45 protein-coding genes and 2 tRNA genes (1 of these 47 running past the window's edge) are annotated in these 57,671 nt (G+C 61.0%); 38 read left to right on the forward strand and 9 right to left on the reverse strand.

What is annotated here, in order from left to right; translation table 11 throughout:
* Nucleotides 1-218: 218 nt before the first annotated feature.
* The 14 genes from I2F59_RS05560 (at nucleotide 219) to I2F59_RS05625 (ending at nucleotide 15,736) form a co-directional block, all read left to right on the forward strand.
* Nucleotides 219-296: transfer RNA gene (locus I2F59_RS05560), tRNA-Asp, on the forward strand.
* Between the two features lie 344 nt (nucleotides 297-640).
* Nucleotides 641-1,126 (forward strand): RrF2 family transcriptional regulator, encoded by a 486-nt coding sequence (locus I2F59_RS05565; RefSeq protein ID WP_118080686.1) that lies wholly within the window; start codon nucleotides 641-643, stop codon nucleotides 1,124-1,126.
* Nucleotides 1,127-1,147: 21 nt separating this feature from the next.
* Complete coding sequence (locus I2F59_RS05570; RefSeq protein ID WP_195503517.1) at nucleotides 1,148-2,053, forward strand: HhH-GPD family protein; 906 nt, start codon at nucleotides 1,148-1,150, stop codon at nucleotides 2,051-2,053.
* A gap of 114 nt (nucleotides 2,054-2,167) precedes the next feature.
* Entirely contained in the window at nucleotides 2,168-2,707 is a 540-nt protein-coding gene (gene rbr, locus I2F59_RS05575) for a rubrerythrin (RefSeq protein ID WP_195503518.1), read from the forward strand.
* 456 nt (nucleotides 2,708-3,163) lie between these two features.
* Entirely contained in the window at nucleotides 3,164-3,619 is a 456-nt protein-coding gene (locus I2F59_RS05580) for a hypothetical protein (protein WP_195503519.1), read from the forward strand.
* Nucleotides 3,620-4,082: 463 nt separating this feature from the next.
* Nucleotides 4,083-4,493, forward strand: a complete 411-nt coding sequence (locus I2F59_RS05585; RefSeq protein ID WP_195503520.1) for a hypothetical protein — start codon at nucleotides 4,083-4,085, stop codon at nucleotides 4,491-4,493.
* A 136-nt stretch (nucleotides 4,494-4,629) separates the two neighbouring features.
* The gene (locus I2F59_RS05590; protein ID WP_195503521.1) at nucleotides 4,630-5,193 is read left to right on the forward strand and encodes a transcriptional regulator; all 564 of its coding nucleotides are present in this window, start codon (nucleotides 4,630-4,632) and stop codon (nucleotides 5,191-5,193) included.
* Nucleotides 5,194-5,244: 51 nt separating this feature from the next.
* Complete coding sequence (locus I2F59_RS05595; RefSeq protein WP_195503522.1) at nucleotides 5,245-6,600, forward strand: DNA recombination protein RmuC; 1,356 nt, start codon at nucleotides 5,245-5,247, stop codon at nucleotides 6,598-6,600.
* A 123-nt stretch (nucleotides 6,601-6,723) separates the two neighbouring features.
* Complete coding sequence (locus I2F59_RS05600; protein ID WP_195503523.1) at nucleotides 6,724-8,526, forward strand: ABC transporter ATP-binding protein; 1,803 nt, start codon at nucleotides 6,724-6,726, stop codon at nucleotides 8,524-8,526.
* 63 nt (nucleotides 8,527-8,589) lie between these two features.
* The gene (nth, locus tag I2F59_RS05605) at nucleotides 8,590-9,255 is read left to right on the forward strand and encodes an endonuclease III (protein ID WP_195503524.1); all 666 of its coding nucleotides are present in this window, start codon (nucleotides 8,590-8,592) and stop codon (nucleotides 9,253-9,255) included.
* A 157-nt stretch (nucleotides 9,256-9,412) separates the two neighbouring features.
* Nucleotides 9,413-13,045 (forward strand): transcription-repair coupling factor, encoded by a 3,633-nt coding sequence (mfd, locus tag I2F59_RS05610; RefSeq protein ID WP_195503525.1) that lies wholly within the window; start codon nucleotides 9,413-9,415, stop codon nucleotides 13,043-13,045.
* Between the two features lie 87 nt (nucleotides 13,046-13,132).
* Nucleotides 13,133-13,996: a phosphatase PAP2 family protein gene (locus I2F59_RS05615; RefSeq protein WP_195503526.1), complete on the forward strand. Its 864-nt coding sequence runs from the start codon at nucleotides 13,133-13,135 to the stop codon at nucleotides 13,994-13,996.
* A gap of 45 nt (nucleotides 13,997-14,041) precedes the next feature.
* Nucleotides 14,042-15,067 carry a threonine aldolase family protein gene (locus I2F59_RS05620; RefSeq protein WP_195503527.1) on the forward strand — a complete coding sequence of 342 codons (1,026 nt, stop codon included), beginning with the start codon at nucleotides 14,042-14,044 and terminating at the stop codon, nucleotides 15,065-15,067.
* A gap of 78 nt (nucleotides 15,068-15,145) precedes the next feature.
* Entirely contained in the window at nucleotides 15,146-15,736 is a 591-nt protein-coding gene (locus I2F59_RS05625; protein ID WP_195503528.1) for a GNAT family N-acetyltransferase, read from the forward strand.
* A 21-nt stretch (nucleotides 15,737-15,757) separates the two neighbouring features.
* Here the strand turns inward: I2F59_RS05625 and I2F59_RS05630 are convergent, their stop codons facing one another.
* Nucleotides 15,758-16,480: a GntR family transcriptional regulator gene (locus I2F59_RS05630; protein WP_195503529.1), complete on the reverse strand. Its 723-nt coding sequence runs from the start codon at nucleotides 16,478-16,480 to the stop codon at nucleotides 15,758-15,760.
* Nucleotides 16,481-16,685: 205 nt separating this feature from the next.
* On the opposite strand from I2F59_RS05630, the gene I2F59_RS05635 reads away from it, so the two are divergent.
* The 12 genes from I2F59_RS05635 to I2F59_RS05690 all read left to right on the forward strand — a co-directional run bounded on the left by I2F59_RS05635 (nucleotide 16,686) and on the right by I2F59_RS05690 (nucleotide 30,216).
* Nucleotides 16,686-17,678 carry an SIS domain-containing protein gene (locus tag I2F59_RS05635; RefSeq protein WP_006235139.1) on the forward strand — a complete coding sequence of 331 codons (993 nt, stop codon included), beginning with the start codon at nucleotides 16,686-16,688 and terminating at the stop codon, nucleotides 17,676-17,678.
* 231 nt (nucleotides 17,679-17,909) lie between these two features.
* Nucleotides 17,910-18,992, forward strand: a complete 1,083-nt coding sequence (locus I2F59_RS05640) for a DMT family transporter (protein ID WP_022095163.1) — start codon at nucleotides 17,910-17,912, stop codon at nucleotides 18,990-18,992.
* 182 nt (nucleotides 18,993-19,174) lie between these two features.
* Entirely contained in the window at nucleotides 19,175-20,098 is a 924-nt protein-coding gene (locus tag I2F59_RS05645; protein ID WP_022095162.1) for a PTS mannose/fructose/sorbose transporter subunit IIAB, read from the forward strand.
* A 36-nt stretch (nucleotides 20,099-20,134) separates the two neighbouring features.
* Complete coding sequence (locus I2F59_RS05650; RefSeq protein ID WP_022095161.1) at nucleotides 20,135-20,929, forward strand: PTS mannose/fructose/sorbose/N-acetylgalactosamine transporter subunit IIC; 795 nt, start codon at nucleotides 20,135-20,137, stop codon at nucleotides 20,927-20,929.
* A gap of 13 nt (nucleotides 20,930-20,942) precedes the next feature.
* Nucleotides 20,943-21,776 carry a PTS system mannose/fructose/sorbose family transporter subunit IID gene (locus tag I2F59_RS05655; protein ID WP_022095160.1) on the forward strand — a complete coding sequence of 278 codons (834 nt, stop codon included), beginning with the start codon at nucleotides 20,943-20,945 and terminating at the stop codon, nucleotides 21,774-21,776.
* A 199-nt stretch (nucleotides 21,777-21,975) separates the two neighbouring features.
* Nucleotides 21,976-22,959 (forward strand): SIS domain-containing protein, encoded by a 984-nt coding sequence (locus I2F59_RS05660; protein ID WP_035136781.1) that lies wholly within the window; start codon nucleotides 21,976-21,978, stop codon nucleotides 22,957-22,959.
* Nucleotides 22,960-23,045: 86 nt separating this feature from the next.
* Entirely contained in the window at nucleotides 23,046-23,675 is a 630-nt protein-coding gene (locus tag I2F59_RS05665) for an HAD family hydrolase (protein ID WP_195503530.1), read from the forward strand.
* A 355-nt stretch (nucleotides 23,676-24,030) separates the two neighbouring features.
* The gene (locus tag I2F59_RS05670) at nucleotides 24,031-25,038 is read left to right on the forward strand and encodes a YitT family protein (RefSeq protein WP_195503531.1); all 1,008 of its coding nucleotides are present in this window, start codon (nucleotides 24,031-24,033) and stop codon (nucleotides 25,036-25,038) included.
* A gap of 220 nt (nucleotides 25,039-25,258) precedes the next feature.
* Nucleotides 25,259-25,978, forward strand: coding sequence for a GntR family transcriptional regulator (locus I2F59_RS05675; RefSeq protein ID WP_195503532.1), 720 nt, complete (start codon nucleotides 25,259-25,261; stop codon nucleotides 25,976-25,978).
* Nucleotides 25,979-26,353: 375 nt separating this feature from the next.
* Entirely contained in the window at nucleotides 26,354-28,336 is a 1,983-nt protein-coding gene (locus tag I2F59_RS05680; protein ID WP_195503533.1) for a RecQ family ATP-dependent DNA helicase, read from the forward strand.
* A gap of 2 nt (nucleotides 28,337-28,338) precedes the next feature.
* On the forward strand, nucleotides 28,339-29,103 hold the full coding sequence (locus I2F59_RS05685; RefSeq protein WP_195503534.1) for a GntR family transcriptional regulator: 765 nt from the start codon (nucleotides 28,339-28,341) through the stop codon (nucleotides 29,101-29,103).
* Between the two features lie 144 nt (nucleotides 29,104-29,247).
* Entirely contained in the window at nucleotides 29,248-30,216 is a 969-nt protein-coding gene (locus tag I2F59_RS05690) for an SIS domain-containing protein (RefSeq protein ID WP_195503535.1), read from the forward strand.
* A gap of 379 nt (nucleotides 30,217-30,595) precedes the next feature.
* Here I2F59_RS05690 and I2F59_RS05695 read toward each other — a convergent pair whose 3' ends face one another.
* On the reverse strand, nucleotides 30,596-31,573 hold the full coding sequence (locus tag I2F59_RS05695; RefSeq protein ID WP_195503536.1) for an L-lactate dehydrogenase: 978 nt from the start codon (nucleotides 31,571-31,573) through the stop codon (nucleotides 30,596-30,598).
* Nucleotides 31,574-31,784: 211 nt separating this feature from the next.
* Between I2F59_RS05695 and metA the strand changes: the two genes are divergently transcribed.
* Nucleotides 31,785-32,711 carry a homoserine O-acetyltransferase MetA gene (gene metA / locus I2F59_RS05700; protein WP_195503537.1) on the forward strand — a complete coding sequence of 309 codons (927 nt, stop codon included), beginning with the start codon at nucleotides 31,785-31,787 and terminating at the stop codon, nucleotides 32,709-32,711.
* 42 nt (nucleotides 32,712-32,753) lie between these two features.
* Here metA and I2F59_RS05705 read toward each other — a convergent pair whose 3' ends face one another.
* Both I2F59_RS05705 and I2F59_RS05710 read right to left on the reverse strand, forming a co-directional pair.
* Nucleotides 32,754-33,350 (reverse strand): 5-formyltetrahydrofolate cyclo-ligase, encoded by a 597-nt coding sequence (locus I2F59_RS05705; protein WP_195503538.1) that lies wholly within the window; start codon nucleotides 33,348-33,350, stop codon nucleotides 32,754-32,756.
* 367 nt (nucleotides 33,351-33,717) lie between these two features.
* A complete protein-coding gene (locus I2F59_RS05710) occupies nucleotides 33,718-36,756 on the reverse strand; it encodes an insulinase family protein (RefSeq protein WP_195503539.1) in 3,039 nt (1,012 codons plus the stop codon).
* 621 nt (nucleotides 36,757-37,377) lie between these two features.
* Here I2F59_RS05710 and I2F59_RS05715 point away from each other — a divergent pair.
* Entirely contained in the window at nucleotides 37,378-38,844 is a 1,467-nt protein-coding gene (locus I2F59_RS05715) for an ATP-binding protein (RefSeq protein ID WP_195234199.1), read from the forward strand.
* Between the two features lie 100 nt (nucleotides 38,845-38,944).
* On the opposite strand, the gene I2F59_RS05720 is transcribed toward I2F59_RS05715, so the two are convergent.
* Nucleotides 38,945-39,436 (reverse strand): hypothetical protein, encoded by a 492-nt coding sequence (locus I2F59_RS05720; RefSeq protein ID WP_195503540.1) that lies wholly within the window; start codon nucleotides 39,434-39,436, stop codon nucleotides 38,945-38,947.
* A 215-nt stretch (nucleotides 39,437-39,651) separates the two neighbouring features.
* Here I2F59_RS05720 and I2F59_RS05725 point away from each other — a divergent pair, with 215 nt between their 5' ends.
* Complete coding sequence (locus I2F59_RS05725; protein WP_006235116.1) at nucleotides 39,652-40,734, forward strand: HNH endonuclease; 1,083 nt, start codon at nucleotides 39,652-39,654, stop codon at nucleotides 40,732-40,734.
* 444 nt (nucleotides 40,735-41,178) lie between these two features.
* Here the strand turns inward: I2F59_RS05725 and I2F59_RS05730 are convergent, their stop codons facing one another.
* The gene (locus tag I2F59_RS05730) at nucleotides 41,179-41,865 is read right to left on the reverse strand and encodes a DUF5710 domain-containing protein (protein ID WP_052043999.1); all 687 of its coding nucleotides are present in this window, start codon (nucleotides 41,863-41,865) and stop codon (nucleotides 41,179-41,181) included.
* Between the two features lie 225 nt (nucleotides 41,866-42,090).
* Nucleotides 42,091-42,165, reverse strand: a tRNA-Val gene (locus tag I2F59_RS05735).
* Nucleotides 42,166-42,454: 289 nt separating this feature from the next.
* Here I2F59_RS05735 and I2F59_RS05740 point away from each other — a divergent pair.
* From I2F59_RS05740 to glmM, 3 genes are all read left to right on the forward strand, one after another.
* Complete coding sequence (locus I2F59_RS05740) at nucleotides 42,455-43,477, forward strand: DMT family transporter (protein WP_192919570.1); 1,023 nt, start codon at nucleotides 42,455-42,457, stop codon at nucleotides 43,475-43,477.
* 149 nt (nucleotides 43,478-43,626) lie between these two features.
* Nucleotides 43,627-45,939, forward strand: coding sequence for a DUF4012 domain-containing protein (locus I2F59_RS05745; RefSeq protein WP_195503541.1), 2,313 nt, complete (start codon nucleotides 43,627-43,629; stop codon nucleotides 45,937-45,939).
* 83 nt (nucleotides 45,940-46,022) lie between these two features.
* Nucleotides 46,023-47,354 carry a phosphoglucosamine mutase gene (glmM, locus tag I2F59_RS05750; protein WP_195503542.1) on the forward strand — a complete coding sequence of 444 codons (1,332 nt, stop codon included), beginning with the start codon at nucleotides 46,023-46,025 and terminating at the stop codon, nucleotides 47,352-47,354.
* A 266-nt stretch (nucleotides 47,355-47,620) separates the two neighbouring features.
* Here glmM and I2F59_RS05755 read toward each other — a convergent pair whose 3' ends face one another.
* Nucleotides 47,621-49,204 (reverse strand): carboxypeptidase M32, encoded by a 1,584-nt coding sequence (locus I2F59_RS05755; RefSeq protein ID WP_195503543.1) that lies wholly within the window; start codon nucleotides 49,202-49,204, stop codon nucleotides 47,621-47,623.
* Nucleotides 49,205-49,708: 504 nt separating this feature from the next.
* Between I2F59_RS05755 and pheS the strand changes: the two genes are divergently transcribed.
* The 6 genes from pheS to I2F59_RS05785 all read left to right on the forward strand — a co-directional run bounded on the left by pheS (nucleotide 49,709) and on the right by I2F59_RS05785 (nucleotide 57,312).
* Complete coding sequence (gene pheS / locus I2F59_RS05760; protein WP_195503544.1) at nucleotides 49,709-50,785, forward strand: phenylalanine--tRNA ligase subunit alpha; 1,077 nt, start codon at nucleotides 49,709-49,711, stop codon at nucleotides 50,783-50,785.
* A 184-nt stretch (nucleotides 50,786-50,969) separates the two neighbouring features.
* A complete protein-coding gene (gene pheT / locus I2F59_RS05765) occupies nucleotides 50,970-53,423 on the forward strand; it encodes a phenylalanine--tRNA ligase subunit beta (protein WP_195503545.1) in 2,454 nt (817 codons plus the stop codon).
* A gap of 246 nt (nucleotides 53,424-53,669) precedes the next feature.
* The gene (gene cbiM / locus I2F59_RS05770; RefSeq protein ID WP_035136804.1) at nucleotides 53,670-54,755 is read left to right on the forward strand and encodes a cobalt transporter CbiM; all 1,086 of its coding nucleotides are present in this window, start codon (nucleotides 53,670-53,672) and stop codon (nucleotides 54,753-54,755) included.
* Entirely contained in the window at nucleotides 54,733-55,569 is an 837-nt protein-coding gene (locus tag I2F59_RS05775) for an energy-coupling factor transporter transmembrane component T family protein (protein ID WP_035136805.1), read from the forward strand. The genes cbiM and I2F59_RS05775 overlap by 23 nt, the downstream gene beginning before the upstream one ends.
* Before the next feature lie 44 nt (nucleotides 55,570-55,613).
* Nucleotides 55,614-56,384, forward strand: a complete 771-nt coding sequence (locus I2F59_RS05780) for an energy-coupling factor ABC transporter ATP-binding protein (protein WP_052044000.1) — start codon at nucleotides 55,614-55,616, stop codon at nucleotides 56,382-56,384.
* Between the two features lie 79 nt (nucleotides 56,385-56,463).
* The gene (locus I2F59_RS05785) at nucleotides 56,464-57,312 is read left to right on the forward strand and encodes a hypothetical protein (protein WP_052044001.1); all 849 of its coding nucleotides are present in this window, start codon (nucleotides 56,464-56,466) and stop codon (nucleotides 57,310-57,312) included.
* Here I2F59_RS05785 and I2F59_RS05790 read toward each other — a convergent pair.
* Nucleotides 57,309-57,671 carry the 3' end of a hypothetical protein gene (locus I2F59_RS05790; RefSeq protein WP_195503546.1) on the reverse strand. Its footprint extends 711 nt past the window's final position, so 363 of the gene's 1,074 nt are visible here — the last part of the coding sequence; its start codon lies off the right edge, out of view; the stop codon is at nucleotides 57,309-57,311. The genes I2F59_RS05785 and I2F59_RS05790 overlap by 4 nt on opposite strands.

The following is a 57,671-nucleotide window of genomic DNA, read 5'->3' on the forward strand; positions in this document are numbered from 1 at the left end:
TTTGTCGCGAGTTCCGCACGCAAAGGAAAGCACTTAATGTGCTTTCCGTCTTGCGCAGGACTGTAGAGCAGCAAACTCAACCCGCGCCAGCCGGCCCCGGAGACCCTCCCGGAGGGACCGAAAAACTTTTTCAAAAAAGTTGTTGCGCGGCGGACAGACTTCTGTGTATACTAATCCCCGCAGCGCACGCGAGCGGAAACAAACGCGAACGACTGCCTGGGGAGTTAGCTCAGTTTGGTTAGAGCGCCGGCCTGTCACGTCGGAGGTCGCGGGTTCGAGCCCCGTACTTCCCGCCAACGCAATTAAAGCCACGTCCGAAGACGTGGCTTTTTGCGTTTAATAGGTCCTCGATCTTATATGCCTCTTTATCCAAGTCACCGCATTTGCAACGAGCGAGCCAGCCTCTACTGATATATGTGTTCAAACAGGGGGTTTGTTGCGCAACATCTGTTCAATGAAGCAGGGGGTTCGGTTATACTAAATTGCACTTTAGGCCGTACCTGATTCAGCTAGTCTTCAAGTGCGGCATTCAGTGAACACCCATTTTATAATTTGGTTGTTCAGGCGGTCATTTGGCGTCTCGACACAAGCTCGGCCCCGGAACTCGTTCGAGCTGTTCGTATTCCTTGAAAGGGGAAACATGGACATATCGAGGAAGACTGATTATGCCCTTCGCATGCTTGCGATGCTTGCCGAGGAGCCGGAGCGGTTGCTTTCTGTTCGCACTGCTGCCGAAGAGGTCAATGTTCCGTATTCGTTTGCCCGTTCGATTCAGCACGGCTTGGTTCAGGCCGGCATTGTGGAGAGCCTGCGTGGTGTTCATGGCGGCATGCGCCTTAAGGTGAGCCCCGACGATGTCACGATCCGTCAGGTCGTAGAGGCCGTTCAGGGCCCCATGGTTATGAACGATTGCACCGCGCCCGATGGCGACTGTGCGCGCATGGGCACGTGCTGCTATCATCCCCTGTGGGCCGGAGCCCAGGCGCTGATGCGCGACTATCTCGATTCCGTTTCGCTCGGCGATATCGTCGCCCATCGCCAGTTTCCGGCTGTCGATCCCAAGTTCGCCGACCGCGATGCGTTTCCCGAGTACGCCGCTTGCGCGTATGCTTGCCGGGAGGAATAGCGCCGCATAAGGAGCATTGTCATGATTCAGGACCCCTTTCGTTCGATGATTCGTTCGGAAGGGGTCCTGCGTTATCGCGACCTTCCGTGGCGCCGCACGCGCGACCCGTATATCATCTGGCTTTCCGAGGTCATGCTGCAGCAGACGCAGGTGCCGCGCGTGGAGACGCGCATGCCGGCGTGGCTCGATCGCTTTCCGACTGTCCGGGCGCTTGCTCAGGCCGCCCCTTCCGATGTCTTGGATGCGTGGCAGGGGATGGGCTACAATCGCCGCGCCCTGGCGCTTCACAGGGCTGCACAGTGCGTTGTGGAGGACTGGGATGGGGAGTTTCCGCGTGAGACGCACGATCTGGTCGCGTTGCCCGGCATTGGCCCGGCAACGGCGCAGGGCATCCGTTCGTTTGCATTCGATCTTCCGGGCGTGTATCTGGAGACCAACGTGCGCACGGTCTTTTTGCATCATTTCTTTCCCGATGTGCCGGCCGTTCCCGATCGCGAGCTGGTGCCGCTGATTCAAGCTGCCTGTCCGGCGGCCCCCGGTGCGGCGGCGGATGAGATTGCGCCCTTTGCCGCGCCTCAAGACGATGCCGACACGCCGCGCGCGTGGTATTACGCGTTGCTGGATTACGGCGCGTATCTTAAAAAGACGCTGCCCAATCCGTCCAGGCGGTCGGCGGGCTATAGTCGTCAGTCCAAGTTTGAGGGCTCGCGCCGCCAAAAGCGCGCCCACATTGTGCGCATGCTGCTGGCAGCGCGCGATGGGCAGCCGGCAGGTATTACGCTTGATGAAGCTGTTGCAGGCGTTAACGAGATGGAGACGGTAGCCGGCCGTGAGCCGGTCGAGCGCGAGCTGGTCGCAAGTATTCTTGCCGATCTGGAGCGCGAGGGCTTTTGCCGCTCCGAGGGCGATCGTTGGTTGAGCGTGTAGCCCGCTCAAATCTGAAGAACGGGATTGTAAGGTTTAAATTCTCGGCTTGAGGGCATCCTAAAGACAGGGCCGCTCAAAGCCTATGGGCGGCACGTGTTGAAGGGAAGTACACCTATGGATTTTGAGAACTCTCAGACCAAGAAGAACCTCGAGACTGCTTTTGCCGGTGAGTCCCAGGCACACACCAAGTATCGCTACTATGCATCCAAGGCCAAAAAGGACGACTACGTTCAGATCTCGAATATCTTTGCCGAGACGGCGGGCAACGAGTCCGAGCATGCCAAGCTGTGGTTTAAGTATCTGCACGACGGCGCCGTTCCGGGCACTCTGGACAACCTGCGCGACGCCGCCGCGGGCGAGAACTACGAGTGGACCACGATGTATGACGAGTTTGCCAAGACCGCCGAGGAGGAGGGCTTTGCCGAGATCGCCGAGAAGTTCCGTGGTGTCGGCGCCGTGGAGAAGGCTCATGAGGAGCGCTACAACAAGCTCGTCGAGCGCATTGAGTCGGGCGAGGTGTTTGAGCGCGAGGGCGTAAAGGTGTGGAAGTGCCTGAACTGCGGGCACCTGCATGTTGGTGCCGAGGCGCCCGAGGTGTGCCCGGTGTGCAACCACCCGAAGGCGTACTTTGAGGAGCAGGTGGTGAACTACTAGCGCTTGGCGCTGGCGTGAGCTGGGCCGGGAGGGCCGGACTACCTTCCCTCCTCGCTCACGGCTTCGCAGGGTCGCGTTGAGGGAAGGTAGTCCGGCCCTCCCGGCCCGCTTTGGTTCGTTGCGTGCTCGCTACAGAAAAGCTGATAACTAAGTTTGTGTGCCGCCCCTATCGGGGCGGCACGTTTTTGTATGGGGACTGGTTGGGACGGCACCGTTCATGGGTGGGGTACACTGGGTGGCGACTTTTAGTTTATCTACTACCTGATGGGGTGTTTTTGTATGGGTAAGAAGTCTCGGGCTCGGGTTGCTGTGGCGGGAACTCGCAAGGATCCTGGTCGTCGGGTTGCCGAGGGTTAAAAGGTCGATCGTGTCGAGAAGGACAAGAAGGTTGGCGCGCATACTCATCCTGAGTGGGCGCCTCACCTCAATACGGCTAGCGAGGATCTGACTGCTAAGTTGTTTACTCTGGTCGAGGTTATCTTGGGCGTGGTGCCCGTGGTGGTCATTGGCTTGTTCTTGGCTTCGAAAGATGCCACGAGTGTCGATAAACTCACCGATGTCTTTTCTCAGGACCCCTCGATGGTGGTTACGTTTATCTCTGCGTGCCTGCAGCCGTTTGTGGCGTACATGTTGTACATGATTTATCGCAAATACTGCGAGGGCGACGCTGGTTTTGTTGCCGGCAACCTGATCGGTCTTTTGTGCTCCGAGATCCTACTGCTCAATATCCCGGGCGTCATCGGTATGGGCATCTTGTTGTGGCGTGTCTGGCGCAACGTCGCCCCGCACTTTGAGAGCTGGTTGTTTGAGCGTCGTGCAATGGGCGTGCTGGCAGACATTGCGGGCTCGCTCGTGATTTTAGCCTTGGCGTTTATGTGCGCCACCGCCGCCCGCGGTCTCGCGGGCATGTAGTCTGTCCTCACCGACCACGGAGCGCAGGGCAACTGCTGGTTTCACCGCTCCGGACGTCAGACCCGCGGCGCATCCCTTTCCCTCTCGCTCACGGCTTCGCAGAGTCACGCGAGGCAAAGGCATGCGCCGCGGGTCTGACGACGCGGGCTTGCCAACGAGTTTTGGCTAATAGATTGGTTTGTGTGCCGCCCCTTTGGGGCGGCACTTTTTGTGTGGGGTCCCTGTCTTCACAATTTCCGTCAAGCTTTTGGTTAGGTTTTGGTCGGATGGCGTAAGGGCGGAAGGGCGAAAGATCATTCGATAAAAAAGCTCAAAGAAAGTGCTGGTAGGGGAGTTGTTGAGCTTTTCGACAGTTTTCTGACAAAAGAATCTTTACGGCTATTGCCGATGATTTCGTTGCCGCGGCTTCGATCGTGCGGGATGCTGGGCGCAAGCGTCGAATGCTCCGATTGAGGAGGCCAACATGGATCTGTTTCTTGAGACCCCGCAGCAACAAGCCGAGCGCATGTTGCGCCAACAGCAACGGCTTATGGAGATGCAAATGCAAGGGGCGGCCGTCCAGCCTCCTGCGCAAAACGCCGCACCTGCGGGCGAGGCGGCTCCAGAGGCCTATTCCGTACAGCAAGATTCATATGCGCAGGAGCTTGCGTTCGACAAGCGTCGTGCGCGTCGCCGTCGCTGGGCCCAGCGCCTGCGTACGCTGGCGATGATCGTGCTGATCCCGTTGGGGCTCGCGGCAATCTTCTTGGCCTCATATGCCCTCACATGCATTCTCAACGGCGCCTCGCCCAGCGAGGTGCTTGAGCACTTGGCAGCTCTCGGCCAGCGCCTAGGCGATGTCGTAACAACCATCTGCGCCGGCTGGGAGAGTTAGCGTTTGTCGCATCAGGACTTCGAGGGTGTAGGGATTGTCGCCACGAGTAGAATCCTTGCATCCTGTGGGTCCCGTCATGCGACTGAATAGTATTATTGAAGATGAATAATCATAGCAAATGAACGGAGGTGCTCGGTTGAATCTGACCTTTGAGGGATTCTTAAAAGGCTATTGCCGAGAGCTAACCGGACAGCAGTCACTGAGTTTTAGAAAACTGGTTGAGCAGGCGATGACGGTTGCGCCGCGCGTGGCGGAGCCTCTGTTTTTGCTCGCTTTGGCGCAGGGCAAAGCAGAATACGTTCTGGGTTTATCCGAGGGCTCGTGGATGGAAGAGGGTTACCGAGGCGTTTTGTCCTTGTACGGCCAAACGGGTAGCCTGGTATCTCTATGCGCCGAAGACAAGCTCCCTAACCGTTATGCCAACGTTTGGCGTGCGTATAGAGCGGTGAAGGAAAAGCCAGTGGCGGACAGAAGGATCAACGCTCTGATGCGAAAAAGAACGTTGGGAGCGCTAGAGGAATCGGGTGTAACGCGCTATGGCCTCTGCCGCGATTTGAATCTGAATAAGGGAAACGTATACGCATACTTAGCCGGCGATGACTCAAAGGTGAGCAGGGAGACGGCGCGCCGCATTATGGAATATGCGGAGGAGAGGGGCGCCCAAGAAGGGGCCGGGCGTCCGGTGCGTGTGGCAGGGTAAGATTGATCGCGGTTTTGATTGATGATCGATTGGGTTTGTTGGGCGGAGACTATGTCTGCTATTGATATCGTGCTTGTTGTGATCGCCTTGGTGGCGGTGGGGGTTGCTGTGGCTTGTGCCCTGCAGCTCAAGGGCCTTCGCGCCGAGCTGCGGGAGCGCGGTGATAGCGGGGCAGAGATGCTGGCTGCGCTCGAGCAGGCCAACAACGCGCTCGACACCCTCAACGTCGCGTTGGCCGAAACTCGCCGCACGGCAAATGCCATCGCGCAGCAGCAGACGACCGACGCCGCCGTAGAGCAGCAGCGTTACCTGACCATCGCGCGCGAGTTCTCGCAGGCCGGCGACCGCATGGATGACCTGCGTCGCGAGACGGCCCAGCAACTCGGTGCCAACCGCGAGGGTATCGAGCACCGCCTGGACAAGGTGCGCGAGACGGTCGATGCCCAGCTGGGCGCCATCCGCAAGGACAACAACGTGCAGCTCGATCAGATGCGCGCGACGGTGGACGAGAAGCTCTCCCGTACGCTCAACGACCGCTTGTCGGCATCGTTTAAGCAGGTGAGCGATCAGCTCGAGGCCGTGTACAAGGGCTTGGGCGACATGCAATCCATTGCCACGGGCGTGGGCGACCTCAAGCGCGTGCTGGGCAATGTGAAAGCGCGCGGCATTTTGGGCGAGGTGCAGCTGGGCGCGATCCTGGCGGACATCCTCACGCCCGACCAGTACTTGGAAAACGTCGCCACCAAGCCCGGCGCCTCGGAGCGCGTCGAATTTGCCGTCAAGCTGCCGGTGGACGAGGGCGACCCCGTGCTGCTGCCGATCGACTCCAAGTTCCCAGGCGACGCATACGAGCATCTGCTCGACGCACAGGAGTCGGGTGATGCCGAGGCTGTGGCCACTGCGCGCAAGACGCTCGACGCCATGGTGAAGCGCGAGGCTAAGGACATCTGCGAAAAGTACCTGAGCGTGCCCGCGACGACCAATTTTGGCATTCTGTTCGTTCCGTTTGAGGGGCTGTACGCCGAGGTCGTCAGCCGTCCCGGGCTTATCGAGACCCTGGGCCGCGACTATCACGTCAACGTTGCCGGCCCCAGCACCATGGCGGCCATCCTCAACAGTCTGCAGATGAGCTACCAGACGTTTAAATTGCAAAAACGTACCGACGACGTGCTGCGCGTGCTTTCCGCCGTCAAGGCCGAGCTGCCGCGTTATCAGACGGCGCTGCGCCGTGCCCAACAGCAGATCGAGACCGCAGGAAAGACGGTCGAGGGCATCATCACCACGCGCACCAACGTTATGGAGCGCAAGCTCAAGGATATCGACGCGCTGGAAGACGCGCGGGAGGCCGACGAGATCTTAGGGCTCACATCCGCGGAGCTGCTCGCAGACCAAAAAGACGAGGACTAGCTGCATCTGACGGTGGGGCGCCGGTGTAAGCACGGCGCGGGCGCTTTTCGCATCGTGCTTGCCTGAAGTGCGCTTTAGTGTGCAACAATGGCGTTTCGCCCTATCAGACGTGAAAGGAAGACCATGTCTCAGAGAAGCACCAGCCCGCTCAAACGCTCCACCGTTCGCCGCACGCTGCAGCGTTTTTGGGACGTCACACGCACGCAGTCGCTGATTGTCTTTCTCTCGGTGTTCTCGTCGGCGGGCTACATCTTTTTGCTCACGTTTGCCAACACCTACGTGATGGCCCTTATCGTCGACCGCGTCCAAGCGGGTCCTGTGACGGGCGATCAAGTATTCGAGGTATTTGGTCCCTACATTCTGGCGCTCGTGCTCGTTAACCTGGTAGGCCAAATCCTCTCCAAGCTGCAGGACTACACCGTCTACAAGCTCGAGATTGCGGGCAACTATCACCTGGCGCGCCTGTGCTTTGACACGCTCTCCAATCAATCCATGACATTTCACACCAGCCGCTTTGGCGGATCGCTCGTGAGCCAGACGAGCCGTTTTATGAGCGGCTACACGGGGCTGGTAGACGTGACGGTGTATTCGCTCATTCCCACCATCACCTCGGTTGTCTGCACGGTGGCGGCGCTCGCTCCGGTGGTGCCGACGTTTACCGTGATCCTGGTGGGCATTATGGTCGTCTACATCGCGTTTGTCTGGCTTATGTACAAGCGCATCATGCCGCTTTCGGCCGCGACGTCTGCCGCGCAGAACAAATTGTCGGGTGTGCTGTCCGACGCGGTCACGAATATCCTGGCCGTCAAGACCTGTGGGCGCGAGGACTTTGAGCGCGACCTGTTCGATGCCGCCGACCGCGCCGCGCGCGACGCCGAGACGGTTTCGATGCACGCCATGATGCAGCGCAACTTTACGACCTCGGGCCTTATCGTCATCACCATGGCCGTGGTGAGCGTGTTCGTCGCGGGTGGCAACGCGTGGTTTGGCATTTCGGCCGGCGCGCTCGTCATGATCTTTACCTATACGTACAACCTCACCATGCGTCTGAACTACGTAAGCTCCATGATGCAGCGCATCAACCGCGCGCTGGGCGATGCGGCCGAGATGACGCGCGTGCTGGACGAGCCGCGTCTGGTGGCAGACGACGAGAACGCTCCCGAGCTTAAAGTGACCAAAGGTGCGATTGATTTTGAGCACCTGAGCTTTGCATACCGTGACGCCGCGGCGGGCGAGAGCGTGTTCGACGACCTGACGCTCCATGTGGCAGCGGGCCAGCGCGTGGGCCTGGTGGGCAAATCGGGCTCGGGCAAGACGACGCTCACCAAGTTGTTGCTGCGCCTGGACGACGTACAGGGCGGCCGCGTGCTCGTGGACGGCCAGGACGTCTCGCGCTGTACGCAGCAGAGTCTGCGCCGCCAGGTTGCCTACGTGCCGCAGGAGGCGTTGCTGTTCCATCGCTCCATTCGCGAGAATATCGCCTACGGCCGCCCCAACGCTACCGACGAGCAGATTCGCGAGGCTGCGCGCCTGGCCAACGCGACTGAGTTTATCGACCGCCTGCCCAATGGCTTTGACACCATGGTGGGCGAGCGCGGCGTCAAGCTCTCGGGCGGCCAGCGTCAGCGCGTGGCCATCGCCCGTGCCATCCTAACCGACGCGCCGATTCTGGTGCTCGACGAGGCGACCTCTGCCCTCGACAGCGAGTCCGAGGCGCTGGTGCAGGAGGCGCTCGAAAACCTGATGCGTGGACATACCTCCATTGTGGTGGCGCACCGCCTGTCTACCGTGGCGGCGCTCGACCGCATTGTGGTGCTGGCCGATGGCGAGATCGTCGAGGACGGCACGCATGCGCAGCTCGTCGAGGCGGGTGGCGAGTACGCGAGCCTGTGGAGCCGTCAGACCGGCGCATTCTTGGAGGCGTAAGCGACTCGGACGTGGGACAATTGTGCCCATAAGTTTATTGTGCCGTTGAGCCGAGGAGTCGTTATGCCACGCGAGACCAATGCCGCCAAACGCGAGCGCGCCGTTGAGGTGTGTGAGCGCCTCAACCGTCGCTATGGCCCGGTCGAGTGCTTTTTGGACCACGAGAATCCCTTCCGCCTGCTGATCGCGGTGTTGCTCTCGGCGCAAACGACCGACGCGCAGGTCAACAAGGTGACGCCGAAGCTGTTTGCCCAGTGGCCCACGCTCGAGGCCATGGCCGGGGCGAGCGTGGCTGACGTGGCAGACACCATCAAGTCACTCGGCTTCTACAAGAGCAAAGCCAAACATGCCGTCGAGGCCGCGCAGATGATCGTCGCCGACTATGGCGGCGAGGTGCCGGCCGACATGAAGGAACTCGTGAAGCTGCCGGGCGTGGGACGCAAGACGGCGAACATCGTGCTCAACGTGGGGTATGGCATCGTGGAAGGCATTGCGGTGGACACGCACGTCAACCGCATTGCGCACCGCCTGATGCTGAGTCCCAAGACGCATGCCAAGGAGCCGCTCAAGACCGAGCAGGATCTGCTCAAGATTTTGCCGCACGAGTATTGGGAGTCGGTTAACCATCAGTGGATCACCTTCGGTCGCGAGATCTGCGACGCCCGCAAACCCAAGTGTGACGAGTGTCCGCTGGCAGATTTGTGCCCCAGCGTGCGCGTAGCGGGGTAGGGCGGAACGCATCTTCGTCTGGCGTTTTTTGCGGGGCTGGGTTTGCCCTTGAGCCGGAGTCCTCTCCATGCGCTACCATGACAGACAATGTATTTGACGTACGACCCGCCGAGCTTGCCCCGGCGGGCTTTTGGCGTTGCGATGCCGGAGGAACAGCATGCTCATTCACCGTATAGCCGCGCAGCTCTACACTGCCGAGGCGCTGCAGACCGTCGAGGCGGGACTCGATGCCGGCGAGGACGTGACGCTGGCCGTGTCGCAGTCGGGTCGCACGCTTATGGCGGCGGCCCAGTTTGCGCGCCGTCCGCGCCCGACGGTCTACATTGTGAGTGGCGAGGATGCGGCCGATCGCGCCGCGCGCAGCCTTGCCGCCTACGTGGGCCTGGCGCACGTGTGCCGTTTTCCCGAGCGCAAGGACTATCCGTGGCGCGAGCAGGCGCCCGACGATGCCGTGGTGGCGCAGCGCTGCGAGGCTCTGGGGCGCATCGTGCGCGGGGACAACTGCATCATGGTTGCCTCGGCCCGCGCGCTGCTGCGCTGCGTGCCGCCGGTCGAGAGCCGCTATTGGGAGTCCACGACCTTTGCGGTGGGCGAGGAGATTCCTTTTGACGAGGTGCCGCAGCGCCTGGTGGGCATGGGCTACACCAATGCCGGTGCCGCCGACGCGCCCGGCCTGTTCCGCGTGCACGGCGACACCGTAGAGGTGTTCCCCGCACAGGAAAAGGCGCCCGTGCGCATCGAGTTCTTCGGCGACGAGATTGACCGCATCCGCCGCATGGTGAGCTCCACGGGGCAGACCATCGGCAACGAGGACAGTATCGAGATCTTCCCCTGCCGCGAGCTGGCGCTTACCGACGATGCCGTCCACAACATGCACGTGGCGCTCTACCGTGCCAGCCAGGACGACAGCAAGCTGGCGGCGCTGCTCGAGATGGTGGATGCGCGCATCGTCACGCCCGAGCTCGACCGCTTTTTGCCGGTGATGTACGGCCAGACCGTAAGCCCGTTGGCGCACGTGAGCGGCAAGGCACTCGTGGTTCTGTCCGAGCCGCGCTCGCTGTTCGACGACTGCCTGCGCGCCTACGAGGATATTGAGGCCCGTGCCGGCGAGGCAGGGATTGACCGCCTGGATGGTCTGTACGTGCGCGCCCAACAGCTCGATTTTGGTGCCCAGCAGCGCCTGAACTACGTGAGCCTCATTCGTGCCGGCGGCGCGGTGACGGCAGAGCTCAAGATTGAGCAGCCGGCCATCGCAGGCTCGGACAACCGTTTTATGACGCGCATCCAGGAGGTCGTGGGCAAGCGCTATGCCTGCGTGTTTGCCATCCCCGACCGCGGTGCGCGCGAGTCGATGGAGCTCACCTTTGGCGACGAGGGCATTACCTTTGAGGAATCGCTGACCGCGGCGCCCGAAAATGTCGGCGCTATCGGCGACCGCGTTCGCGTGGCAGCGGCGGATTCCGCCGACCGTGCCGCACGCCAGGAGGCCCATGCTTCCATTCGCGAGCGTAAGGCCGACGCGCTCAACGCCCGCTCGCTCGAGGCGGGCGCCGCGCAGGCTGCCGCCGGCGCCGCCGTGCCCACTATTTCGCGCGGACGTGTGACCTTTGTCGATGCCGCCTTGCCGCAGGGCGTGGTGGTGCCCGGTGCCAACCTGGCCGTGTTCTCGATCGCCGACCTCAACGCCCGCATGGACGCCAACCGCGCGCGCAGCCGCCGCAAGGTGGACATTACGCAGATCACGTTCCCGTTTAAGCCGGGCGATTACGTGGTGCACGCCACCCACGGCATCGCGCTCTTTAGCGAGATCGCGCGCCAGGAAGTGGGCGGCAAGGAGCGCGACTACTTTTTGCTGGAATATGCCGACGGCGACAAGCTCTACGTGCCGCTCGAGCAGGTCGACCGCATCACGCGCTATGTTGGCCCCGATGGCGACAAGCCGCGTCTGACTAGACTCAACACCGCCGACTGGACGCGTGCCACCAACAAGGCGCGCAAGAACGCCAAAAAGCTGGCGTTTGACCTGGTCGATCTGTATACGCGCCGCTCGTCGATTACCGGTATCGCCTGCCCGCCCGATACGCCTGAGCAGATCGAGATGGAGGAGAGCTTCCCCTACGACGAGACACGCGACCAGCTGGAGGCTATCGCCGACATCAAGGCCGACATGGAGGCGCCCAAGCCCATGGACCGCCTGCTGTGCGGCGACGTGGGTTTCGGCAAGACCGAGGTCGCCCTGCGCGCAGCCTTTAAGTGCGTGGACTCCGGCCGCCAGGTCATGGTGCTCTGCCCCACGACCATTCTGGCCCAACAGCACTACGAGACATTCTTTGAGCGTTTTGCCCCGTTTGGCTTGGAGGTCGAGGTACTCAGCCGCTTCCGCACGCCGGCGCAGCAAAAGCGCGCGCTCAAGGCGTTTGCCGAGGGCACGATTGATGTGCTCATCGGCACGCACCGTCTGCTTTCGGCCGACGTGAACCCCAAGAACCTGGGTATGGTGATCATCGACGAAGAGCAGCGCTTTGGTGTGCAGCACAAGGAGCAGCTCAAAAACCTGCGCGAGCAAATCGACGTGCTCACGCTTTCGGCAACGCCTATTCCGCGAACCATGCAGATGGCCACGAGCGGCGTGCGCGACATGAGCCTGATCACCACGCCGCCGACTGGGCGTCGTCCCGTGATCGTGCACGTGGGGGAGTACGACCCCGACGTGGTGAGCGCGGCGATTCGCCTGGAGGTGGGTCGCGGCGGTCAGGTGTATTACGTGTCCAACCGCGTCAAGACCATCGACGATGCCGTGGCGCGCGTGCACGAGGCCGCGCCCGAGGCGCGCGTGGGCGTGGCGCACGGCAAGATGAGCCCGCGCGAGGTCGAGGACGTGATGATCGAGTTCGCGACCAAGAAGATCGACGTGCTTATCGCCACGACCATCGTGGAGAGCGGCATCGACAACGCAACGGCCAACACGCTCATCATTGAGGACTCGCAGCGTCTGGGTCTGGCACAGCTCTACCAGCTTAAGGGCCGCGTGGGCCGCTCGGCCACGCAGGCATACGCGTACTTTATGTTCCCCGGCGAGCTGCCGCTCACCGAGGAGGCCACGGCACGCCTGACCGCGCTTTCCGAGTTCCAGGACCTGGGCAGCGGCATGCGCATCGCCATGCGCGACCTGGAGATCCGCGGCGCCGGTTCGCTTATGGGCGCCGAGCAGCACGGTAACCTGTCGAGCGTGGGCTTTGACCTGTTTACGCAGATGCTGGGACAGGCCGTGGCCGAGGCGCGCGGCGATGACGATGCCGGCGTGGAGGCGGCGAGCGTGGGCATCAACCTGCCGGCCGACTACTTCTTGTCCGAGGAGTACATGCCGGCGGTGGACCAGCGCGTGCTCGTGTACCGCAAGCTCGCGGCGGCCGAGGACCTGGAGAGTATCGACGAGGTGCAGGAGGAGACCGAGGCCGCGCACGGTGAGCTGCCGTTGGCGGGGCTTAACTTGTTCAACCGCGCTCGCATCCGCATTCGCGGCGAGCGCTTGGGGCTCGAGAGCGTCACGCTCAGCGGTGGACGCATTACCTTCCTGGGGGTTGACGTTCCCAAGAAGGTGGCCTTTGAGCTTAAGACCCGCTATGGCGCGGTGAACTTTCCCAAGAGCCGCAAACTGTCGGTGCCCTACAAGGCGGGTGCCGGCGCGGGCAGCGGCCTGGGTCGCGGTCTCGACGCCAGCGACGGCACCGGCCCCGTGGCCGCGGCACTCATGCTGCTGCAGCAATTAGGCACGAGCGACGATGACTAACAAGTAGGGGCGTGGCGGGGCATAGCTACCAGTTGTTCTTTGCCCCGCCACCTCGCAGGTTGATTCCAGCCCCATCGAAAGGAAAGCATGTTCGGATACATCTATAAGAAAGATGTCGCTATTATCGCGGCCGTCCTGTGCCTTTGTCTGGGCGTGGGCAGCTTCTTTGATTATCAGATCTCGAGTGCGCTGTTCAACATCGGCAGCATGTACGGTCGCTTTGTCGAGGCGGCCGGCGAGCTACCGTTCGAGCTGACGGCGAGCGTCGCGGGCGTTATGCTCGTGCGCGCGGTGCGTTCCGACTCCAAGGCGAGCAAGTGGCTCGCTGCGCTGGGCGTTTTGATCAACGTGGGTCTGGTCGGCTACGAGATTATCGGATCGCTGCGCGTCGGCGGCAAGCTTATTGCGTTTCAGCTGGTTCTGACGTTTGCGTTGGTCATCGCAGCCAACTTCATCGCCTACCGCCTCACGCGCACGACCGAGCCCGACGAGCTTACGCGCTGGGCGTTGATGGTGCTGGCCGTGTGGGTCGCTCAGGCCATCATCCTCAACGTCATTGTTAAGCCGTTATGGTCGCGCCCGCGCATGCGCGTGATCGAGGTCACGCCGGGGCTCAATTTTCAGCCGTGGTGGGTGATCGGCAACCCCGACAAGTGGGCCTATATCGCCGCCGGCGTGATCAAGGACGGGTTCAAGTCGTTTGCGAGCGGACACACGGCGCATGCGGCGATCGGCCTTATGCTCGCCGGGCTTCCCGCGGCAGCCTTTAAGGAAAAACCTTCGCGTCGCCGCGTGATCTTTTGGGCGGCGGTTGTTGTTGCAGCGTTCGTCGCCTTTGGGCGCATCGTGATCGGAGCGCACTTTTTGAGTGACGTGAGCTGCGGTTTTGCTCTGGTACTGGCACTTGAGTGCCTTGCCGCGCGCATTGCCTATCCCAGCGGCGTACAATAGCTCCGTTTGAATCATCTGGCCGATACCCGGTAAGAGAGGATTGCCATGCTCGCGTTCAACAACGACTATTCCCACGGCGCACACCCAGCGGTGCTGCAGGCGCTCGTCGACACCAATATGGAGCCGCAGCCCGGCTACGGTACCGATGCACATACCGAGCGTGCCAAGCAACTTATTCGCGAGGCCTGCCAGGCGCCTGACGCCGACGTGTTTTTCCTGGTGGGCGGCACGCAGGCTAACGCGACGGTGATCGACATGCTGCTTGCGCCGTACGAGGGCGTCGTTGCTGCCGAGACTGGCCACGTTGCCTGCCACGAGGCGGGCGCCATCGAGTTTGGCGGCCACAAGGTGCTCACCATCCCCGGCTACGAGGGCAAGATGCACGCCGAGGACCTCGAGAACTATATCCAGGTGTTCTACGAAAACGAGAGCTACGAGCACACGGTGTTCCCGGGTGCCGTGTACGTGAGCCTATCGACCGAGTACGGCACGCTGTACTCCAAGGCCGAGCTCGCGGCGATTCACGCGGTGTGCCAGAAGCGCCAGATTCCGCTGTTTGTGGATGGCGCCCGCCTGGCCTATGCGCTGGCGGCCGATGAGTGCGACATTACCCTGCCCGAGCTGGCGCAGCTGTGCGACGTGTTCTACATCGGCGGCACCAAGTGCGGCGCTCTGTGCGGCGAGGCCGTGGTGTTTTGCGGCATGCACGCCCCGGCGCATCCCATTCCGCGTATTAAGCAGCATGGCGCACTGCTTGCCAAGGGCCGCCTGACGGGCGTGCAGTTCGAGGCTCTTTTTACCGATGGCCTGTATTTTGAGATTGGTCGCCAGGCGATTGAGACCGCTCAGGCGCTGCGTCGCGTGCTGCACGAGCGCGGCTACCAGTTCTTCTTGGAGACGCCGACCAACCAGCAGTTCGTGATTCTGCCCAACGAGGACATGGCCCGCATTCGCGAGCATGCGGCGATCGAGTACTGGGAAAAGTACGACGATACCCACACGGTGGTGCGTTTTTGCACCAGCTGGGCCACGACGCAGGAGGATATCGACGCGTTGGCGGCTGTCCTGTAGCCTGACGTAATGACAAGGGGCCGCCCTGTGCCTGAGCTTGGCGCAGGGCGGCCTTTGCTTTTGGGGGAGAAGGGTTGTATGACCGAGATGTCCGAGCCGACAATTCGCCTGGCGACGCCCGATGATGCGCCGGCGTTGCTTGCCATCTATGAGCCGTATGTGCGCCAGACGGCGATTACCTGCGAATACGAGGTGCCGAGCGTTGAAGAGTTCGCCGGGCGCATTGAGCGTACGCTCAAGCGCTATCCGTATTTGGTGATGGAGTTGGACGGGCGTCCGGTAGGCTATGCCTATGTGAGTCCGCTTAACAGCCGCGAGGCATACGACTGGTCGGTCGAGACGTCGATTTACATGGCGCGCGATGCGCGCCATGGCGGGCTGGGTCGCAAGCTGCACGATGCGCTCAAGCAATGCCTGATCGCGATGGGCATCACCAACATGTGCGCCCTCATTGCCGTGCCGCACGACAAGGACGACGAGTACCTGACGCACAACAGCCAGGATTTCCATGCCCATATGGGATATCGCCTGGTGGGTGCCTTTGACCGCTGCGCCCAAAAGTTCGGCCGCTGGTACGATATGTGTTGGATGGAGCTGGTCCTAGCCGAGCGCACACCCAACCAACCCAAACCAATCTGGTTTCCCGACCTTCCCAAACCTACCATTTAGGGACAGGTTTATTTTGGCAGGTTAGCCGATGGGCTCGGTGTATTTGGCGCGGTCGGTGCGCTGGATGCGCTTGGAGACATGGAGCGGGCGGCCGTCGGTGTCGTAGACGTAGTCGGTGATCAGGATCAGCGCCTGCCCGCGCTCAACGTTGAGCAAAAACGCCTCGTTTTGCGAGGCGTAGCACACCTCAAAGGTCTTATGCCCCTGTGCCGGTGCGCGATGGAACTCCTGTCGCAGCGTGGCGTAGAGCGAACCGTTGATATCGCGATCGATGAGTGCCTCAAAGCTCGGTGGTAGATAGGTGGTCTCCAGGCACAGCGGCGCATCGTCCAGATAACGCAGACGGACAAGTTTGACGAGCTTGCTGCCCACGGCGGCGTCAAAGAACTTAGCTATGCTGCCGGCCGCCTTGGCAAAGCCCGAGTCCACGGTGCGTGTGGTGGGCTTCATGCCCTGACCTTCGACCTGCTTGGTATAGCTCGAAAACACTAGGTTGTTCTCGTGGAGCGCGGGCGTGTCGGCCACAAAGGCGCCGCGCCCGCGCTCGGTACGAATTAGGCCCTCATCAACGAGCACCTTAAGGGCGTGGCGCACGGTGCTGCGCGACAGCCCCGATTCGTCCATGAGCTCCATCTCGGACGGCAGCTTGTCTCCGCGTGCGTAGATGCCGGCGGCGATGCGGTCGCGAAGCGTACCCGCCAAGCGCTCGTATTGGCTCAGTTTCTTTTTAGATGAAGCGTTCATGCGATCAACCTGTATCTAACTTGTATACTTACCGAACAAAGCATGTATCCAACATGACAACAAAACCGCTGGTAATGGATTGCCGAAAACCTTACCAATAAAATTTCTAAGACAAATATAGCATACAACTAGTCGACATAACCAAAACATGTATGTAACTTGTATGCCATCGAGAGCATCAAACGAGAAGAAAGGCTGATGCACGATGACTACTCAGGAACAGGTTAAGGACGTCGTCTCCCAGGTTTTGGCCGACAAGGCAGACAAGGGCGGCATCAAGCGCGTCGTGTGGATTGGCGCCGGCGGATCCAACGGCGGCAACTATCCTGCCCAGTACTTTATGGAGCACGAGGCCACGCAGGTCGTGAGCTCCAGCTACACCAGCAATGAGTTCGTGCACGCCACGCCCGCCTATGTCAACGAGAACACCCTGGCCGTCGTCGTGTCCATGCGCGGCACCAAGGAGACCATCGTCGCCGCCCAGGTCGCCAAGGACCACGGCGCCAGCACCATCGCCATCTATGTCGATGAGTCCGGCCTCACCGAGGTCTGCGACTACAAGATTCAGTATGACAGCCTGGCCGTCGACGAGTCTTGCATGGGCCGTACCAACTCCGCCGTCGTGACCATGATCGCCATGGAGCTTACGCAGCAGACCGAGGGCTATGCCGAGTATGAGACCGCTATGGCCGCCTTCGACCTGGTTGACCCCATCTATCGCAAGGCCGTCGAGTACACCCGTCCGCTCGCCGCCAAGTGGGCCGAGCAAAACGCCGACAAGCCCTGCATCAACGTGATGGCTCAGGGTCCGCTCTTTGGTGCCGCCTACGTCTTTAGCATCTGCAACGTGCAGGAGATGCTGCAGATCGACTCCTGCACCATCAACACCTGCGACTTCTTCCACGGCCCCTTCGAGATCCTGGACAAGCGCACCTCGCTGTTCCAGCTCATCAGCGTCGGCCGCAGCCGCTGCAACGACGAGCGCGGCATCCGCTTCGTCAACCAGTACGGTGGCGAGCGCGTCTATCAGCTCGACGCCAAGGAGCTCGGCCTCAACGACATCAAGGACAGCGTGAGCGAGTACTTCAATCACCTGATCTTTGCCCCGATCCTCAACAACGTGTACATGCGTGCGCTCTCTGCCGTCACCCACAAGGACTACATGACGCGCCGCTACATGTGGAAGCTGGACTACTAGGGGATAGAGCGGCCTAACAGCTCGATGTCCTCATAAGTTGCGGTGGAATAGTTCCTGCTTGGGGGCTTGAAGCCTCTATTTAGGAACTATTTCACCGCAACCGCCCAGTAATCCGCTGGGGGCGGAGGAAAACGGATCACTTATCCGCTCGCCGATTTGTGTCTTGAAAAATGTATATAACGACTATAACGTAGTATGAAACATATTGGAAACAATACCGAGGAGGCTGCGTTGAAGAAAAGCAATCTGGGCTATGTGCTGGTGCTGATCGCCGCGCTTATGTGGGGCAGCATCGGAATCTTTGTAAACGGCATCTCGGCCATGGGCGTTTCGTCCCAGAGCATGGCTGCCTTTCGCTTGTTGGTCGGAGCGCTTATCTTGGCGCCGGTCCTGATGTTTATGGGCTGCCGTCCGGGTGAGGGGTCCACCGTGGCTCAGGGTCCGCTGGCCCTGTTCAAGGCAAGCCCTAAAGAGCTTGTTCCCTGCGCGCTTGTCGGTATCGTCGGTCTGGCCGCCGCCAACACCTGTTATTACGAGTGCATGGGCGAGGTGGGCATGTCCACGGCCTCGGTGCTGCTCTACACCTCACCGGTGTTTGGCGTCATGCTCGGCCGCGTGCTTTATCGCGAGGACGTGACCCCCAACAAGCTCGTTGCCATTGTCTTTAACATCGTTGGCTGCGTGCTTGCAGTGACCAATGGCGACCTTTCCGGTTTTCATTTTTCGGTTTGGGGCGTCACATCGGGCGTGATTGCAGGCCTTTGTGGTGCGTCGCTCGCGGTGTTTAGCCGGATAGCAACCAAGACGGTCCACCCGCTTGCTGTCACGTTTTGGGGCTTTGTATTTGGCGGTGCGGTTATGGCAGCTATCGCGGCTCCGTGGCCGGATGTCGCCGCGGCAATGTCGCCACAGCTGCTGCTGTTGTTCCTTGGCTTTGGACTCATCCCCACAGCCGTGGCTTACATCTTATATATGCAGGGTCTGTCCATGGGGCTCGAGACATCGAAAGTTCCCGTCGTAATGTCTTTCGAGACGGTCGTCACCGTACTGGTGGGCATTGGTGTCTACGCCGAGCCCGCCGGCGCGATTAAGGTCCTGGGCATCGTGTTGGTGCTCGCGTCCATCCTGATTATGAACACCGACTTCTCCAAGCTGCGCAACAGTGTGTTTGTCGGTCATGTCATTGAGAGCATGACCTTTAAGCCCAACGCGTGGTGGACCGAAAAATCTCAGGACATGGATCTGTTTAAGGAACGCACCGGCATTGCGCTGGAACCCACCGTACAGGAAAGCCCCTGGTACTTCGTGCGATAGGGGATTGCGCGCAGGGTCTGACCTGGGGTTATCCAGCTAGCGCCGGCCTACCCAGTCCAACGTTTCGAGTACGTTAAACCCGTCAACGGTCGATTTTCACCCGCGAACGGTCTTTATACTAATTAGCAATATAAGCAACGTATAAGACGTTATAATGACCATAACGAAAAGGAGGAGGCAAGATGAATCAGATCATTCTCGCATCTCATGGCGGCCTGGCCGCAGGCGCCAAAGACACGCTCGAGATGGTTCTCGGCGACGTGTCGAACGTCCACGTCGTGTCGCTTGCTCGTGACGACAAGGAGCCCATCACCAATAAGGTTGAGGCTATGATCGCCACGTTCAACGCGGACGACACCGTCTATGTGCTGACCGATATGCTCGGCAGCTCGGTCAACAACAACATGGTCGAGCTTTCCAAGAACGGCACGAAGTTCACGGTTGTCAGCGGTTTCAACATCCCGTTGGCGCTCACGCTTGCTATGAGCCCCGCCCCCGTCAAGGGCGCCGAGCTCGCGGCCCTCATCAATGAGGCCCGCACCGGTCTGACCAACCCCAACGCACCGGTCGAGGCCGCCGCGGCTCCCGCCAAGAAGGCCAAGGCGTCCCGTCACAGCTCCGGTCCCGCCAAGATCGTCCTCGCACGTCTTGACTACCGTCTGCTGCACGGCCAGGTCGTCTTTACTTGGACCACCAAGGTTCAGGCCGAGCGCATCATCGTCGTCGACAACGCTGCCGCCAACGATGACATCAAGAAGGGCGCTCTTAAGCTGGCCAAGCCCCAGGGCGTGCGCCTGAACGTCTTCACCGTCGAGCGTGCCCTCGCCAAGATGGATAAGCTCAACACCCTCGGCGAGCGCGTCATGTTCGTCTTTGGCAACACTGCCGAGATGCTGCAGTTCTGTCAGGGCTACAAGCTCGACGCCATCAACCTGGGCGCCACCGCCAACCACGACGGTGCCGATCAGGTCGGCGGCAAGGACAGCTCCGTCTTCCTCGACGCCACCCAGAAGGCCGACGTCAACCAGCTGCTCGACATGGGCATCAAGCTCTATGTCCAGCAGACCCCTACGTATCAGAGCGTCGACATCGACGCCAAGCTGTAATCAACCAGGCTTTTGCCTGACTGAAAGGAGAAGGGTATGAATACGTTCATCAGTGCGGTGCTCGTCGGCCTCGTCGGCGTGTTCTGCATGTGGGACTCCCGCCTGCTCGGTCGTCTTAACTTCGAGCAGCCCCTCGTTGGCGCTACGCTCGTCGGTCTGCTGCTGGGCGATGTGCCCACCGGCCTTGCCGTCGGTGCCGCCGTCGAGCTCGTGTCCATGGGCCTGGTGCAGGTCGGCGCCGCCGTTCCGCCCGATATGGTCCTGGGCGGCATCGTGGCCGCTGCCTTTGCGTGCCTGACCGATGCTTCTGCCGAGACCGCCATGACGATCGCCATCCCGGTCGCCGTCCTGGGTCAGCTCCTCGGCATCGTGTTCCGTTCCATCATCGCCGCCCTCACCCATGTGGCAGATAGCGCGATCGATAACGGAAAGTTCAAGACCGCCTATCGTATGCACATCTGCGCCGGCTCCGGTCTGTACGCCATCATGTACTTCCTGCCGATCTTCCTCGCCGTCTTTGTTGGCACCGACCTGGTTCAGGCCATCGTCAACATGGTTCCCGAGTGGCTGTCCACTGGTCTTAACGTTTCGACCAAGATCATGACCGCCTACGGCTTGGCCCTGCTGCTCACCATGATGATCAAGAAGGGTATGACTCCGTTCCTGTTCATCGGTTTCCTGCTCGCCGCTTACCTCAACCTGTCCGTCATCGCGGTCGCTCTGATCGGTGTGTGCCTGGCTGTCGTCTTCATGGGCTTCAAGTTCAACGGGTCCCATGCAGCCGCCGGTGTCGATTCCGACTACGATCCGCTCGAAGACGACGAAGACTAAGGAGGAACACACTATGGCAACCGCAACCAAGGACGTGTCCCTGAACAAGAAGGTCAGCCAGTTCTTCTGGCGCTCCTGGGCCATCCAGGCCTCTTGGAACTACGAGCGTCAGATGAACATGGGCTTCCTCTACGGCATGGTTCCCACGCTCGACCGCCTCTATCCGGACGAGTCCGACCCCAAGCAGCTCGCTGCTAAGAAAGAGGCTTACCACCGTCACATGGCGTTCTACAACTGCACCCCGCAGACGAGCGCCTTTATCCTGGGCCTCACCGCCTCCATGGAGGAGGAGTACGCCAAGGATCCCGAGAACTTCAACCCCGATTCGATTAACGCGGTCAAGACCTCCCTTATGGGCCCGCTTTCCGGCATCGGTGACTCCTTCTTCCAGGGCACCATTCGTGTTATCGCCTTTGGTCTGGGCGTTCAGCTGGCTCAGCAGGGCTCCATCATGGGCCCGATCCTGGCCATGCTCATCTCCATCGTCCCCTCTGTGCTGATCACTTGGTTCGCAGCCAAGATGGGCTATCAGGGCGGCCACGAGTACCTGAGCAAGCTTCAGGGCGGCGACCTCATGGAGAAGCTCATGTATGTCTGCGGCATCGTGGGTCTTATGTCCGTAGGCGGCATGATCGCCACGCTGATCGGCGCCACCACCCCGCTGCAGTTCGCTGAGGGCACCGTCGTTATCCAGGACATCCTGGACGGCATGATGCCCCAGATGATCTCCCTTGGCCTCACCGGCCTTATGTACTGGCTCATCAAGAAGAACGTCAACACCGGTTGGCTTCTCGTGATCGCCATCGTGGGCGGCATCGCCCTCTCCGCGGCCGGCATCCTGGCCTAGTCGCGACCAAGCGTCTAACCGCTTTCCCCCGGGGGCCTGCCTGGCATCCCATACCCCAGGCAGGCTTCCATCCCCAAAATGCGACAATGGGACAGTCCCTTTGTCGCATCCTCAACGGGCCGGCGACTCGGTCCAAACCACGGTAACCCTGCGAGCGCCCGGCAATGTGGCGCCGCAAAAATTGAAAGGAATGTGTCAGATGTACGAGATCGACCTTAACCTCCCTAAGCAGATCGTCGCTGACGTCCTGTCCAACCACGAGATCCACAGCGTCGCTTTCGTCGGCTGCGGTGCTTCCATGTCCGACCTTTACCCCGCCAAGTACTTCCTGGCCAACAACACGGACAAGCTGAACGTTCAGATCTTCACTGCTAACGAGTTCAACTACGACACGCCTTCCTGGGTCAACGAGCACACCTTCGTGATCACCTGCTCCCTCGGTGGCTCCACGCCCGAGACCGTCGAGGCCAACAAGACCGCCAAGAAGCACAACTGCCCGGTCGTCTCCCTCACCAACAAGGCTGGCTCCGCTCTGACCGTCGACGCTGACTACGTCATCGTTCACGGCTTCCACGCCAACTTCGCTGCCAAGTGCGAGAAGCCCGGCTACGCCATCGCTCTTGCTGTCGAGATCCTTCAGCAGACCGAGGGTTATGACCACTACGAGGACATGATCACCGGCCTCACCAACGTCTTCGAGCTCTGCGAGAACGCCGCTCAGTCCTGCAAGAAGCTCGCCAAGAAGTTCGCCGAGGACTTCAAGGACGACAAGATGATCTACTTCATGGCTTCCGGTGCCTCCGAGAAGATGGCTTATTCTCACGCCGCCTTCCTGTTCACCGAGATGCAGTGGATCGACGCCGCCGCCTACAACACCGGCGAGTACTTCCACGGCCCGTTCGAGGTTTCCACCGAGGGTAAGCCCTACGTCTTCTTCATGTCCGATGGCGCTACCCGTCCGATGGACGCCCGCGCCCTCACCTTCCTTAAGCGCATGGGCGCCAAGGTCGCTCTGATCGACTCCAAGGACTACGGCCTGGCTGACGCCGTGCCCGCGAGCGTTGTCACCTACTTCAACCCGCTGCTGCACCTCGCCGTTATGCGTGAGTACGGCAACCAGATCGCCGAGGCCCGCCAGCACCCGCTGACCATGCGTCGCTACATGTGGAAGCTTTCCTACTAATCACAAGTAAGTAGACCTTACGGGTTGATTGAGAGGGGATGGGGTTTGCGCCCCGTCCCCTTTTTTGCTTTTGAGAGGAGATGCGTATGATCAAGGCAGTGCTGTTTGATATGGACGGTGTGCTGGTCGATACCGAGTGGTTCTACAACCGCCGCCGCGTGGCGTTTATGGAGGAGAAGGGGTTCCACTTTGACGAGATCCCCGATCTTTCGGGGTCTAACGAGCCCGCCATTTGGGAGGCGCTGGTGCCCGACGATGTTGAGCTGCGCGAGCGCCTGCGCGTGGAGTACAAGCAGGTCTACAGCCCGGACCATCCCGTTCCGTATGCCGAGCTGCTCAACGAGCAGACGGAGCCGGTGATGCGTGAGCTGCACGAGCGCGGCTTGAAGTGTGCTATCGCGAGCTCGTCCTATCGTGAGCTGATCGACGAACTGGTGGAGATTGCCGGTATCGCCGACGTGCTGGACTACACCATCAGCGGCCATGAGTGCAGCGCGTTTAAGCCCGACCCCGAGATCTACCTGCGCGCCATGGAGGCGCTGGGTGTGGAGCCGGCCGAGTGCCTGGTTATCGAGGACTCGCCTTTGGGCATCGAGGCTGGCAAGCGCTCCGGTGCTCGCGTCCTGGCGCTGCGTCCGCACGAGGGCGTCAACCTGGATCAGTCCGCCGCCGACGTTGTCATCGACAATCTGACCGACATTTTGCCCGCTTTGTAGTGTCAATCCGCCGCGAAAAGCACTGGTTCAAACGTTTTTTGCGGTGGACTGGCTCAATTTGATTTCGATTTTGATCCGTTTGGCTTCGATTTGGGCTAAGTGAGTAGACTTTTTGGCGCAGGCCGAGCACAATGCATATCTTCCTTTGTAAAACCGCAGGTCACAGGAGTGGCGGTTTTGGGTGTGCTCGGCAGATCGTAAAAAGTCTACTCACTTGGAATTTTGCCCTTTGGTCGTGGGGGTTGCTGGTCCCGTTTTGGTTGTCGAGGGAGGTTGAATTGAAGCGCCCCCGCACGCTCCATGCTACAATCGCGGGCATGCCCCACAACCACATCTGCCTTCGAAAGGAGCCTACGTGGCGAACGCCATCGATCAGCTCACGGACCGCGTGCTCATGCTCGGCCGCCTCACCATCGTCCGCCGCGCCATTACTGCCGTGGCGGTCACAATTTCTGCCGTCCTCCAAACATTCCTGATCCAGGCGTTCATTCAGCCCGCCGACCTGCTTCCGAGCGGTCTCACCGGCGTCGCGGTCCTGCTCGATCGCGTTACCTCGCTGGGCGGCGTTCACATCGACATCTCGCTCGGCATGCTTGCGCTCAACATTCCCGTGGCGCTCCTATGCTGGAGCGGCATTAGCAAGCGCTTCGTCATCTTCTCGATGATGCAGGTCGTGCTCTCATCGCTCTTTCTCAACATCTTTCACTTCGCTCCATTTTTGGGCGACAAGCTTATGCTCATCATTTTTGGCGGCGTGGTCTCGGGTCTGGGCGCTGCCATCGCGCTAAAGTCCGGCGCATCTACCGGCGGCACCGACTTTATCGCGCTGTGGGTCTCCAACCACACGGGCAAGACCATCTGGGGCGTTATCTTTGGTTTCAATTGCTTTATCCTGGCGATCTTTGGCTTTATGTTTGGCTGGGACAACGCGGCGTACTCCATCGTGTTCCAGTTTATTTCGACCAAGACCATCGACAGCTTCTACCGCCGCTACGACCGTGTGACGTTGCAGATCACGACGCGCAAGGCAGACGAAGTCATGACCGCCTATGTTGACCATTTTCAGCACGGCATTAGCTGTGCCGAGGTCATCGGCGGATACAGCCGCGAAAAGATGTACCTGCTGCACGCCGTTGTCTCGACCTATGAGAGCCAGGACATTATCAAGCTGGTGTGCGACATTGATCCCGGTGCCGTGATCAATGTGTTCCACACGCTCAACTTTGTGGGCGGCTGGTGGGGCGGTCATGTCGACGAGCCCATGCCCACGGCCGTACCCGATCCCGACAAGCCCGCGCGCATGGCCAGCAGGCAGGCGCGCCTCAGCGAGCAGGATAGCCTGCAGCAGGACGACGGCAAGTAGGGTTTTGGCATTTTGCCGGCCTGGCGCAATCCTGTCCACTTGAACCTCCCGAAAGCCTCGTTGCTTTCGGGAGGCTCTCGTTTGCCCAGATAAAACCTACCAAAATGAAGCTGTCGCTTTTTGGTAGGGAGGGTGTATCGTTTTATCATTATGAGGTAACATGAAACTAGACGTTATATACGTATTAGTTATTTCGATATTTCGATAAGAGTGATTAGATATGCCTACGCCCAAAAATGCACCGCTTTACCAGCAGATTTACGACGAAATCAAGGATGCGATCGAGAAAGGTGTTTATGCACCCAAGGAGCGTATTCCGTCCGAGCTTGAGCTAGCCGAGCAGTACGACGTGAGCCGCATTACGGTGCGCCGCGCCGTCGAGGAGCTGTGCTCCGATGGCTACCTGGTTAAGCAGCAGGGCCGTGGCACCTTTGTCTCCACGCCGCACATCAACCGCCAGTTCCACGCTTCGACGCTGCAGACGTTTACCGCGCTGTGTGCCGATAATGACATGAAGGCGGGCGCACATGTGGTCGATCGCCAGATTGTGCCGGCACGTCAAAACGAGATGGAGTTCTTTGGCCTGCAGAAGGACGCGCTGCTGCTGCATATCAAGCGCGTGCGTACGGCCGACGGCGAGCCCATCTTTGAGGAGAACATCTTTGTGCCGTTTGACGCCTACCGTGAGCTGTTGACGGCCGATCTTGAGGACAAGTCGATTTTTGCCGAGGTCGAGCGTGTTGGCGGAACGCCGATTGTCTCGGTTGGCTACCGTACGGTCGAGGCCGTTCGAGCTAACGCCGAGCAGGCGGCCGAGCTGGGCATTGCTCCGCACGATCCGCTGCTCAACCTGCGTGCCGGCTTTACCGGTCCCGATGACGAGCCGGTTTTGATGGGTAAGCAGTACTACGTGGGATCGCGCTACGTTATGGTCATGTAAGTTACGCGGTTTTACCAAACCGCGTAACGGGCCGACGTTGCGCCTTTGGTTCCGCCGTTCTAACGAGCGACGGACCGGTCGACGCTGCAAGCCCGCCAGAGCGGCAATCTGCCTTTCAACTTCGGCGGCATGACCAGAAGGTCAATGCCGCCTCGTTTCAAGGCACCTTGCTCGCTCTGGCGGGCTTTCGCTGTCCGCGCCAAAACATCGGCGTTGCCGGGCCGGCACTTGGGGACGTTCCTTTTCTGTCGGCACCTGGGGACACTCCTTAGCCGTTGGGGGCGTTCTTAAACGACTAGTCTGGGCGGCGGCCGTGTGCTGCTGTCCGCGTGGCGGCGTATAATCGGCGGCAGATGACTTGGACGTTAGGAAACCATGACCGATAGCATGCAGCAGATGGCGCTTGACACGCTCGGCGCCTATTTTGGCTACACCTCGTTTCGCCCGGGGCAGGACCGCATGGTGGATGCGATTCTTGCAGGCCGCGATGCGCTGGGTGTTATGCCCACGGGCGCCGGCAAGTCCATTTGCTACCAGGTGCCCGCGCTCATGCTGCCCGGCATCACCTTTGTGGTGAGTCCGCTGCTGTCGCTTATGGAGGACCAGACCCGTGCGTTGCTCGCGGCGGGTGCGCGACCCAGCTATCTCAACTCCAGCCTTACTCCGGCCCAGCAAAACACCGTGCTCAAGCGGGCGCGCGAGGGCCGCTACCAGCTTATGTACGTGGCGCCCGAGCGCTTGCTCGAGCCGCGTTTTTTAGCCTTTGCGCAGGAAGCCGCGGCGGACGGCGGCATTGGCGTGCCGCTCGTGGCCATTGACGAGGCCCACTGCGTGAGCCAATGGGGCCAGGATTTCCGCCCCGCCTATCTGCAGATTCGTGAGTTCATCGATTCGTTGCCGCGGCGCCCGATCGTGGCGGCGTTTACCGCCACGGCGACCGAGCGCGTGCGTGCGGACATTCAGCAGATGCTCGGCCTGCAAAATCCTGCGACGGTGGTGATGGGCTTCGATCGCAAGAACCTCTACTTTGGTTGCGAGGAGATGGGCGACAAGGCCAAGACTGCCTGGGTGCGCGACTATGTGATCGCGCATTCGAGCGAGAGCGGTATCGTGTATTGCTCCACCCGCAAGACGGTCGACGCACTGGCAGGCGAGCTTGCCGAAGCGCTGGGACCCAGCGGCATTCGCGTTGGCCGCTACCATGCCGGCATGGGCAACGACGCCCGTCGCCAAAGCCAGCGCGCTTTTATCGACGACGACATTCAGGTGATGGTCGCCACCAACGCATTTGGCATGGGCATCGACAAGCCCAACGTGCGCTACGTGATCCACAACAACGTGCCCGAGAGCATCGAGGCATACTACCAAGAGGCGGGCCGCGCTGGCCGCGATGGCGATCCTGCCAGCTGTCACTTGCTGTGGAACGGCAACGATTTCCGTATGCGGCGCTTTTTGATCGACCGTGGCGATGCGGCCGACGAGGCGCTTGACGACGAGCAGCGCGCGTGGGCGCTTCAGAACCGTTATCGCCTGCTCAGCCAGATGGAGGGCTACTGCAATACCACCGGCTGTCTGCGCGAATACATGCTGCGCTACTTTGGCGACGAGGCCGCGGCCGAGCATGCGGCTGCGGCCGGTGCGGGCAGCGCCGCCACGGACGATGCCGAGGGCTGCGGCAACTGCAGCAACTGCCTCACGCAGTTCGAGGTTGAGGACGTCACCGATATGGCCCGCGCCGCCGTGCGCTATGTGGCCACGCGACCCATGCGCTTTGGCAAGTCGCTGATCGCCGATGTACTCCACGGAGGCAACACCGAGCGCATTCGCCAGATGCATCTGGACGAGGACCGCGGCTATGGTGAGCTGTCGAGCGAATCGGTCGGGCGCATCAAGGACATCATCGGGCAGCTGTGCGGTCGCGGTTATTTGGCCACCTCGCAGGGGCAGTACCCGGTCGTGGGACTGGGTCCGCGTGCCGGCGAGGTCGAGGACGAGGCGTTCGCCTTTACCGTTAAGCGTCGCGCGTCCAAGCGCAAGGCCTCGGCCCGCGCCCGCCGTGCGGTGGATCTGCTGCGCGAGGAGGCCGAGCTGGATCAGCGCCCGCGCGTGGGTGACGATGCCGAGCTGTTCGAGCGCCTGCGTGCCCTGCGCAAGGAGATTTCGACCGAGCTGGAGATGGCGCCGTACATGGTCTTTTCCGACAAGGCCCTGCGCGGCCTGTGCCGCCTGCGCCCACAGACACGCGACGAGCTGATCCAGGTCAACGGCATTGGCGAGAAAAAGGCCGACGCCTTTGGCGAGCAGTTTATGGCGGCGATTGAAGAGTTTGAGTCCGAGCATGCGCGGGATGGAGCGTAACGATGGTAGCCGATAGCAAGACCGAACGTTCCGAGCGCGCCGAGGTGTCCGCTGTGCCACTGTACCAGCAGGTCATGGACGACCTAAAGGGCGAGATCGCGCGCGGCGTGTACGTGGCCGGCTCGCGCATTCCTTCCGAGATGGAGCTCGCGAAGTCCTACGGCGTGGGGCGCGTCACCGTGCGCCGCGCCATCGAGGAGCTGTCGCGTGCGGGATATCTCAACCGCCAGCAGGGGAGGGGCACGTTTGTGTGTGCGCCCAAGCTCAAGCGCAAGATTCGCCAGAAGGGTGACGTCCAGAGCTTTACTGAGGGTTGTGCTGCCAACGACATGGTGCCGGGTGCGCGTCTGGTGTCGCGCACGGTGGTCGCGGCGACGCACGAAGATGCGGCGTTTTTTGGGGTGGAACCCGGCTGCGAGCTCATCGTTGTCGAGCGCGTGCGTACGGCAGACGGCATCCCCGTCATGCTTGAGAACAACGCCTTTGTGCTCGCCGACCATCCCTACCTGCAGACGCTGGCCGATGAGGACCTCACCGATAACTCAATCTTTGCGCTCGTCGCCGAGCATTCGGGTCGCGCGCCGCTCAAGTCCGACCCCTGCACCGTGGAGATTGCGCTGGCGGATGCCCAGGCGGCCCCGCTGCTGGAGGTGCCGGTCGGCGAGCCGCTCTTCTATATGGAGGCCTACTTTACCGACGCCGGCGGGCGCCCTCTACTGCTCGGCCGCCAAAAGATCGTGGGCTCGCGCTACGTCTTCGACATCTAACATCCACAGATAGAACAACATAGAACAACTTTGGTGAAATGACTTCACGGGCGTTGCCGTGCGTGTTATAAATAGGACAACATAGAACGACAGCAGGTACGAGCCGTCGTCGCTCAAAGCCGCCGCACAAGGAGGAACATCAGGATGAACGCACACGATCTGATTCAGGAAATCATCGAGCGCAAGGGCAAGATCGAGAACGTCTTTTGGATCGCTTGTGGCGGTTCGATGATCGACCTGATGCCGGCCAACGAGCTGCTCAAGCGCGAGGCCACCACGTTTACCTCGACGGTCTACACGGCACGCGAGTTTTGCCTGATGGCCCCCAAGAGCCTAGGGCCGAAGTCGCTCGTTATTGCCTGCAGCCACAGCGGCAACACGCAGGAGGTCGTCGACGGCTGCGAGATGGCGTTGGCTGCCGGCGCCGAGGTCGTCGCCCTCACCGACTGCGAGGGCTCCAAGATCGACAACGGCAAGTGGATCACCTGGGTCTATCCGTGGGGCGAAGGCGTGCCGCAGGCCGAGGTGCCTCAGGGTATCGGCGCTCTGATCGCCGCCGAGCTGCTCGACCAGCAGGAAGGCTACGAGGCACTCGCCGACATGTACGAGGGCCTCAAGCAGATGGATGCGCTACTGCCCGCCGCCCGCGAGAAGGTCAACGCCGAGCTGGGCGCCCGCTTTGCCGAGCTCTGCCAGCAGCACAAGTTCTTCTATATCCTGGGCTCCGGCCCCAACTTTAGCCAGACCTACGCCATGGCCATCTGTTCGCTCATGGAGATGCAGTGGCAGCACTGCTGCTACATCCACTCCGGCGAGTACTTCCACGGCCCGTTCGAGGCCACCGAGCCCGGTGTGTTCTACTTTGTGCAGCTTGGCGCGGGCGAGTGCCGCCCCATGGAGGAGCGCGCCCTTGCGTTCCTCAACACGCACACCGATACGATTATGGTGCTCGACGCGCTTGAGTACGGCGTGGGCGACGTGCCCGCCAGCGTGCGTTCGTACCTAGAGCCGATCTTCTTCTACAACATGAGCTGCGAGCTGCGCGCCGCCCGCGGCAAGGTCTTCGACCACAGCCCCGAGGTTCGTCGCTACATGGGCATCGAGCAGTACTAATATACCGGGAATAACCTCTCACGACGGGGTCTGCGCTGCGCGCGGGCCCCGTTTTGCGTTGTGGCAGCCGGATTCGTGTCTGCGCGAAAACGAAGGTGAATACTTTTCCGCGAAGTGAACGACCTATTTTGGACCCCCGAAGCATCCACACTTTTTGACGCCAAAACTGCAGGGAAAACTCGACGAAACCGCAGGAAACGGCGTCCGAAAAGTGTCGATGCTTCGGGGGCTCGTTTTTACTCGTTCACTTCGCGGAAAAGTATTCACCTTCGATTCGCAAGGGCACTGCGTGAGTCAAAAAAGCGGGCCGCGCCGGGGATTTCCGGCGCGGCCCGCTTGGCATCGCGTTTAGATTCGCAAGGTTGCGGCAGCCAGCGGCCTACTTTGCGTCGTAGGCCTCGGCGTCCCACCAGTCGAGCTGGGCGATGTTGTCGCGGATGTGCTGGCAGCTCTTGTGGAAGCCCTCGAGCTCGTACTCGGACAGGTCGAGCGTGTAGACCTCCTCGACGCCCCCGGCGCCGATCACGCACGGCAGGGAGGTAAAGATGCCCTCCTCGCCATACTGGCCGGTTATGAGCGTGGAGGCGGAAAGCACGGCGTGCTCGTTGTGCAGCACGGCGGCGCAGACGCGCGCGGCGGAGTTGGCGACAGCGTACTCGGTGCACTGCTTGCCCTGGTAGGTCACATAGCCGCCCTTGCGCGCGAGCTCCTCGACCTCCATGTGGTCAAAGGCGTACTTGTCGGGGTTCTCGGCCTGAAGCTCGTTGAGGCTCTTGCCGGCGATGGTCGCGGCCTTAAAGGCAGCCAGCTGGCTAAAGCCGTGCTCGCCAATCATGTAGGCGTCGATGGACTTGGGGCTTACGCCGACCTTCTTGGAGATCTCGGTGCGCAGGCGGGCGGAATCCAGGCCGCAGCCCGAGCCGATGATCTTCTTGGGATCGTAGCCGGTCAGGTGCCACAGCTCGGTGCACACGACGTCGCAGGGGTTGGAGATGCTTACGAAGATGCCGTCGAAGCCGGCGTCGACGATGCGCTTGGCAAAGGTGCGGGCGGCGTCGGTGGTAAAGAACAGCTCGCCGTCGCGGTTGCCGGCGGCCAGCGCGACCTTGCCGGCGGCGTTGACGATGACGTCGCAGCAGGCCAGCTCCTCGTAGTGGTCGTAGCAGTTGACGATCTTGGTGTTATACGGGACAAACGAAAGGGAGTCGCGCAGGTCCTGGACCTCGGACGTCACCTTGGCCTCGTTGATATCGCACAGGTACAGCTCGTCGGCAATGCCCTGCATAAGCAGGCTGTTGGCGACATGTGCTCCTACGTGGCCCTGGCCGACCACACCGATCTTACGCGTCTGGTACATATATGTATCCTTTCGGCCGAGTTTTTCGCGTCGAACCATTGTAGCGTCCAGCTGCCACTTTGCTAGACTAAAGCGCCGTAGATTTTTGGCACATGCCTTAATCTCTACTTTTGGAGTGATTTGGGCCGCTGACGGCATCGCTGGGCGATGTGCTCGCGCGGATAGGGCTGCTCGTTGTACCATAGCTGCAACTGACTCGTAAGGAGCATCCATGCCCATTCGCATTCCCGACGCCCTCCCTGCCGCCGCGCAGCTCGAGAGCGAGAACATCTTCGTCATGACCGAGTACCGCGCGCTGCACCAGGACATCCGCCCGCTGCGCGTGCTCATCCTCAACCTCATGCCCACCAAGATCGCCACCGAGACGCAAATCATGCGCAAGCTCTCCAACACGCCGCTGCAGGTGGAGGTGGACCTGCTGCGCACCAAGACGCACGAGGCCACGCACGTGAGCGCTGGCCACCTGGAGACGTTCTACCGCACGTTCGACGACATCCGCGACATCCACTACGACGGCCTGATCATCACGGGCGCGCCGGTTGAGCAGTTGCCCTTCGAGGAGGTCGACTACTGGCCCGAACTCTGCCAGATCATGGATTGGTCCACCACACACGTGCACTCTACGCTGCACATTTGTTGGGGCGCGCAGGCGGGCCTGTATCACCACTACGGTATTCAGAAGCACGACCTGCCGGCAAAGGCGAGCGGCGTGTTCGAGCATTATCTGGTGAAGCCTCAAAGCCCGCTGGTGCGCGGCTTTGACGACCGTTTCTATGCCGTGCATTCGCGCAACACCGATGTGCGCCGCGAGGACGTGGAGGCCGAGCCGCAGCTTGAGGTCGTGGCCGTGTCCGACGAGGTGGGCTTGTACATCGTCAAGTCGACCGACAGCCGCCGCTTCTTTGTCTTTGGCCATCCCGAGTACGATACCGACACGTTGCGCCTGGAGTACGAGCGCGACGTGAAGCGCGGGCTCAACCCCCAGGTGCCGGCGCATTACTTCCCAGGTGACGACCCCACCGCCGAGCCGCGCAACGTCTGGCGCAGCCAGGCTCAGCTGCTCTACACCAACTGGCTCAACTACTACGTCTACCAGACCACGCCCTACGACCTAGCCCGCGCCGGCGAGGAGCACTAGGCTGCGATGGTACTGCTGTAGCCGTGGCTGATATGGCGGCGATTAGGCGCTGATGATGTGGGGTAGCGGCAGGTCGTGAGCGTCGGTGGGAACGCGGTCGACACGCTGCTCGTCAAAGGCGATGCCGATGATTTGGCATGCGGGCGAGAGCATGGGCAGATAGCGGTCATAGCAACCGCCGCCGTAGCCCAGGCGCGCGCCGGTTTGGTCGAAGGCCACGAGCGGCACGACGATCATGTCGAGAACATCGGCAGGCACGATAGGGAAGCGGTCGCTGTCGATGTCCATGGCCGTGAAGGCCCGCGTGGGGTGGGCGATAAACGGAGCCGCGGACGCATCGTCGACAGCAACTGCCCGCATGCACATGCGCTGGCCACAAGCTGTGGCTTCGGCTGCCGAGAGCATGCACGGATAGGCTACGCGCCGGCCGCGCACGGCGGCCGCAGCGGCAAACGCGGCAGGGTCTGCCTCGGAACCCATCGCGGCGTAGACGGCAACGGTGCGCGGCGCCGCGGCATCCGAGCGGCCCAGCAGCTCAACCAGCCGCGCACAGATATCAGCAGACTTCGCCGCCTGCAAGTCCAAATCAAGAGCATCGCGCCGAGCAATCACCGCCCGCCGCAACTCAGCCTTGTCCATCCCGGCCCTCTCTCCCAAACCTACCAAAAAGGGACAGGTTTATTTTGGCAGGCTTTATCTGGGTAAACAGCAAAAACAACCACGAAGGGGACACATGCACCTTCGTGGCGGTCTGTGCTGTGATGGGCGTCTGCGGCGGTTTGTCTCGATCTGTAACAGTAACTCGGCAAAATTGGACTTAGATGTTACAGATTGAGACAAAGAACTGGTGCCGTTCGGGAACGTCTCGATCTGTAACATCTGGAGCCGATATTGCCGTCTAGATGTTACAGATCGAGACAAACCGCCGCGGTGGGCTGCGCCGCCTCGCCCAAGCCGCAGAAAAAGGTAGATTTTCAGGCATGTCCTAAAAATCTACCTTTGTGCATTAGCCCAGCAGGTCGATGACGTTAAAGCCGGCGTTGCTCTTGGCGATGACGTCTCGGCCGCCAAAGACGCAGGTGGGCGACTCGGCTGCGATGCGCGTCACGTCGGCGCCGAGCGAGCGCAGCTCACCGGGCGTGGCGGCGAGCATCTGGGCGCGACGCTCCTCGCGCGCATGCGGATCGAGCCCGGCCAGGTAGGTCGTGTTGCGGCGCTTGGTGAGCGCGTACGGCTTCACCGGCGCGTCCATGCCGCTCACGCAGCTCACAATAAAGCCCTCAAAGGCGGCCTCGTCGGGCTCAAAGCTGCCAAGCCATGCGCCCGCGCGCTCCACGCGCTCAATCGAAGGATCGATCGCCGGGTCGCGGTAGGTGTAGAACGCCGTCTGGCGCTCGCCGGCTGCGCGGAATCCGCAGCCGTACGCACCGCCCTTCACACGAATCTCGTTCCACAGGTAATCGTAGGAGAGCGCGTTGGCAGCCACGGCCCAAGCGCCTGTCACGTCAATGCCCAAGCGACGCGGATCGCACGCACGCGCGGCAAAGCAGATGTCGCTGGGGATCACGAAAGCCTCGTGGCGGTCGCACGGCGTCGGCACCGCGAGCGCGCCGCGGTCGGCACCATCGCCCGCACCCAGCCCCAGGTCACCCGCGGTATCCCAGTACGCGTCAAAGTCCTCGTCGCTGCCGGTAAAGCTCGCCATGCAGCCGTCGGCCACAAAGATGCGGCCTGCCAGCTCGGTAAGCTTGGCGCGCAGGCCGTCCAGGCGCTCGTCAAAGTGGTCGAGCAGATCGCGCAGGAACAGATAGAAATCCACGCCCGAGAGCTGCTCACGCACCACGGCCGAAGGCGAGCTGTAGCTCATCGCGCGACCGAGCGCCGCCGAGTGACCGTTGTTGATAAAGCCCTGCTCAAGCCCAATGCGAATCTGCGTGAGCACGTCGCGCACGCGGTCGGCGTCGGCATCTGCCAAAAGCGTGCTCGACCATACCTCGCGCGGCAGACTCGCCAGCGCATCGATCTTCTCGGACAGGGCGCCGGCGCTCACCAGCAGGTAGGGGCGCACGCCGTCCACTTCGGGCTGCGTCATGACCTCGGTCGTAAAGCTCAAAAAGCCGAGCTTGCCAGCGAGCAAGTTGTCGAGTTCCTCGGCCGAGTGCTCGCGCGTGGGCAGCTGCTTAAGCAGGCGGCAGAGTAGCGTCACATAGGGCAGGTCCTCAAACGCGACGCAGCTCAGGTCGAAATACTGCATGGCGTAGGCCAGACGGTTGGTGGGGATGCCGTGGCGCAGGCAGGGGATGGGCGCGATCGTGTCCACGATCAGCGGCGGCTCGGGGCGCGCCTCGCCAATGTCGGACACGCGCAGGCGCGGCAGCGTGGCCTTGGCCTCGGGTGTGTCTTCCGCCTCCTGCGCGGTGCGCAGCGCAGCCGTGCGCTCGACCACGTCGGCCAGCTCGGCATCGGTCATGGCGTCGCGCTCGGCAGCCAGCTCGGCAGCTTCGGCGCCCTCCGAACCCTCGGCGGCGTCCACCGGCACCAGCTCGACCAGCGCCATGTGATCGTTCTGCAGCACCAGCTCGCGCAGCAGGTCCTCAAAATAGCTGCCGTCCAGCTCGCTACGCAGCTCCTCGTACACCGGGCCGTACTTGAGCGCCAGCGTCGCGGCGTCGTCATCGTAGAGCCACGTGCTCAGCGCGTCGCACGCAATGGCCACGCCGTCGGCGATACCGTAGTCGCGCTGGCGCAGGTCGTATTCGTTGCTGCTGATGATGGCTTCCAGGCGCTCGCGCGGAACGCCATGTTCGCATAAGTCGCGGCAGGCGTCCTGGAACACGCGGCGCAGCTCGCGCGCCACGCCGGGCTGCGCGTTTTGCAGCATGATGAGCTCGTAGGGCTGCAGGCTCTCGGCCGCCGTGTAGCTCACCACGTTGCCGCCCAGGTCGGCGGACAGAATGGCCTTCTTAACCGGCGCTTCGTTGGAGCCCAGCAGTGCTTCAAACAGGATATCCGCCGCGATCGTGCGTTTGCGGTCGAGCGCGTTGCCCAGCACCAGGCCCAGGCCCACCAGGGCGTTCTCGGGTGTGGTGGCCATCTCGACGCGCTTGTACTCGCAGGTCACGGGCGCCTGCACGCCCAGCGGATTGGGCGCCATCGTGGACGGGTCCTCGCCGGCGGCGACGGCAGCGTCCATGCGGCGGCTCGCGGCACTCGGCTGCGACAGATAGCGCTCGTCCAAAAAGGCCAGGGCGCGGTCCACGTCCAGGTCGCCGTAGAGCGTTATATAAGAGTTGGAAGGATTGTAGTGGCGCGCGTGCGTGTCCAGGAACTGCTCGTAGGTGAGCGCGGGAATCGCGCGCGGGTCGCCACCGCTCTCGTGTGCATAGGCGGTGTCGGGGTAGAGCGCGGCGTTGACGGCGTCGTCCAGCACACTCATGGGGTCGGACAGCGCACCCTTCATCTCGTTGAACACCACGCCGTTATAGCGCAGCGTGCCCTCGCGCAGGCTCGCGGAGCCGCCGTCGCCCTCGCCCTCGACGCTCTCCGGCAGGTCCAGCTCGTAGTGCCAGCCCTCCTGCTCAAAAATGGTCGGCTTGGTATAGATGGCCGGGTTGAACACCGCGTCCAGGTACACGTCCATCAGGTTGTACAGATCCTGCTCGTTGGTGGTGGCAACGGGGTAGATGGTCTTGTCGGGGTAGGTCATGGCGTTGAGAAACGTCTGCATGGAGCTCTTGATCAGGTCGACAAACGGCTCCTTGACGGGGAACTTAGCCGATCCGCACAGCACCGAGTGCTCAAGAATATGGAACACGCCGGTGGAATCGGCCGGCGGCGTCTTAAAGCCAATGGCAAAGGCCTTGTTTTCGTCGTCGCACGCCAGGTACAGCAGGCGAGCGCCCGAGGCGGTGTGGCGCAGCACGTAAGCGTCCGAGTCGAGCTCGGGCACGGTCTCACAGCGCTCGACGGCAAAGCCGTGGCAGGTGGTGCCGGGTACCAGCAGCGCGGCGGCAGCGGCGCGCGGGTCGGTTGAGGTGGTGGGCATATGCAGTCTCCTTTGACGCCCCAGCGGGGGCGAATCGAGTCGAATCCTCGAAAGTATACCCATATGGGGCCGCGGCTCTGCGGCGAACTGAAGACGATGCCGGCGGAATGGGTAAAGGCCCCGCGTGACCGCCGCGCGAGCGTGGAAATTCGGACACACGCCAAACGAGAGTGGATATTCGGACGGACGAGCGAGGATTTCCGGACACCTATCGAACGAGAGTGGATATTTGGACGGAATCTGCCGCAAAAGCCCCAAAAACCGTCCAAATATCCACTCTCGATATCCGACCGTCCGAAAATCCTCGCTCGTCCATCACTCGCGTATCTCTCGTCTCTCATTCGTCTCTAATATGAGAGATGACAGGAAGATGAGAGAAAAATATGAGAGATAACTGAGCAGCAAAGAGGTAGGCAATCATGGTATTGTCTCAATACCGATTGTTCTACCAGCAAAAATATGTATAAATGAAGCAAATGGTAGACATTCCATCTCTATCTATCTCTTATCTCTAAGCCGAGAGATAGAGAGATAAATGAGAGATAATTACGAGAGATAACTGAGAGACGAGGGAAATCTATCCGCGGCATTCTCCGCAGGACCGAGCGAAAGGACGTGCAGATGAACGAAAACGAGCTGACCGGTCTGCTTGAGTCTTTAAGGCGTATGGGCTCGGATGATCTTAACGTCGAAGTGAAGGAGAGCGCCACGACGCTTTCCCGCGACGTATGGGAAACGGTGAGCGCATTCGCGAACACTGCCGGCGGAATCATCGTGCTCGGAGTGAGTGAGCGCGCAGGTTTTGTCCCGGTTGAGAACTTCGAGACCGAGAAAGTGCTCAACCAATTTGTGTCAGGCATGGGTGATGCGGGCGGTCGAGGAAAGCTGGCCAATCCGCCTAAATACACGATCGAGCGAGTGGAGCTTCAGGGCGTCATCGTTCTCGTCATTACGATTGAGGAGCTCGATCCGTCGAGCAAGCCCTGCTATGTCATAGAGCGGGGCGCCCAGGGCGGCAGCTACAAGCGCATCGATGACAAAGATGTGCCGCTTTCATCGACTGAGGTGCTCGCATTGGCGTCATACGGTCGAGCGACTCCGAGCGATCGCGACGCGGTGGCGGGTGCGGGCGCGGACAATCTCGACGAGACGCTGGTCGACCGTACGATAGATCGGGCTTTCTCGTTGACGCCCCGGGCAATGCGCGGCGCGCCGGACAAACAAACGAAGCTGGAGCGCCTAAATATCCTTGATTCCCAGGGCAATGTCACCAAGGCTGGACTCCTAGTTGTGGGCACCTACCCTCAGCAGTTCTATCCCAAGCTCTTCATTGACGTGGCTGTCCATGCGGGAACTCAGAAGGGCATGGCGGGGTCGCTGAGGTTCATGGACCGCACAATCTGTGAGGGAACGTTGGGCGAGATGATCTCGGATGCCGTCGCAGCCGTCGCCAAGAATTTGCGGCGAACCTCGACCGTCCAAGGCGTCTCGCGTGTCGACTCGCTTGAGATTCCCGAGGAGGTTCTGCGCGAGGCAATCGCCAACGCCGTAATCCATCGAGAATACGGGGATCGGTTCTGTGGACAATCGATTGCCGTCGACGTCTTTGACGATCGTGTCGAGGTGACGAATCCTGGCGGCCTTTACGGGGGAAAGACTCGCGAGAACTTGTTTGACGGCAGCTCCCGATGCCGTAACGCGACGCTTGTGAAGCTCATGTCGATTGTCCCGCTGCCGGATGGCGCAGGTTCGCCGGCTGAGGGCAATGGCTCGGGCATCCCGATGATGATCGATGCCATGCGCGCGCATGGTCTGGCCGAGCCCCTGTTCTGCCCGGGATTCGATCGGTTCAAGGTCGTACTTTACCGTTCAAAGATCGAGCCGGTCGATCATGGCGGGGGCTTAATTGTGACGGCACTCAAACACTACGGCGAGCTGGGGACGCGCGAGCTGGCAGAGCGCACAGGGCTCACAATTTCCCAGGTTAGGTCGCGCGTCAACGCGCTCATTGCTCAAGGCGAGCTTGAGCCCACGGCGCCGGCGACGAGCCGCAACCGCAAGTATCGACTGTCGGAGCGCGTGGGATAGATGCGTTAGTGGACGAGGCGACCCAATAATCGACCCTCGATTGGCGTCCATTAAGGTAAAGCGGTTGTTGCCCAATCGACGGTGATGCTAAAGACTCGGCTTACGCCGGCATGGCCCCGAACCCGTCTATCAAGAACAGCCTAAGAACCAGCTTGATGACATTTCCCGGTTTGACTTCTGCCGCGTCAAAGACGTGTCGCTCGGCGAGCTCGCTGCAGTATGCATAGATGTCGCGGATAAGGTCCGCGCCCGAAAGCGTAAACATGTAGCCTGCGTCCGAAAGCGCATTGGGCGCGGCGGGCAACTTGGCCATGTGGCAGAACGTTTGCAGGTCGGGCTCCATAACATTCTGGTAGTCGAGGTGGCCGCTGGCATCCTGTGCGGCAAGCTCCAATTGGCGCACAAAATCTAGCGCCGCCGCTAACACAAAGCTCGGCGTAGGCGCATTGACGTCCTGAGTGGTCGCCACAAGCCTGCCCGCTGCCTGCGTGACAAGCCAAGCGACCTCGCGCTGGCAACGCACGGCCTTGCGCGTAACCGGCTTGATGGACGAAGAAGAAACGCTCCCCTTAGGCGGATTCGAAACAGCCACAAGAACCTCCCATGAACGACCCGGCCCAACAAGCCCGGATGAAACACGTGCTACATCAGTATACAGGGAAGTGGGGTAGCGGGGTACAAGCGCGCCAGCGGCAAACCGAGAGCATCAACGATGTGCCGATCGCGGAATGAGATCTCGTAATAATTGACTCTCGGCCATATTATTGAGGGGCATGACTCGCGTTCGTATGGTTGTAGGTGCTGGCGATGAACGACATTGACCTTGCTGTTCCGTTGATGGATGGACCAAGCTATGACCGCGCCTGCAGTCTCGTGCCTTCCGAATACGTTGAGGCATGGGAGTGGTTTCTGGGTGAGGAACAGCGCGGCGGCGTTTGGACCAGCCTTCCGCACCACACCAAGGAAGATAGTCCTCAGTATCAGTACCGTTTGAGAATTGGCTCGGACTTCTTTCCCGTAACGCGGGATTCAGGGATCTTCTGGCCGGGCCAGGATCGGGTGAAGCAAGATCCCAATAAGATCTTTGCGCTTTCGGTCCATAACTCTAAAAAGAGCTTCTACACCGATGTGCCTCCGCTCTATTTGGATGACGGTACGTGGGTCATTAAGTATTCGGTCCAAGCGCCAGGAGCCGTTGGTTCTCGAGACCAGAATTACAACCGTAAAATGCTCAACTGCATGGAATGTGGCGTCCCAGTCGGAGTCATATTTGCAACCGAGGTGGGCTATAAGGTGCTCGGCCTTGCGTTTGTTGAGCGGTTCGAGCCCGAAAATGGATGGTTTGTTCTGCACGGTCCTGTTCATAAAGGCGGACCGGACCCTCGTTTTGCGCCCGACATGAGTTATCTGAAGCACATACCCGTCGATATTGAGTTTGCCGGACAGGGTGCGACCGACGACGAAAAGGTCCGCTATGCGTTAAGGCGCGAGCGATTGGGGCAGCAATGGTTCCGCAAGCAGCTCGTTGCCGCCTATGATGGCCGTTGCGCGGTGTCGGACTGCGGCGTCAGTGAAGCTCTGGAGGCTGCACATATCGAGAATTACTCGGGACCCAAATCGCAGGTTGCCAGCAACGGTATTCTGCTTCGGCGCGATCTTCATTCCCTATTTGATGCTCACCTGATTTCGTTTGAGCCTGTTTGCGGCGAATATCGGCTGTGCGGATCGTACCTGCTGGATAAGACCGACTACGCTTCCTTTGCGGGTGCGACGCTAAGGCAGCCGGATGAGCGTCAGTGGCGACCCGATACGGTGTTTCTTGAGGCCCATCGCATTGAGTTCGATCGCTCGGAAAAGAAGCGTGAAAAGGCGGGGCTTCTGCCGTATTAGCGTATTTGGCTTTGGCATTCTTTGACGATCGTGTTGTTTGATCGGATCGCGTGGCGATGCAATCTCGCGCACGCCCGCCGGTGCATGCTCTTCCTGATTTGTATAGCGAGAGGGGAGCGTATATGAGCTGGCGAGGCGATATTGCGATGGGGAAGTACGGAAAACTGCCGTGTGCCCTTATAGACAACAATATGTTTCCGAGCGTAGAGGTTGATTGCGCGTCGTTTGTCGTCACCTGCCCTTGCTGCGGCTCGCAAATACCGTGTCTCGACATTCGGTTTATCGATGCGCGCGACAGACTCAGCGACGAAGTGAGAAAACGGACAGGCGTTCATATGCCGGTGTATCCGGAGAAATGCCCTGTTTGTGGCCTCGATATCGTGTACGACGCCGGCGACGAGGGATAGGTGATGCGGAGGAGTTGGCTGTGAGTGTCTTTTGCCTCTACAAATAAATCCCCTCACCGAGTTGCTTGTGGAACTCGGCGTGATGGTCGCGTGCCCAGGTAAAGAGCGCCTGGTCAAAGTCGGTACGCGTGACCGGGACGCCAAAGACGCCGGCAACTTCGACGCGTATAAACTCCAGTGCCGGCAGCTTGTTGATGGCAGTGAGGGCAAACGGGGACGAGGGCTCCTCGAACAGATAGCGGCTGCCTTGCAGCGCGTCGCAACTGGTGCACGTGTTGCCGAGCGACGGGGCTTTGGAGGCTCGCGCGCCTACGGGCTTGTAGCCGCAGCGCTTATGAAGGTAGTCGCGGATCTCGCCCGGTACGCAGCCAAGAGCGGGCACGATGGCGAGTGCGTTGGCGTTGGCCGTGTCGATGGCAATGTACCCGGCTTCGTTGGGCGCGTGCGCGATGGCGATGCTCTCGTCGTTATCGGTTCGATAGGGAATGCCGAAGGCTGCGACCGAGGTCTCTTTGTGACACTTCCAGCACTCGCGCTTGCCCAGTACTAGATATATATACGGCGCTGAGGGGTCGGATCGGTCAACACCGGGCAGCCACTCGGCAAAGGGCTCGGGGTTGACGCCGCTGGGTACATACCAGATCTTCTTGGTCCGGTCCCATTTGGCGCCCAGCGCCTTGGCTTCTTCTTTGTGCGAAAAGGGGACATCGAGCTCGGTGCGCATGGCGGCTCCTTGGTGCTGCAGGTGCAAGTGGCTCAAGGATACCGCAGGGCGCAGACATCGCGGCGTTTTGCTGAGAAGTTGCGGTGCGGACTGATTGGTTATGCCGATGAATAGATCGGCAAGTAGATGGTCGGCTTTTGGCTAGTTGGGCGGTTGGAGCTGCCAGCTGATTTGGCGACATAAAACAAAACAGCTCAGAGACATAGCCTCTGAGCTGTGAACATTTGGTGGGCGTTAGAAGATTTGAACTTCTGACCTCTTCCGTGTCAGGGAAGCGCTCTCCCCCTGAGCTAAACGCCCGATCAAGGGTGCGCAAGCGCGCAAGGGATAATATAACGGAGCCTGAACTCGGTGGCAAGAACATTTTTAAAAATCGCTTACATTGTGGAATTCGGGGGCTTTGTCATATCCATTTCAAAAGAGCCTGCTGCCGCGATTTGGCTGTTGCATAATGCAAGCCCATTGTGGTATCGAGCTATGGAAAGACGTCTGCGGAATTGTCCTACCGATAAACGGACAAGCCTCCAGCTGGTGCCTTTGCCGTGGTAAGGTAAGCCGAATTGCTTCCAGACTGTTTCGGGGGAGTGGAATGAGCAAAGAGTGTGTCGAGCAGGTCGAAGGCGCAGGGGCTTCGGTGCCGATGACCGATATATCGAACATTGATGTGCCCGAGGGCACCGACGAGCTCAGCCGCAACACCCGTCGCGCATGGCGCGACCGCCTGAACAGCGCTTCGACGCGCAAGATGATCACGGGCGTCTTGGCTACGCTGGTGGGCGGTTCGTTTTGGGGCTTCTCGGGCACCAGCGCGAGTTTTTTGTTCGATACCTACCATGTCGATACGCTGTGGCTTATGAGCGTGCGTCAGATTCTCGCCGGCCTGCTCTTTATGGCTGTGGTTGTCACGCGCGACCGCGCACGCCTGGTCAAGCTTTGGACGACGCCCGCTGATCGCAAGCAGCTGCTGCTCTTTACCGCTTTTGGCCTGCTGTTCAACCAGTTTTGCTATCTTTCGGCCGTGCGCCTGACGAACGCCGGAACCGCGACGGTGCTCCAGTGCCTGCAGCTCGTTATCATCATGGGCTACGCCTGCGTGACCGATCGCCGTATGCCGCGTACTCGCGAAGTCATCGGCATTGGCCTGGCTCTGGGTGGAACCTTTTTAATCGCCACCGGCGGCGACCCCACCAGCCTGAATATCTCGCCGCTTGGCCTGGCAGCAGGTCTTATGTGTGCGGTCAGCGCCGCGTGTATGGCGGTGATTCCCGCCAAGATCCTGCCCGAATACGGCAGCCCCATCGTCACGGGCTCGGCAATGCTCACGGCGGGCGTGGTCTCGTGCGTCTTCGTGCAGCCCTGGGCGCATATGCCGGCGCTCGACGCTGCCGGCATCGAGGCGCTCGCGGTGTTCGTGGTTATCGGCTCGTTTTTTGCTTACATGCTTTATATGCAGGGCGTTAAGGACATCGGCTCGGTGCGCGCGAGCCTCATCGGAACTGTGGAGCCGGTTTCGGCGACCATCACCAGCGCCGTTATGCTGGGGACGGTGTTTTTGCCGACCGACCTTATCGGCTTTGTCATGATCATCGTGATGATGTTCCTTACGGTGTAGCTAGCGCCGCCGCCAAGACGGAAAAGGTGTTGTGCCGCATTTTCGCCAATTGATGTCCGTGTCTGGAGTTTAGCTGTCGATGCTCAAAATGCCATAAACTAGCAACGTTATGGACTTTTTCATTGCGACTCAATTGCGAGGATTTCTTTATGGCTGGTAATCACTTTAAGGGCAGCGATAGCGGCCGCCCTGCAGTTCCGCCGCGTCCGAACGGGGCTGGTAAGGCCGGCACGCCGGGCGGCGCTGGACAGGGCGGTTCCGGTAAGCGCGTGTCCCCGGGCGAGACGGCGATGTTTACCGCTCTGTACGAGCAGTCTCAAAAGGCAAAAAAGACCGGCCGTGCAAGAGGGAATGTCTTTGCGGGCGGTGCAACCTCCGCGTCGCAGCCGAGCGGGGCTCCTTCGGTGCCTGCGAACAACGCAGGTGCTGCCAACGCCGCGAATGCTGCCGGCAACGTTAATGCCGGCAAGGCCGCCAACAATACTCCCTCTGCTGGTGGCGCGGGGCTTACGGGTAACCTTGGCACGATTTACACCGGCGCCTCCGAGACTGGCACGTTCGCCCGCCTGGATGATAGCGGTGCCGAGTTTGCGGGCTCGGGTTCCAAGGAAGATTATTACGATTTTGGCTTGAACTACGGTAGCGACGCTTCGTCGAGTTCGACCTCTGACGGTCTGGTCCGTCATCGCCATCGCAAGGGCGAGCGCAAAAAGCGTCACACCGGCGCCATTATTGCCGTTGTAGTCGCGGTGCTTCTCGTTGCGCTTGGCGCAAGCGGCTTTATGCTGCTTAACTCGGCAAAGACCGTAAAGAGCGAAGCGAAGGAGGCTGTCGAGATTGTCGGTGGCCTTAAGGACAAGGTCACGTCGGGCGATTTTTCGACGCTGCCTGACGACGCGAAGAAGATCGATGAGCTCTGCGACAGCATGAAGGCGGAGACCTCGAGCCCGCTGTGGACGGCGGCATCGTTTATCCCGGTGTATGGCAGTGACATCAACGCAGCCCGCACCATGATCGACGCCCTGTCCGATGTCTCGAGCAACGCGCTGGTTCCCATGGCCGACAACCTTTCGCAGGCCACGCCCGGCAAGCTGTTCCAGGACGGCATGATTAACGTGTCCGCGCTGCAGGCGGTCGCCGATTCGCTTTCCAGCAGCTCGAAGGTGTTCAAGAGCGCCAACGAGAAGGTCCAGGGCATTGGCGATACTCATATTTCCCAGGTGACCGAGCTGGTCGATAAGGCCAAGGACGGCTTTGCCACCCTCAACGGTGCGGTTGACGCGGCGGAGAAGGTCGCCCCCGTCCTTCCCCAGATGCTCGGCGCCAACGGCCAGACGCGCAACTACCTTATGTACGCCATGAACAACGTCGAGATTCGTGCCTGCGGCGGCTTTGGCGGTTCGCAGGGCCTGATTTCGGTCACCGACGGTCAGATGTCGATTGGCGAGTTTGTTCCCCGCATTGGACTCAGCGAGGATGAGGCGGTCGAGAGCGTCGACGAAGAGGATGAGGCGCTGTTCGGCAACCACAGCAACCTGTACAACTCGGGCAATACCTATTCGCCTGATTGGCCCCGCAACTCGCAGCGTGTCGCCGCGCTGTGGAAGTCCCAGTATGGACAGGACGTTGATGGCGTCATCGGTATCGACCCGGTGTTCCTGCAGTATCTGCTGGGCCTGGTCGGTAACGTGTCACTGCCCGACGGAACGGTTGTCGACGGCACCAACGCCGCAAAGGTCCTCATGCACGATGTGTACTGGAACTATCCGGTCGAGGAGTCGGACGGCATCTTTGCATCCGTCGCCAGCGCTGCCTTCGACAAGATCCTTGGCGGTATCGGCGATGTCGATGTTACGAAGCTTGTCAGCGCCGTTGAGCGCGGTGCCGAAGAGGGCCGCCTGATCGCGTGGATGAGAAACGATGATGAGCAGAATGCCATCAAAGAGACGGGCATTGACGCTTCGCTGCCCGATCCGGATGATCCGAGTGCCGATCCCGTTGCCGGCGTTTACTTTAACAACCTGAGCTTCTCCAAGCTCGACTGGTATCTGAACGCCGACACTCAGATTGGTCAGGGCGTGAAGAACGGCGACGGCACGTGCTCCTATCGCATCACCGTTACCCTGACGAACATCATGACGCAGGAGGAGGCTGGCAAGCTGCCCGACTACGTTGCGGCGAGCGCACCCGATGCCGCGCGTGACGACGAGCGTCTGAATGTCTCGTTGTTTGCCCCGACGGGCGGCAACATTACTGATCTGACCGTCGAGGGCACCCAGTTTGGTCTTGGCGCCGCTATGTGGCATGGAATCCCCTTCTATTCGGGCACCGTTGACCTGCATGCTGGCGAGACGACGACGATCACGTATACGCTGACCACGTCGGCCGAGGCGGGGGACAAGCCGCTTACGCTGCGTCAGACTCCTACATGCCAGGCGGCTCGCGACAGCGCGTCGGCGTAGGGTTTTTCTGGTAGCGCAGATAATCGAGTACCATTTTGGGGCGGACAGGCAATCTGTTCGCCCCTATTTTGTAAGGAGAGCGCATGAAGTACTTTGGCACCGACGGCTTTCGCGGTGAGGCCAACGTTGGGCTGACGGTAGAGCACGCTTATAAGATTGGCCGTTTTGTGGGCTGGTATTACGGCGCCAACCGCAGTGCTAAGGCGCGCGTTATCGTGGGCAAGGACACACGTCGCTCGAGTTATATGTTTGAGGCGGCGCTGGTGAGCGGCCTGGTCGCGAGCGGTGCGGACGCCTATATGCTGCACGTGATCCCCACGCCAGGCGTAGCGCATCAGACTGTGGAAGGCTGCTTCGATTGCGGCATCATGATCAGCGCAAGCCACAACCCGTTTTGCGATAACGGCATTAAGCTCGTCAATAGCGACGGTTTTAAGATGGACGAGGACGTACTGGAGCTCATCGAGGACTACATCGATGGCAAGAGCGAAGTTCCGCTGGCCACGGGCAACCACATCGGTGCCACGGTGGACTACATGCAGGGCCGCAACCGCTACATTGCTTCGCTCATTGCAAGTGCGAACTTTTCGCTGCAGGGCGTCAAGATCGGTATCGACTGCGCCAACGGCTCGGCTTCCTCGGTGGCCAAGCCGGTGTTTGACGCGCTCGGTGCCGACGTGCGCGTGATCAATGCCGCGCCCGATGGCTTTAACATCAACGTCGATTGCGGCTCCACGCATATGGAGCGCCTGCAGCGCCATGTGGTGGAGCAGGGCCTGGACGTGGGTTTTGCCTACGATGGCGATGCCGACCGCTGCCTGGCCGTGGATGAGCGCGGTCGCGTGGTAGACGGCGACCAGATCCTGTACGTGTGCGGCGTGTATCTGAACAAGCACGGTCGCCTTTCGGGCGGTACCGTGGTGCCGACGATCGCCAGCAACTTTGGCCTGATCAAGTCGTTGGAGCTTGCCGGTCTGAGTGCCGTGACCAGCGGCGTGGGTGACCGTCACGTGTATGCCAAGATGCGCGAGGGCGGTTACAGCTTGGGCGGCGAGCAGACGGGCCATACGATCTTTGGCGATATCGAGCGCACGGGCGACGGCATTATGACTTCGCTGCGCGTGATGGAAGTGATTCGTGCCGAGCGCGAGACGCTCTCGCAGCTCACGGCTCCGTGCAAGCTGCTGCCGCAGGCGCAGGTGGCCGTGCACGTGGCGGACAAGGACGCCGCGCTCGAGAACATGGGCGTGCAGAACGCCATCGCCGAGGCCGAGGCTGCGCTGGCAGGCGAGGGCCGCGTGCTCGTGCGCAAGAGCGGAACCGAGTCGGTTATCCGCGTGCTGGCCGAGGCGCCCGGCCAAGCATCCGCCGATGCCGCCATGAAGCGCATCGCCAACGCGCTCGAGGCTCTTTAGTTACGCGGTTTTACCAAACCGCGTAACTGCTCGACGCTGCAAACGGCCCCAAGCGGCAATCTGACGTTCAATTTCAAGGGTGCGACCAGAAGGTCAGCGCCCTTTCATTTCACGTCACCTTGCTCGCTTGGGGCCGTTTTCGCTGACATTGCCAAGTCATTAGCGTCAACGAACTAGTCATTGGGTACCTAGTTATTGGGCGAAAAAAGGGGACGCTGCGGATTGGTTTCGCGGCGTCCCCTTTGCGTTGGCGTGTCGGTTATGCCTTACAGCTCGTAGAGCGTGGTGAACTTGTCCTGCAGGTAGCTGCAGTAGTAGCGGGCATCGAACGCCATGCCGCACGCGCCCTTGATGAGCTCCGGCGCGTCCTTGGCGCGGCCCCACTGCCAAATGTGCTCGCCCAGCCAGGCGCGGACGGGTGTCAGGTCGCCGCTCGCGCAGGCGCCGTTGAGGTCGACACCGTCGCGGCACATGGCCGGCACAAACATGGCATCGTAGGCACTGCCCAGCGCATAGGTGGGGAAGTAGCCAAACGAGCCGCCGCTCCAGTGCGTATCCTGTAGACAGCCGTGCGTGTCGTCGGGAACGGGAATGCCCAGGTACTCATCCATGAAGCGATTCCAAAGCGCGGGGATGTCCTTGGCCGTGGCCTCGCCGGCAAACAGCATGCGCTCGATCTCGTAGCGCACCATAACGTGCAGCGGATAGGTGAGCTCGTCGGCCTCGGTGCGGATCAGCGAAGGCTGCGCGATGTTCACGGCGTGGTAGAGCGTGTCCTCGTCGACGCCGCCGTAGACCTCGGGTGCGTGTCGGCGCAGCACCTCGAGCAGCGGTCCCATAAAGGCGCGGCTGCGACCCACGGTGTTCTCAAAGAAGCGGCTCTGGCTCTCGTGGATGCCCATGGAGGTACCACCCTCAAGACAGGTGCGCGCATAGACAGGATTGACGCCCAGCTCGTACATGGCGTGTCCTGCCTCGTGGATGATGCTGAAGACGTTGGAGATGCAGTCGTTCTCGTAGATGTGCGTCGCGATGCGCGCATCACCCACGGCAAAGCCCTCGCTAAACGGGTGCTCGGTAAAGGCGAGTGTGGTGTCGTCCAGGTTCAGGCCGACAAGCTTCATCAGATCGAAGCTCATGGCACGCTGGGCAGCCTCGGGCACGCGGGCATGCAAAAAGTCGGCAGCGGGCTGCTGGCCGCGCTCGCCGATGGCGTGCACGAGCGGCACGACCGTGGCCTTGACCTCCTCGCAAAACGCGTCGAAGCTCTTGGCGGAAAGGCCGCGCTCGTACTGGTCGAGCCAAACATCGTAGGGGTCGCGCTTGGGATCCATGAGCTCTGCCTGATGCTTAAGTTGGGCGACGATTCTATCCACATAGGGCTCAAAGCTCGCCCAGTCGTTGGCCGTCTTGGCTTTGTGCCACACGGCGTCGGCCTCGCAGGTGAGCCTGGTCCAGGCCTCGGCCTCCTCGGTAGGAATAACGCTTGCCTCGCGTTGATCGCGGCCGAGCACGCGGATCTCGTCAAGCAGCTGCGGGTCGTCGATCTTGCCGCCGGCGACGGTCTCGCGTGCCAGCGAGTGCACGAGTTCGACAGACTTTTCGCTGGTCAGGAGCTTATGGTGCTCGCCGGCAAGGGTGCCCATGGCGTCGGCACGGGCGGCGGCACCGTTGGCGGGAGCAATCGTCGCTCCATCGAACTCGGCAATCTTGAGCAGGTACTCGCGAGTCCACAGCTTGCCCTCGAGCTTGCGGAATTTTTTGACGGCCTTATCGACTTTAGCGGCCTTGACGCCCTTGGCGGCCTTTGCCACGGCGGCCTTGGCCTTCTTATCGAGTTTCTTTCCCATACCGTATCCTTAATCTCGCAGGCCGAGCGCCGCAGGCGGGTGCGCGGCCAGTTTGCACGGCTTCCTGCCTTGTACCCAGCGCGAATAAAACGGAACGCGGCGATGCGCTCGCGAAATGTGTTATCCTATAGCCCAATGCGTTGACGGAGAGGGTTTTGCCCGCCGCGTCGCCGGCAAGAGAGGGAAGGTCATGGGCTGCAAGCCTTCCTGCGGTGGCAAGGGCCAAGCGTTCACTCCCGAGCAGCGACCTCAACGGGCACGCGGCCAGTGGCAGCAAAGTCCCAGTAGGGAAGCCGTGAGCCTCGCGACAAGAGGCACAGAGTGGGCGCGGCGGGCCAGACATCCGCTGGGTCAAACAAGGTGGTACCGCGGAATTCAACCGTCCTTGGGCAATGTACATGCCCGAGGGCGGTTTTTTTGTTACCGAACCGGGCCGCGCATCCGCAACATCGGGCGGCGTCAGCCGTCCCGGAGCGCGGATGTGCGAGAGACGAAAGGGAAGACATGAGTCTGATTGATGATCTGGTCAAACTCGAGGAAGAGGCCAAGGAGCTCGTCACTAGCGCTGACGACGCCGCCAAGCTCGAGGCCGCGCGCGTTGAGCTGCTCGGCCGCAAGGGCCGTATCACCGGCCTGATGCGCATGATGGGCAAGCTCGCTCCCGAGGATCGTCCCATGATGGGCAAACGCGCCAACGAGATGCGCCAGCTGATTGAGGGCATGCTCGACGAGCGCACCACCGAGATGAAGGCCGCCGCCCTCAAGCACGCACTCGAGCACGAGGCCGTCGACATCACGCTGCCGGGCATCCGTCCGCAGATCGGTCACCAGCACCTGATCAAGCAGATCATCGAGGAAGCCGAGGACATCTTTAGCGGCATCGGCTATACTGTCGAGTCCGGTCCCATGGTCGACACCTCCTACTACAACTTCACCGCGCTCAACGCCCCCATGGATCACCCGAGCCGCTCGGCCCGCGACACCTTCTACGTGGTCGACAACAACCCCGGCAGCGTCGCGCACCCCGAGGCGCATGCCCATGGCGAGTCCGACGTACTGCTGCGCACCCAGACCTCGGGCGTGCAGATCCACACCATGGAGTCGCAGAAGCCGCCCATCTACATGATCTGCCCGGGCACCGTCTACCGTCCCGACACGGCCGACGCCTGCCACCTGCCGCAGTTCAACCAAATCGAGGGCCTGGTCGTCGACGAGGGCATCACCTTTGGCGACCTTAAGGGCACGCTCGACTACTTTGTTAAGTGCATGTTTGGCGAGGACCGCAAGACGCGCTACCGCCCGCACTTCTTCCCCTTCACCGAGCCCAGCTGCGAGGTGGACGTGAGCTGCCACGTGTGCGGCGGCAAGGGCTGCAACTTCTGCAAGCACAGCGGCTGGATCGAGATCCTGGGCTGCGGCATGGTCGACCCCAACGTCCTGATCAACTGCGGCATCGATCCCGAGAAGTACACCGGCTTCGCCTTTGGCATTGGTGCCGAGCGCGTCGCTGCCCTGCGCTACGACCTGCCCGACCTCAGAACGCTCATGACGGGCGATATGCGTTTCTTGAATCAGTTCTAGGCTGCGGCTTGCCCAAGCACGGCACCTCGGCGCTCATTCGTCGCTTGCGTACCAAAGTACGCGGCGCTCCTCTTTCGGGCCGATCTGCCGCACTTGGACAACCCTCGCTTTGTAAGGAATGTTCACAAAGTTGAAGTTTCCACCTGCATCTCTTCGCAGGCTTTCAGTATGAAAGGAGAGCTAGATGCGTGTTTCTTACGACTGGCTCAAGACCATGATCGATATTCCGGAGGATCCCAAGACCCTTTCGGACGAATATATCCGCACCGGCACCGAGGTCGAGGCGATCGACACCGTGGGAGAATCCTTCGACCACGTGGTGACTGCCAAGGTGCTCACCAAGACCCCGCACCCCGATAGCGACCACATGTATGTGTGCTCGGTCGACGTGGGTGACAAGAACCTCGACGCCGACGGCAACCCCGCTCCGCTGCAGATCGTCTGCGGCGCGCAGAACTTCGAGGCCGGTGACCACATCGTCACGGCCATGATCGGCGCTGTCCTGCCCGGCGACGTCAAGATCAAGAAGAGCAAGCTTCGCGGCGTCGTGTCCATGGGCATGAACTGCTCCGCGCGCGAGCTCGGCTTGGGCGGCGACCACTCCGGCATCATGATCCTGCCCGAGGATACGCCCTGCGGCATGCCGTTTGCCGAGTACGTGGGCTCGAGCGACACCGTGCTCGACTGCGAGATCACGCCCAACCGTCCCGATTGCCTGTCCATGATCGGCATGGCCCGCGAGACCGGCGCCATCTTCGACCGCGATTTCCACGTTGAGCTGCCCGCCATCAAGGCCGAGACCGGCCGCGCGACCGACGACGAGCTTTCGGTCGAGATTGCCGACGAGGGCCTGTGCGACCGCTACGTCGCCCGCATCGTGCGCAACGTGAAGGTCGGCCCCTCGCCCGACTGGATGGTCAAGCGCCTCAACGCCCTGGGCGTGCGTCCGCACAACAACATCGTCGACATCACCAATTACGTGATGATGCTCACCGGTCAGCCGCTGCACGCCTTTGACCTGGACACCTTTGCCGAGCGCGATGGCAGGCGTCACGTGGTGGTTCGCGCCGCCCAACAGGACGAGAAGTTTACGACCCTCGACGGCGAGGAGCGCACGCTCGACGCCGGCATGGGCCTCATTACCGACGGCGAGCGTCCTGTGGCGCTGGCCGGCGTTATGGGCGGCATGGATTCCGAGATCGAGGACGACACCGTCGACGTGATGGTCGAGAGCGCCTGCTTCAACGCCGGCCGCACCTCGCACACCAGCCGCGACCTGTCGCTGATCTCCGACGCCTCCATTCGCTTTGAGCGCCAGGTCGACGAGACCGGCTGCGTGGATGTCGCCAACGTCACGTGCGCGCTCATCGAGGAGATCGCCGGCGGCGAGGTCGCTCCCGGCTACGTCGACGTTTTCCCCGCGCCTAAGACCATCGACAGCATCAAGCTGCGCCTGGCCCGCGTGCACGCTATTTGCGGTGCCGATATCGAGCCCGACTTTATCGAGCGCTCGCTCACCCGCCTGGGCTGCACCGTCGAGCGCGACGGCGAGGACTTTATGGTCACCCCGCCGAGCTTCCGTCCCGACCTGCCGCGCGAGATTGACCTGATCGAGGAGGTCCTGCGCCTGTGGGGCATGGGTCGCGTCACGGCGACCATCCCGGCTGCCAAGAACCACATCGGCGGTCTGACGCGCGAGCAGAAGCTTACCCGCAAGGTCGGCGAGATCCTGCGCGCCTGTGGCCTCAACGAGACCACGACCTTTGGCTTTGCCGCCCCGGGCGACCTGGAGAAGATCGGCATGTCCACCGAGGGCCGCGGCTGCCCCGTGGTGCTCATGAACCCGCTGGTGGCCGAGCAGACCGAGATGCGCCGCTCGCTGCTGCCGGGCCTGCTGCAGTCTGTGGCCTATAACGAGGCCCACGGCACGCCCAACGTGCACCTGTACGAGGTCGGCAGCCTGTTCCACGGCCGCGAGAACGCCAGCCTACCCAAGGAGACCAAGTCCGTGGCGGGTGTGCTCTCGGGCCAGTGGAGCGAGCAGTCTTGGAGCATGAAGTACCGTAAGCTGCGTTTCTTCTTTGGCAAGGGCATCGTCGAGGAGCTGCTCGCCCAGCTGCGCATCGAGAAGGTTCGCTTCCGTCCCGTCGAGGGCGAGGGCTATGCCTTCCTGCAGCCGGGTCGCGCCGCCGAGGTCCTGTCCGGCGGCACCGTGCTGGGCTGGGTCGGCGAGATTCACCCCGAGGCGCGCGAGGCGATGGGCATCGATGAGGTCGTCGTTGCCTTTGAGCTCGATCTGGACAAGCTGATCAAGGGCGCTCGCAACCAGGAGAACTACCGTGAGTTCTCGCAGTATCCGGCTGTTGAGCACGACCTGGCTATCGTGGTCGATAACTCCGTGACCTGCGAGGATCTTGAGCGCCGCATTACCAGCGCCGGTGGCAAGCTGCTCGAGGGCGTGCGCCTGTTCGACGTCTACCGCGACCCGGTCCGCGTGGGCGTGGGCAAGAAGTCCATGGCCTTTGCGCTTACGTATCGCTCCGACGACCACACACTCACCAGCGAAGAGGTCGAAAAAGCACACCAGAAGATCGTCACCAAGGTGTGCAAGGGCGTAAACGGCGAGGTCCGCGGGTAGGTCCTGCACTGGGATATGGGTCGGCGGTGGCTGCCGCCGAGTCCTACGTGACCGCTATGCTCGGTATGAGGCACCGTTGAGCCTGTATATATGACACGCGCATTACATAACGGCGTGCTGCTTTGTCGGCAGTGCGCCGTTTTGCTATGATAGCCCGCGTCGTGTTACGAATTTGACAATACGTAACACTGTCAAGGTGATTTAAGCGGCGTTGCAATTCTGTGCGCCGACAACCGGGAGGCGTACATGCACATTCCAGATAACTATCTGTCCCCGCAGACCGATGCCGTCATGGCGGTGGCGATGGTGCCCGTTTGGGTTCACTGCATCAAGAAGGTGCGTGCCACGCTCGATCGCGAGCATATGGCGTTCCTGGGCATCTGCGCCGCATTCTCCTTCTTGCTCATGATGTTCAACGTGCCGCTGCCCGGCGGCACCACAGGTCACGCCGTCGGCGGCGCGCTCATCGCGCTGCTGCTGGGCCCCGAGGCCGCGGCTATCGCTGTCTCGGTCGCGCTGGCGCTGCAGGCGCTGCTATTTGGCGACGGCGGCGTTCTGTCGTTTGGCGCCAACTGCTTTAACATGGCCTTTGTGCTGCCGTTTGTCGCTGCTATCGTGTTTCGTGCGCTCAACAGCCGTCTGCACGACAAGAGCTGGGGCACCTCGGTTTCTGCCATCGTGAGCGGCTGGGTTGGCCTGTGCCTGGCGGCCCTGTGCGCGGCGGTCGAGTTCGGTATTCAGCCGATGCTCTTCACCAACGCTTCGGGCGCTCCGCTGTACTGCCCCTTCCCGCTGTCCGTGGCTATTCCGGCCATGTTGATCCCGCATATGCTGGTTGCCGGTGTGATCGAGGGCGTGGCGACGGCCGCCATCTACGGTTTCATTAAGAAGACGGCGCCGAGCATTATCGTCGGGCCCGAGGCCGTCGATGGCCAGCTTGCTGCCGAGGGCGCTGCTGCCAAGAAGACCTCGCTGGTCCCCACGCTCATTTTGGTCGCCGTGCTCGTGGTGGCCACGCCGCTGGGCTTGCTTGCCACCGGTGACGCCTGGGGTGAGTGGGACGCCGAGGGCGCCGCGACCGCCGTTCAGGAGGCTGGCGACGACAGCCTGCAGGCTTCGGTCGGCCTCGATACCCCGACCTTTGCCGACGCGCTGCCCACGGGTGATTACCTGCAGGCTTATTCCGAGGAGCAGGGTCTTGGCTTTGCCGGTCAGGCTGCCATGTATATCCTGTCCGGCGTGATTGGCGTGGCGGTGCTCACCATCGCATTCCGTCTGATCTCGCTGACGGTCAAGGAAAGCGGTGCTCATGGCAATAGCCGAGCTGCCTAGCTGGCTTGCGACCGAGCAGCGTTACGAGCCCGCGGGGGCTCGGCATCGTGTGATGCAAAAGAATGTCCTGCACCTGGCGAGCCTGCTTGAGCGGGTTCGCCTGGGTGGAGGCGCGCACGAGGGCGGGTCGATGGTCGACCGCGCCCTTTCTTGCGTTTCGGCTCCGGTGCGCCTGGTGGGGATGTTCGTCTGCGTCCTGTGCGTGTGCCTGACGCAGAGTCCGCTGTACCTGATGCTGATGGCGGCAATCGCGTTGGTGCTGGTCGCGGTGCGCCCCGCACGCGGGCTGCGTGCGACCTTTGTACCGGCGCTCGGCGCCACGGGGCTTGCCGTGGTTCTGGCACTGCCTGCCCTGCTGCTGGGCGCGTCTGCCACGGGCGCCATGCTCAAGATCGCGCTCAAGACGTTTATTAATGTGTCGCTGGTGCTGGGTGTTTCGTGGACGCTTACCTGGAGCCGCATGTCGGCGGCGCTCAAAATGCTGCACCTGCCCGACGAGGTTATCTTTACGTTTGATATGGCACTCAAGCATATCGAGGTGCTGGGACGCACGGCGCACGATCTGTGCGAATCGGTCATGCTGCGCAGCGTCGGTTCCGCGCCCGCGGGTTTTTCGCGTACCGACTCGCTGGCGGGTATCATGGGCATGACGTTTATCAAGGCGATGGAATGCAGCCGCGCGATGGACGAGGCCATGCTGTGCCGCGGCTTCGCCGGCGTGTATCCGGCGCCTGCACGGAGCGGCTTTGGCTGGCGCGATGCGGTTTACGCGGCCGGCGTTGCGTTGCTCGCCGTGTTGTGCGCGGTGCTGTAGCGCGGACGGTCGAACCGTCGATGTGAGTAGGGAAGGGCGACGTTTTGGCAAACGATACGAATAACGCGATGGGTGCGAGCGGTGCTGCCGGCACCGAGGTCACGCCGATCATCGAGTTTCGCGACGTGCTGTTTTCCTATGCGGGTCATACGGTGATCGACGGCATTTCATTGCAGGTGAACCGTGGGGAGCTCGTTGCTCTGCTCGGTCCCAACGGCTGCGGCAAGACGACGATCATGCGCCTTATCAACGGCCTTGAACTTGTGGACGCGGGTGCGTATCTGTTTGACGGGCATGCGGTCGATGCGGCATATCTCAAGGATTCCGCGACGGCCCAGCGGTTCCATCAGCGCGTGGGCTTTGTGTTCCAGAATGCCGATGCGCAGCTCTTTTGCGCCACGGTGGGCGAGGAGGTCGCGTTTGGCCCGGCTCAAATGGGGCTGCCGGCAGACGAGCTCGAGCGTCGCGTCCGCGACGCCATGGAGCTGTTCCAGGTTGCCGATCTGGTCGATGCCTCGCCCTATCAGCTTTCGGGCGGGCAAAAGAAGCGCGTGGCGCTGGCTGCCGTCGTGTCGATGAACCCGGATATCCTGGTGCTCGACGAGCCTACCAACGGACTTGACGAGGACTCTTGCGACATCGTGGTCAACTTTCTACTGGCCTATGTTGCTGCCGGTAAGACGGTCTTGATGAGCACGCACCATCAGGATTTGGTACGACGCCTGGGTGCCCGTGCAATCTTTATCGATCGATATCACCATGTGGTCGAGGCGCCGGTATCGTCGTATGGAACCGAGAGCGGCGTTGTGGAATAGTTGCTGCGTGGAGCGTGCGTAGCCGCCCGCGCGGCTTTGCCGTGATGGTATAGTTATCCAGGTTTTTATGGGGGTGGCTATGCCAAGCTGGAACATTCATATCGCTCAGACGGAGCGTTTGCTGGAGCGCACCGGTGCGCTTGCCAATAGCGTGCGCGACCGCAATGCCTTTTTGTTTGGCTGCGTGGTTCCGGATATCTTCGTGGGCTATATGGTCCCTGGCATCGCCGATCCCATCCCGTACCGCATTACGCACTTTGCAAAGCCCGAGCCTATCCCTAAGCCTCGTGAGCATGAGTTCTGGGATACCTATGTGGCACCGTTGCTTAAAAGTTCGCCCACCGGTGCGCCAGCTGCCGCGACCTCGATTGTCGAGGAGCGCGAGCGACTCAATCGGGTGCATTATCCCCAACGTTACAAGGACGCCGAGCCGGTCGCCGGTCCCGGTGCTAGCGAGCTTTCGCTCGCGCCCGATGACGTGGCGCAGTCGCTGCTCGATCTGACGCTGGGCGTTTGGTCGCATCTGGTGGCCGATACCGTATGGAATACGCGTGTGAATCAGTACCTGGAGGCGCACGGCGGCAAGCCGTGCGAGGAATTCCGCATTAAAAAGCAAGGCGACTTTGACTGGTTTGGCAAGACACTCGGCATCGTTTCGATACCGCGCGCGACCGATCGCCTGTATACTGCGGCGACCCGTTTTGGTCAGTATCCCATCCATAAGGAGTATGTGCTCAAGACCATCGGCGTTATGCACGAGATTGTACGCGAAAACCCCGGCGAGTCCGATCATCCGCCGTATCGCCTGCTAACCGAGGAGTTTTTCGATACAACGTTTACCGAGGTCATCGAGCTAACCGAGGCGGGATTTGCGGCTCGCGTCGAATCGCCCGATATGCCTGCGCTTCCCCTGATTGCTAGCTGCTAGCTGGCCGGCTTGGCGGTGAATAGCTCAACCCAATTGACAAGTAGCTCTTGCCGCAGGGTGACTTCGGCGGCGCGCTCCTGTTTGGTCTTTGGGGTGTAGGAAAGTCCAGCCTTTTTATGGATGAGCTCGGCTATGTGGTCGAAGCTCTTCTTATCCTTAATCTGGCCAAAGGTAATTTGGATGACGTCGTAGCCCATGCTTGTGAGCGCGGTGGCGCACTCGGCATCGGAGAGGCTCGCGGCTTCGCTGTCGTGGGCGGAGCGGCCTTGGCATTCAAGGATGACACCCATGCTGTCGGTGGCGCTTTCGATGAGGATATCGGCGTAGCAGCAGGTTTTGTCATACAGCGAGCGCGCGGC

The sequence above is a fragment of the Collinsella aerofaciens genome, assembly GCF_015556945.1.
GTDB lineage: Bacteria > Actinomycetota > Coriobacteriia > Coriobacteriales > Coriobacteriaceae > Collinsella > Collinsella aerofaciens_AO.

Coding starts and splice junctions, on each gene's coding strand:
- I2F59_RS05565 (WP_118080686.1), top strand. CDS start 641: ATGGACATATCGAGGAAGACTGATTATGCCCTTCGCATGCTTGCGATG.
- I2F59_RS05570 (WP_195503517.1), top strand. CDS start 1,148: ATGATTCAGGACCCCTTTCGTTCGATGATTCGTTCGGAAGGGGTCCTG.
- rbr (WP_195503518.1), top strand. CDS start 2,168: ATGGATTTTGAGAACTCTCAGACCAAGAAGAACCTCGAGACTGCTTTT.
- I2F59_RS05585 (WP_195503520.1), top strand. CDS start 4,083: ATGGATCTGTTTCTTGAGACCCCGCAGCAACAAGCCGAGCGCATGTTG.
- I2F59_RS05595 (WP_195503522.1), top strand. CDS start 5,245: ATGTCTGCTATTGATATCGTGCTTGTTGTGATCGCCTTGGTGGCGGTG.
- I2F59_RS05600 (WP_195503523.1), top strand. CDS start 6,724: ATGTCTCAGAGAAGCACCAGCCCGCTCAAACGCTCCACCGTTCGCCGC.
- nth (WP_195503524.1), top strand. CDS start 8,590: ATGCCACGCGAGACCAATGCCGCCAAACGCGAGCGCGCCGTTGAGGTG.
- mfd (WP_195503525.1), top strand. CDS start 9,413: ATGCTCATTCACCGTATAGCCGCGCAGCTCTACACTGCCGAGGCGCTG.
- I2F59_RS05615 (WP_195503526.1), top strand. CDS start 13,133: ATGTTCGGATACATCTATAAGAAAGATGTCGCTATTATCGCGGCCGTC.
- I2F59_RS05620 (WP_195503527.1), top strand. CDS start 14,042: ATGCTCGCGTTCAACAACGACTATTCCCACGGCGCACACCCAGCGGTG.
- I2F59_RS05625 (WP_195503528.1), top strand. CDS start 15,146: ATGACCGAGATGTCCGAGCCGACAATTCGCCTGGCGACGCCCGATGAT.
- I2F59_RS05630 (WP_195503529.1), bottom strand. CDS start 16,480: ATGAACGCTTCATCTAAAAAGAAACTGAGCCAATACGAGCGCTTGGCG.
- I2F59_RS05635 (WP_006235139.1), top strand. CDS start 16,686: ATGACTACTCAGGAACAGGTTAAGGACGTCGTCTCCCAGGTTTTGGCC.
- I2F59_RS05645 (WP_022095162.1), top strand. CDS start 19,175: ATGAATCAGATCATTCTCGCATCTCATGGCGGCCTGGCCGCAGGCGCC.
- I2F59_RS05650 (WP_022095161.1), top strand. CDS start 20,135: ATGAATACGTTCATCAGTGCGGTGCTCGTCGGCCTCGTCGGCGTGTTC.
- I2F59_RS05655 (WP_022095160.1), top strand. CDS start 20,943: ATGGCAACCGCAACCAAGGACGTGTCCCTGAACAAGAAGGTCAGCCAG.
- I2F59_RS05660 (WP_035136781.1), top strand. CDS start 21,976: ATGTACGAGATCGACCTTAACCTCCCTAAGCAGATCGTCGCTGACGTC.
- I2F59_RS05665 (WP_195503530.1), top strand. CDS start 23,046: ATGATCAAGGCAGTGCTGTTTGATATGGACGGTGTGCTGGTCGATACC.
- I2F59_RS05675 (WP_195503532.1), top strand. CDS start 25,259: ATGCCTACGCCCAAAAATGCACCGCTTTACCAGCAGATTTACGACGAA.
- I2F59_RS05680 (WP_195503533.1), top strand. CDS start 26,354: ATGACCGATAGCATGCAGCAGATGGCGCTTGACACGCTCGGCGCCTAT.
- I2F59_RS05685 (WP_195503534.1), top strand. CDS start 28,339: ATGGTAGCCGATAGCAAGACCGAACGTTCCGAGCGCGCCGAGGTGTCC.
- I2F59_RS05690 (WP_195503535.1), top strand. CDS start 29,248: ATGAACGCACACGATCTGATTCAGGAAATCATCGAGCGCAAGGGCAAG.
- I2F59_RS05695 (WP_195503536.1), bottom strand. CDS start 31,573: ATGTACCAGACGCGTAAGATCGGTGTGGTCGGCCAGGGCCACGTAGGA.
- metA (WP_195503537.1), top strand. CDS start 31,785: ATGCCCATTCGCATTCCCGACGCCCTCCCTGCCGCCGCGCAGCTCGAG.
- I2F59_RS05705 (WP_195503538.1), bottom strand. CDS start 33,350: ATGGACAAGGCTGAGTTGCGGCGGGCGGTGATTGCTCGGCGCGATGCT.
- I2F59_RS05710 (WP_195503539.1), bottom strand. CDS start 36,756: ATGCCCACCACCTCAACCGACCCGCGCGCCGCTGCCGCCGCGCTGCTG.
- I2F59_RS05715 (WP_195234199.1), top strand. CDS start 37,378: ATGAACGAAAACGAGCTGACCGGTCTGCTTGAGTCTTTAAGGCGTATG.
- I2F59_RS05725 (WP_006235116.1), top strand. CDS start 39,652: ATGAACGACATTGACCTTGCTGTTCCGTTGATGGATGGACCAAGCTAT.
- I2F59_RS05730 (WP_052043999.1), bottom strand. CDS start 41,865: ATGCGCACCGAGCTCGATGTCCCCTTTTCGCACAAAGAAGAAGCCAAG.
- I2F59_RS05740 (WP_192919570.1), top strand. CDS start 42,455: ATGAGCAAAGAGTGTGTCGAGCAGGTCGAAGGCGCAGGGGCTTCGGTG.
- I2F59_RS05745 (WP_195503541.1), top strand. CDS start 43,627: ATGGCTGGTAATCACTTTAAGGGCAGCGATAGCGGCCGCCCTGCAGTT.
- glmM (WP_195503542.1), top strand. CDS start 46,023: ATGAAGTACTTTGGCACCGACGGCTTTCGCGGTGAGGCCAACGTTGGG.
- I2F59_RS05755 (WP_195503543.1), bottom strand. CDS start 49,204: ATGGGAAAGAAACTCGATAAGAAGGCCAAGGCCGCCGTGGCAAAGGCC.
- pheS (WP_195503544.1), top strand. CDS start 49,709: ATGAGTCTGATTGATGATCTGGTCAAACTCGAGGAAGAGGCCAAGGAG.
- pheT (WP_195503545.1), top strand. CDS start 50,970: ATGCGTGTTTCTTACGACTGGCTCAAGACCATGATCGATATTCCGGAG.
- cbiM (WP_035136804.1), top strand. CDS start 53,670: ATGCACATTCCAGATAACTATCTGTCCCCGCAGACCGATGCCGTCATG.
- I2F59_RS05775 (WP_035136805.1), top strand. CDS start 54,733: ATGGCAATAGCCGAGCTGCCTAGCTGGCTTGCGACCGAGCAGCGTTAC.
- I2F59_RS05785 (WP_052044001.1), top strand. CDS start 56,464: ATGCCAAGCTGGAACATTCATATCGCTCAGACGGAGCGTTTGCTGGAG.